52 protein-coding genes (1 of these 52 running past the window's edge) are annotated in these 57,671 nt (G+C 39.8%); 29 read left to right on the top strand and 23 right to left on the bottom strand.

Going from position 1 to position 57,671, the window contains the following annotated elements; all coding sequences use genetic code 11:
* The 11 genes from CXF74_RS11890 to CXF74_RS11940 all read right to left on the bottom strand — a co-directional run.
* Positions 1-2,265: glycosyl hydrolase family 18 protein (locus CXF74_RS11890; RefSeq protein WP_232772508.1), on the bottom strand; the 2,265-nt coding region annotated here is incomplete at its 3' end.
* A 356-nt stretch (positions 2,266-2,621) separates the two neighbouring features.
* The gene (locus CXF74_RS11895; RefSeq protein ID WP_101082664.1) at positions 2,622-3,368 is read right to left on the bottom strand and encodes an amino acid ABC transporter ATP-binding protein; all 747 of its coding nucleotides are present in this window, start codon (positions 3,366-3,368) and stop codon (positions 2,622-2,624) included.
* 12 nt (positions 3,369-3,380) lie between these two features.
* A complete protein-coding gene (locus CXF74_RS11900) occupies positions 3,381-4,460 on the bottom strand; it encodes an amino acid ABC transporter permease (RefSeq protein ID WP_101082665.1) in 1,080 nt (359 codons plus the stop codon).
* A gap of 2 nt (positions 4,461-4,462) precedes the next feature.
* Positions 4,463-5,650 carry an amino acid ABC transporter permease gene (locus CXF74_RS11905; RefSeq protein WP_198552844.1) on the bottom strand — a complete coding sequence of 396 codons (1,188 nt, stop codon included), beginning with the start codon at positions 5,648-5,650 and terminating at the stop codon, positions 4,463-4,465.
* 85 nt (positions 5,651-5,735) lie between these two features.
* Positions 5,736-6,749, bottom strand: a complete 1,014-nt coding sequence (locus tag CXF74_RS11910) for an amino acid ABC transporter substrate-binding protein (RefSeq protein ID WP_101082666.1) — start codon at positions 6,747-6,749, stop codon at positions 5,736-5,738.
* 699 nt (positions 6,750-7,448) lie between these two features.
* A complete protein-coding gene (locus tag CXF74_RS11915; protein WP_101082667.1) occupies positions 7,449-9,134 on the bottom strand; it encodes a BatD family protein in 1,686 nt (561 codons plus the stop codon).
* Complete coding sequence (locus tag CXF74_RS11920; RefSeq protein ID WP_101082668.1) at positions 9,134-11,065, bottom strand: VWA domain-containing protein; 1,932 nt, start codon at positions 11,063-11,065, stop codon at positions 9,134-9,136. The genes CXF74_RS11915 and CXF74_RS11920 overlap by 1 nt, the downstream gene beginning before the upstream one ends.
* Complete coding sequence (locus CXF74_RS11925; protein ID WP_101082669.1) at positions 11,055-12,038, bottom strand: vWA domain-containing protein; 984 nt, start codon at positions 12,036-12,038, stop codon at positions 11,055-11,057. Before CXF74_RS11925 ends, CXF74_RS11920 begins: the two co-directional genes overlap by 11 nt.
* Positions 12,031-12,531, bottom strand: coding sequence for a DUF4381 domain-containing protein (locus tag CXF74_RS11930; protein WP_101082670.1), 501 nt, complete (start codon positions 12,529-12,531; stop codon positions 12,031-12,033). The genes CXF74_RS11925 and CXF74_RS11930 overlap by 8 nt, the downstream gene beginning before the upstream one ends.
* Complete coding sequence (locus CXF74_RS11935; protein ID WP_101082671.1) at positions 12,515-13,471, bottom strand: DUF58 domain-containing protein; 957 nt, start codon at positions 13,469-13,471, stop codon at positions 12,515-12,517. Before CXF74_RS11935 ends, CXF74_RS11930 begins: the two co-directional genes overlap by 17 nt.
* Positions 13,471-14,430: an AAA family ATPase gene (locus CXF74_RS11940; protein ID WP_101082672.1), complete on the bottom strand. Its 960-nt coding sequence runs from the start codon at positions 14,428-14,430 to the stop codon at positions 13,471-13,473. The genes CXF74_RS11935 and CXF74_RS11940 overlap by 1 nt, the downstream gene beginning before the upstream one ends.
* Positions 14,431-14,876: 446 nt before the next feature.
* On the opposite strand from CXF74_RS11940, the gene CXF74_RS11945 reads away from it, so the two are divergent.
* The 6 genes from CXF74_RS11945 to CXF74_RS11965 all read left to right on the top strand — a co-directional run bounded on the left by CXF74_RS11945 (position 14,877) and on the right by CXF74_RS11965 (position 17,437).
* On the top strand, positions 14,877-15,017 hold the full coding sequence (locus CXF74_RS11945) for a TIGR02808 family protein (RefSeq protein WP_101082673.1): 141 nt from the start codon (positions 14,877-14,879) through the stop codon (positions 15,015-15,017).
* 189 nt (positions 15,018-15,206) lie between these two features.
* Complete coding sequence (gene sixA / locus CXF74_RS11950; RefSeq protein WP_101082674.1) at positions 15,207-15,674, top strand: phosphohistidine phosphatase SixA; 468 nt, start codon at positions 15,207-15,209, stop codon at positions 15,672-15,674.
* A gap of 60 nt (positions 15,675-15,734) precedes the next feature.
* Positions 15,735-15,899, top strand: a complete 165-nt coding sequence (locus CXF74_RS21960; protein ID WP_157822397.1) for a hypothetical protein — start codon at positions 15,735-15,737, stop codon at positions 15,897-15,899.
* A gap of 218 nt (positions 15,900-16,117) precedes the next feature.
* Positions 16,118-16,429: a hypothetical protein gene (locus tag CXF74_RS11955; RefSeq protein ID WP_101082675.1), complete on the top strand. Its 312-nt coding sequence runs from the start codon at positions 16,118-16,120 to the stop codon at positions 16,427-16,429.
* A gap of 63 nt (positions 16,430-16,492) precedes the next feature.
* A complete protein-coding gene (locus CXF74_RS11960; protein ID WP_101082676.1) occupies positions 16,493-16,993 on the top strand; it encodes a GNAT family N-acetyltransferase in 501 nt (166 codons plus the stop codon).
* A 69-nt stretch (positions 16,994-17,062) separates the two neighbouring features.
* A complete protein-coding gene (locus CXF74_RS11965) occupies positions 17,063-17,437 on the top strand; it encodes an MmcQ/YjbR family DNA-binding protein (protein WP_101082677.1) in 375 nt (124 codons plus the stop codon).
* Between the two features lie 80 nt (positions 17,438-17,517).
* On the opposite strand, the gene trpA is transcribed toward CXF74_RS11965, so the two are convergent.
* The 6 genes from trpA to CXF74_RS11995 form a co-directional block, all read right to left on the bottom strand.
* Positions 17,518-18,327: a tryptophan synthase subunit alpha gene (trpA, locus tag CXF74_RS11970; RefSeq protein WP_101082678.1), complete on the bottom strand. Its 810-nt coding sequence runs from the start codon at positions 18,325-18,327 to the stop codon at positions 17,518-17,520.
* On the bottom strand, positions 18,327-19,514 hold the full coding sequence (gene trpB, locus CXF74_RS11975) for a tryptophan synthase subunit beta (RefSeq protein ID WP_101082679.1): 1,188 nt from the start codon (positions 19,512-19,514) through the stop codon (positions 18,327-18,329). The genes trpA and trpB overlap by 1 nt, the downstream gene beginning before the upstream one ends.
* 74 nt (positions 19,515-19,588) lie before the next feature.
* On the bottom strand, positions 19,589-21,016 hold the full coding sequence (trpCF, locus tag CXF74_RS11980) for a bifunctional indole-3-glycerol-phosphate synthase TrpC/phosphoribosylanthranilate isomerase TrpF (protein WP_101082680.1): 1,428 nt from the start codon (positions 21,014-21,016) through the stop codon (positions 19,589-19,591).
* Positions 21,010-22,014: an anthranilate phosphoribosyltransferase gene (trpD, locus tag CXF74_RS11985; protein ID WP_101082681.1), complete on the bottom strand. Its 1,005-nt coding sequence runs from the start codon at positions 22,012-22,014 to the stop codon at positions 21,010-21,012. The genes trpCF and trpD overlap by 7 nt, the downstream gene beginning before the upstream one ends.
* Positions 22,015-22,665 (bottom strand): aminodeoxychorismate/anthranilate synthase component II, encoded by a 651-nt coding sequence (locus CXF74_RS11990; protein WP_101082682.1) that lies wholly within the window; start codon positions 22,663-22,665, stop codon positions 22,015-22,017. It lies immediately after the preceding gene.
* A 1-nt stretch (position 22,666) separates the two neighbouring features.
* Positions 22,667-24,274, bottom strand: a complete 1,608-nt coding sequence (locus CXF74_RS11995) for an anthranilate synthase component 1 (RefSeq protein WP_101082683.1) — start codon at positions 24,272-24,274, stop codon at positions 22,667-22,669.
* A gap of 362 nt (positions 24,275-24,636) precedes the next feature.
* Here CXF74_RS11995 and rnm point away from each other — a divergent pair, with 362 nt between their 5' ends.
* From rnm to rluB, 3 genes are all read left to right on the top strand, one after another.
* Positions 24,637-25,500 (top strand): RNase RNM, encoded by an 864-nt coding sequence (rnm, locus tag CXF74_RS12000; RefSeq protein WP_101082684.1) that lies wholly within the window; start codon positions 24,637-24,639, stop codon positions 25,498-25,500.
* Between the two features lies 1 nt (position 25,501).
* A complete protein-coding gene (locus CXF74_RS12005) occupies positions 25,502-26,122 on the top strand; it encodes an L-threonylcarbamoyladenylate synthase (protein WP_101082685.1) in 621 nt (206 codons plus the stop codon).
* 119 nt (positions 26,123-26,241) lie between these two features.
* Positions 26,242-27,129, top strand: coding sequence for a 23S rRNA pseudouridine(2605) synthase RluB (rluB, locus tag CXF74_RS12010; protein ID WP_101082686.1), 888 nt, complete (start codon positions 26,242-26,244; stop codon positions 27,127-27,129).
* Positions 27,130-27,359: 230 nt separating this feature from the next.
* On the opposite strand, the gene CXF74_RS12015 is transcribed toward rluB, so the two are convergent.
* Entirely contained in the window at positions 27,360-27,914 is a 555-nt protein-coding gene (locus tag CXF74_RS12015; protein WP_101082687.1) for a peptidylprolyl isomerase, read from the bottom strand.
* Positions 27,915-27,976: 62 nt separating this feature from the next.
* Positions 27,977-28,567 (bottom strand): YajG family lipoprotein, encoded by a 591-nt coding sequence (locus CXF74_RS12020; protein ID WP_232772509.1) that lies wholly within the window; start codon positions 28,565-28,567, stop codon positions 27,977-27,979.
* Between the two features lie 841 nt (positions 28,568-29,408).
* On the opposite strand from CXF74_RS12020, the gene uvrB reads away from it, so the two are divergent.
* Both uvrB and nhaD read left to right on the top strand, forming a co-directional pair.
* The gene (gene uvrB / locus CXF74_RS12025; RefSeq protein WP_101082689.1) at positions 29,409-31,421 is read left to right on the top strand and encodes an excinuclease ABC subunit UvrB; all 2,013 of its coding nucleotides are present in this window, start codon (positions 29,409-29,411) and stop codon (positions 31,419-31,421) included.
* 158 nt (positions 31,422-31,579) lie between these two features.
* Entirely contained in the window at positions 31,580-33,022 is a 1,443-nt protein-coding gene (gene nhaD, locus CXF74_RS12030; RefSeq protein ID WP_101082690.1) for a sodium:proton antiporter NhaD, read from the top strand.
* A gap of 95 nt (positions 33,023-33,117) precedes the next feature.
* Here the strand turns inward: nhaD and CXF74_RS12035 are convergent, their stop codons facing one another.
* Positions 33,118-33,699, bottom strand: coding sequence for a Maf family protein (locus CXF74_RS12035; RefSeq protein ID WP_101082691.1), 582 nt, complete (start codon positions 33,697-33,699; stop codon positions 33,118-33,120).
* A gap of 661 nt (positions 33,700-34,360) precedes the next feature.
* Here CXF74_RS12035 and yceD point away from each other — a divergent pair.
* The 13 genes from yceD to CXF74_RS12100 all read left to right on the top strand — a co-directional run bounded on the left by yceD (position 34,361) and on the right by CXF74_RS12100 (position 45,744).
* Positions 34,361-34,885 (top strand): 23S rRNA accumulation protein YceD, encoded by a 525-nt coding sequence (yceD, locus tag CXF74_RS12040; RefSeq protein WP_101082692.1) that lies wholly within the window; start codon positions 34,361-34,363, stop codon positions 34,883-34,885.
* A gap of 18 nt (positions 34,886-34,903) precedes the next feature.
* Positions 34,904-35,077: a 50S ribosomal protein L32 gene (rpmF, locus tag CXF74_RS12045; protein WP_101082693.1), complete on the top strand. Its 174-nt coding sequence runs from the start codon at positions 34,904-34,906 to the stop codon at positions 35,075-35,077.
* 7 nt (positions 35,078-35,084) lie between these two features.
* Positions 35,085-36,125 (top strand): phosphate acyltransferase PlsX, encoded by a 1,041-nt coding sequence (gene plsX / locus CXF74_RS12050; RefSeq protein ID WP_101082694.1) that lies wholly within the window; start codon positions 35,085-35,087, stop codon positions 36,123-36,125.
* On the top strand, positions 36,118-37,077 hold the full coding sequence (locus CXF74_RS12055) for a beta-ketoacyl-ACP synthase III (protein WP_101082695.1): 960 nt from the start codon (positions 36,118-36,120) through the stop codon (positions 37,075-37,077). The genes plsX and CXF74_RS12055 overlap by 8 nt, the downstream gene beginning before the upstream one ends.
* Positions 37,078-37,278: 201 nt before the next feature.
* Positions 37,279-38,220 carry an ACP S-malonyltransferase gene (gene fabD, locus CXF74_RS12060; RefSeq protein WP_101082696.1) on the top strand — a complete coding sequence of 314 codons (942 nt, stop codon included), beginning with the start codon at positions 37,279-37,281 and terminating at the stop codon, positions 38,218-38,220.
* 1 nt (position 38,221) lies between these two features.
* Positions 38,222-38,950, top strand: coding sequence for a 3-oxoacyl-ACP reductase FabG (gene fabG, locus CXF74_RS12065; protein WP_101082697.1), 729 nt, complete (start codon positions 38,222-38,224; stop codon positions 38,948-38,950).
* A 751-nt stretch (positions 38,951-39,701) separates the two neighbouring features.
* On the top strand, positions 39,702-39,935 hold the full coding sequence (acpP, locus tag CXF74_RS12070; RefSeq protein WP_101082698.1) for an acyl carrier protein: 234 nt from the start codon (positions 39,702-39,704) through the stop codon (positions 39,933-39,935).
* 153 nt (positions 39,936-40,088) lie between these two features.
* Complete coding sequence (gene fabF / locus CXF74_RS12075; RefSeq protein WP_101082699.1) at positions 40,089-41,330, top strand: beta-ketoacyl-ACP synthase II; 1,242 nt, start codon at positions 40,089-40,091, stop codon at positions 41,328-41,330.
* A gap of 74 nt (positions 41,331-41,404) precedes the next feature.
* The gene (pabC, locus tag CXF74_RS12080; RefSeq protein ID WP_101082700.1) at positions 41,405-42,226 is read left to right on the top strand and encodes an aminodeoxychorismate lyase; all 822 of its coding nucleotides are present in this window, start codon (positions 41,405-41,407) and stop codon (positions 42,224-42,226) included.
* Positions 42,223-43,221: an endolytic transglycosylase MltG gene (gene mltG / locus CXF74_RS12085; RefSeq protein WP_101082701.1), complete on the top strand. Its 999-nt coding sequence runs from the start codon at positions 42,223-42,225 to the stop codon at positions 43,219-43,221. Before pabC ends, mltG begins: the two co-directional genes overlap by 4 nt.
* Before the next feature lies 1 nt (position 43,222).
* Complete coding sequence (gene tmk / locus CXF74_RS12090; protein WP_101082702.1) at positions 43,223-43,876, top strand: dTMP kinase; 654 nt, start codon at positions 43,223-43,225, stop codon at positions 43,874-43,876.
* Positions 43,877-43,879: 3 nt separating this feature from the next.
* Entirely contained in the window at positions 43,880-44,956 is a 1,077-nt protein-coding gene (gene holB / locus CXF74_RS12095; protein ID WP_101082703.1) for a DNA polymerase III subunit delta', read from the top strand.
* Complete coding sequence (locus CXF74_RS12100) at positions 44,950-45,744, top strand: TatD family hydrolase (RefSeq protein ID WP_101082704.1); 795 nt, start codon at positions 44,950-44,952, stop codon at positions 45,742-45,744. Before holB ends, CXF74_RS12100 begins: the two co-directional genes overlap by 7 nt.
* Before the next feature lie 23 nt (positions 45,745-45,767).
* On the opposite strand, the gene CXF74_RS22875 is transcribed toward CXF74_RS12100, so the two are convergent.
* Both CXF74_RS22875 and CXF74_RS12110 read right to left on the bottom strand, forming a co-directional pair.
* On the bottom strand, positions 45,768-46,322 hold the full coding sequence (locus CXF74_RS22875; RefSeq protein ID WP_101082705.1) for a prepilin-type N-terminal cleavage/methylation domain-containing protein: 555 nt from the start codon (positions 46,320-46,322) through the stop codon (positions 45,768-45,770).
* Positions 46,323-46,503: 181 nt separating this feature from the next.
* Positions 46,504-47,961, bottom strand: a complete 1,458-nt coding sequence (locus CXF74_RS12110; protein WP_101082706.1) for an aminoacyl-histidine dipeptidase — start codon at positions 47,959-47,961, stop codon at positions 46,504-46,506.
* Positions 47,962-48,491: 530 nt separating this feature from the next.
* Here CXF74_RS12110 and carA point away from each other — a divergent pair.
* From carA to CXF74_RS12130, 5 genes are all read left to right on the top strand, one after another.
* Positions 48,492-49,640, top strand: coding sequence for a glutamine-hydrolyzing carbamoyl-phosphate synthase small subunit (gene carA / locus CXF74_RS12115; protein ID WP_101082707.1), 1,149 nt, complete (start codon positions 48,492-48,494; stop codon positions 49,638-49,640).
* A gap of 139 nt (positions 49,641-49,779) precedes the next feature.
* Positions 49,780-53,013: a carbamoyl-phosphate synthase large subunit gene (gene carB / locus CXF74_RS12120; protein ID WP_101082708.1), complete on the top strand. Its 3,234-nt coding sequence runs from the start codon at positions 49,780-49,782 to the stop codon at positions 53,011-53,013.
* A 131-nt stretch (positions 53,014-53,144) separates the two neighbouring features.
* On the top strand, positions 53,145-53,651 hold the full coding sequence (locus tag CXF74_RS12125; protein ID WP_101082709.1) for a DUF3087 domain-containing protein: 507 nt from the start codon (positions 53,145-53,147) through the stop codon (positions 53,649-53,651).
* A gap of 42 nt (positions 53,652-53,693) precedes the next feature.
* Positions 53,694-54,014 carry a hypothetical protein gene (locus CXF74_RS21965; protein WP_157822398.1) on the top strand — a complete coding sequence of 107 codons (321 nt, stop codon included), beginning with the start codon at positions 53,694-53,696 and terminating at the stop codon, positions 54,012-54,014.
* Positions 54,015-54,063: 49 nt separating this feature from the next.
* The gene (locus CXF74_RS12130; RefSeq protein WP_101082710.1) at positions 54,064-54,501 is read left to right on the top strand and encodes a DUF411 domain-containing protein; all 438 of its coding nucleotides are present in this window, start codon (positions 54,064-54,066) and stop codon (positions 54,499-54,501) included.
* A 58-nt stretch (positions 54,502-54,559) separates the two neighbouring features.
* On the opposite strand, the gene CXF74_RS12135 is transcribed toward CXF74_RS12130, so the two are convergent.
* Positions 54,560-57,671: the 3' portion of a response regulator gene (locus tag CXF74_RS12135; RefSeq protein WP_101082711.1), read on the bottom strand. The gene runs 1,070 nt beyond the window's last position; the window shows 3,112 of its 4,182 coding nt (coding positions 1,071-4,182); its start codon lies off the right edge, out of view — the gene reads right to left on this strand; its stop codon occupies positions 54,560-54,562.

Raw genomic sequence — 57,671 nt, forward strand, 5'->3', positions numbered from 1 at the left:
TGGCGTAGGTGTCACTACTGGTGTAGGAGTAACTACTGGTGTAGGAGTAACTACTGGTGTAGGAGTCACTACTGGACCACCTTCACAAGGCACTTCATTCCAGAACCATGATACAGCAGAAGGTGTTTCCCAAGTACCAGGATTGTTTTGAGCTACAAAACAAGAACCACCGTAAGAAACAACATCGCCGTTAGTTACTTTAGTTGTACCTGGAACAAATGGTGTAACACCTGGAACTGGCGTAGGTGTCACTACTGGAGTAGGTGTCACTACTGGCGTAGGTGTCACTACTGGCGTAGGTGTTACTACTGGAGTAGGTGTCACTACTGGCGTAGGTGTTACTACTGGCGTAGGTGTCACTACTGGAGTAGGCGTTACTACTGGAGTAGGCGTTACTACTGGAGTAGGTGTTACTACTGGAGTCGGTGTTACTGGACCAGTCCAATCAGTTGTACCTTGTGGGTTAAGTACAGCTTGGTTCATTGCGTTTAAGATCTCGCCGTTACCGTCGCCATCAATTTCCCATGAGAAGATACCACCAAGGCCTAAACCACGTAGGTAGTCACCTTTAGCAAGTACTGATTGTGGTGTGTCGTATGTTAACAATGTACGACTAATATCATCCCAAATGTAAGAGGCTTTAGCCACGTCATCCCAACCAACGATTGCATTTTGGTTTGCTTCTAAGAATTTAAGTGCACCACGGTAATCCATGATACCAGCTTCCCATGCCCAAGCGGCTTCGTTTACATCAGTACCACTTCCGCCTAAAGAGCCGTTAAATGGGCTACCTTCAGCTGAATCGATATGAGAACCGATAGAACCGAGTGGGTTACCATCTTCAGCAACAACATCTTGCCATCCACGAGCGTACATTGCAGCACCAACGACTAATTTCTTAGCGGGAACGCCCTGTGCAAGTAATAGTTTTGTTGCGTTATCAAGTGTGTATTCAGGTTTGCCAGCAAATTCACCCGTACCGTCACACTTGTCTGCAGAAACGTGTGCGCCACAGTAAATTGCAGTTTGGTGACCTGTATTTGGACCCCAAGCACCGTAGAAATCGTAAGACATCATGAAGATATTGTCCATGTATTGAACAGCTTCGCCGTAATCAACATCTTGGATTTTATCGTAACCAACACCGATTGCTGATGTTAGTTCATATTTACGGTTATATTTAACTTCTAGATCATCAAGCATAACGCGAAGTTCTTGCATCAACGCTACATAAGCTGGACCGTCATTGATTGGGTCACCAAGATCTGCGTTTGGACCGCCACCACCTGGAAATTCCCAGTCAATATCGATACCGTCGTAGAATTTCCAAGTTTGTAAGAATTCTTTAGTAGAGGCGACAAATACGTCACGATTGGCTTTATCAACAAAACCGTGGAATGGGTCTGATAATGTCCAACCACCGATTGATGGAAGAATTTTAAGATGTGGATAAGCATTTTTAAGTGCCATTAGGTTACCGTAGTTACCTTTACCAATCTCTAAAGAACCGACTGCTTTACCATCTAAACGTTTAGCTGGCGCGCCGTATGTAGAGTTAAGTGCCGCCCATGAATCGTGGATAACAACTTCGTAATCCTGTGAGTCAGAACAGACTGTTTTAAGTAATGCGTGACCTTTAGGGTTTGGCTCTAATAATGATTTGTTATCACCTGTACCGCCACAAATTGGAATGAAGCCGTAGATGATGTGCGTTAGGTTGTTAGCAGGGATATCGTTAACTTCGAATTTACGACCGTATACACCCCATTCAACAAAGTAAGTACCAACGATTTGGTCTGGAGATTGTGCATAAGGCGTATTCACTGCGTCAGTTGTCATTTGCAAGTTGCCTAAATGAGAACCGTCAGTATCAGAGATAAGTAGTTGTGTTGTTGCACCATCAGTACAACCATCCGCGTTACATAAACGCACAACCATTTCTTTTAAGCCACCCGTTGTGAAAGGGATAACTGCGCTGCCACCTTGGCCAGCACCTTCAATAGCCACATCGCCATTGATAAGAACTTGCCAAGAAGTAGCTTTATCGCCAGCCCAAACATTCCAAGCAACAGGTACTTCAACTAGGTCTACACGTGTGTAAGAAGATTTGTAACCAACCGTTGCGTCAGTGTTGATTGTAACGAAACCAAGATTAGAGTAATCAGCCCAAGCTAATGCGGGTGCTGCAGGTGTTGCAAGAGCGGATGCACTGATTGATGCTGAAATAGCAAGTGCAAGTGTACTTTTTAATAACATGTTTTTCATAAAAAACTCCATGATAAATTATTAAAGAGTCCAATAAAAACGGGTCGTTTACCCTTCACTAGGTTTTTTATATCACTAGCTAGGGTTTATTTAACAGTTCATTTTTATTAGATATCTTCCGTGATATCGGTGTACAGAAACAGATGTACGGATTAAGGCTACTTTTTAAAAGTGCTTGTTGCAACGTAAATAGGTAAGTTTTTTAGATAAGAGAGAGCTTGATCTCATTAATCTGAGGGTGAATCGAAGAAAACGAAAAGGTGTGCTGTAAGCTAATGTTTATAGGGGTTGACGCGTTTTTTGGGAAAGATAAAGGGTTGGCATTTTAATGCTAACCCTTAAATTTTGAGTGGCCTTTAATGTGACAAAATTTGTTCTAAAAATAGTTTCAAGCGATCCGATTGTGGATTATCAAAAAATTCATTAGGTTCATTTTCTTCAATCACTTGTCCTGCATCCATAAAGATAACTCGATCCGCCACCTTTTTAGCAAAGCCCATTTCATGGGTTACACAGATCATGGTGATACCTTCATCGGCAAGCTCAACCATTACATCTAATACTTCTGATACCATTTCAGGATCAAGCGCTGAGGTGGGTTCATCAAATAACATAATTTCAGGGTTAATACATAAACAACGTGCAATCGCGACACGTTGTTGTTGTCCGCCTGAAAGTTGATTTGGGTACTTGTCTGCTTGATCGGAAATTTTCACTCGTTCAAGGTAATACATCGCTTTTTTGATTGCTTCTTTACGTGGCACTTTATGCACCCAAGTAGGCGCAAGCACTAAGTTTTCTAATACCGATAAATGCGGAAAAAGATTAAAGTGCTGAAATACCATGCCGACCTGCGCACGAATATGGCGTACAACTTTAACGTCATCAATCAGCTCAGTACCATTAATATTAATACTGCCTTGTTGGAATTTCTCAAGGTGATTTAGACAACGAATTGTCGTTGATTTACCTGAGCCAGAAGGGCCACAGATAACCACTTTTTCGCCTTTTTTAATATCTAAGTTAACGTCTTTAAGTACATGGAAATCGCCATACCATTTATTAACGTCTTTCATTGAGATCATAATTTCTTGTTCAGACATAAGATTTCCTATTTAGTGTTCAGTGTTGAATTTACGTTCAACAGCTTTTGAATATTGCGACATGCTAAAGCAGATAACCCAGTAGATTAAGGTTACAAATACATAACCTTCAATCTCATAACCTAGCCAGCTAGTATCACTATTGGTGAGTGTTACCATGGCTAAAATATCAAAGAGGCCAATGATTAGTACTAGGGTTGTGTCTTTGAAAAGTGAGATAAACGACCCCACTAAGTTAGGAATAGATATTTTTAATGCCTGCGGCAAAATAATTAATATCATGCCTTGCCAATAACCTAATCCTAATGATTTTGCAGCTTCATATTGTCCTTTCGGGATAGCTTGTAAACCACCACGAACCACTTCTGCAATGTAAGCTGCTTGGAAGAGCGTGATACCGATTAATGCACGTAAAAGTTTATCAAAGTCGATGCCATCGCTAAAAAAGAGCGGCAATACAACTGAGGCCATAAATAAGATAGTAATTAATGGCACACCACGAATAAATTCAATAAAACCAACACACAATGTTTTCACAATAGGCATGTCAGACTGACGGCCTAGTGCTAAAACGATACCCAATGGAAAAGAAGCAATAATACCCACTGCTGCGACCACTAAGGTCAGCATCAATCCTCCCCATTTTTCAGTTTCTACTGTTTCAAGGCCAAACCAACCGCCACTAATGAGCAAAAAACAAACCACAGGGTAAAGCAGCATGAAGGCTATTTTTACTTTAAGGTTGCTTACTAGCTTAAACGAAGCAAGAAAAGCAAAGGTAATAAATAACACCAGATTAGGGCGCCAATGTAATGCTTCTGGATAAAATCCATACATAAATTGGTCGAATTTTTCAATAATGAAAATCCATCTTGCCCCTTCTTTGACTATTTCAGCTTGCGTGCCACTCCAAGTTGCATCAAAGATCATCCAGTTAAGTAAAGGTGGAATAGTGAGGTAAACAAAGTACATACCCACTAATGTTAATAAACTATTTTTAACATCAGGAAATAGGTTTTCTTTTAACCAGAAAAAAATCCCTTTACTGCTGGACGGGGCTGCTTTTGCTTCTTTAATCGAATAAGTCGCCATAATTATCTTCCTTTAATTTCCATTTTTGCATTTACCCAATTCAATACGAGTGAAATAACAATGCTGATGGTGAGGTAAACTGCCATGGTCATTAAAATAATCTCTATTGCTTGGCCAACTTGATTTAGCGTTGTGCCAGAAAAGAGCGTCACTACCTCGGGATAACCGATTGCGGTGGCGAGTGATGAGTTTTTAACAAGGTTTAAATACTGGTTAATTACCGGCGGAATAATGACGCGTAATGCTTGTGGCAAAACCACTTTACGTAGAATAACGTGATCTTTTAAGCCTAACGCTTTAGCCGCTTCTTTTTGCCCAGAAGGTACTGCTTCGATACCCGCACGAACCGCTTCAGCAATATAAGTGGCTGTATAGATACTCAAGGCAAAAATAAGCGCTAATAGCTCAGGAATGATCGCTAGGCCACCTTTAAAGTTAAAGCCTTTTAATACCGGGTATTCAGCACTGACGGGTTGGCCACTGATGAAGTAAACCAATAAAGGCGCCGCGATTAAAATAGCAATCGAGACTTTAAAAAGAGGGAACTCCTCACCAATTAGATCATGACGTTTTTTAGCCCAACGTGCCAAAAAGAACACACCAGCAACGGCAAGAATAAATGCGATTAAAATAAAACCACTGCCAGATTCAAAAATAGGCTCAGGGGTTAATAGACCGCGATTGTTTAAAAAGAAGCTATCAAAGTAGGTAAAGCTTTGTCGGGGGCTGGGCAGTGCTGCCAGAACCACGTTATACCAAAATAGGATTTGTAGCAGAATAGGGATGTTACGAAACGTTTCGATGTAAACCAATGAAAGTTTAGACACTAAAAAGTTTTGTGATAAACGACCAATACCGATCAGTAGTCCAAGTACTGATGCGACAAACACACCAATCACAGACACTAAAAGTGTATTTAATAGCCCAACGATAAATACATCGTAATAGGTTGAACCGCCATCATCGTAATCGATCAATGTTTGGCTAATACCAAAACCAGCCACATCATCTAAAAAAGAAAAACCCGTTGTAATGCCACGTTTCTCTACATTATCAAACATATTATTAGTGAAATAATAGGCAAGAAAAAGAACAAATAACAATGCACAAACTTGATAAATAATCGCTCGATTTTGTGGATTATTTAAAAAGCCATTACTTGAGGGGGCTGGGAGTTGAGTTTTATTCATAATCAGGCCTAGAGAGGGGAGGTGCTTAAAAGGGGGCTAGGCCCCCTTAGTTCAAAATTTAATTATTCGAAGTTGAATAAGCGATTTATCGAACTGGCATTGAGTACATTAACCCGCCGTTATTCCATAAGTTATTTAGACCACGACTGATATTAAGTGGAGAATCTTTACCTACATGTTTGTCAAATGACTCACCGTAGTTACCTACGTTTTTAACAATTTGGTAAGCCCAATCAGCATTAAGTCCTAGATTTTCGCCAGCTTTACCTGATACACCTAACAGGCGTTTTACGCTTGGATTGTCAGACTTAAGCATTTTGTCAACATTAGCAGCATTAACGCCTAACTCTTCAGCTTCAAGTGTTGCATACATGGTCCATTTTACGATGTTAAACCAAGTATCATCACCTTGACGAACAACAGGTCCAAGGGGTTCTTTAGAGATGATTTCTGGTAATACCATTACCGATTTTGGATCATCCATTTTTAGTTTTAGACCATACAATTGAGATGCATCAGAGGTAACCGCATCACAGCGTCCTTTTTTGAAACCATCGATCGTTTGACCTGATGTATCATAAGTAACGGCTTTGTATTCCATTTTATTGGCTTTGAAGTAATCCGTTAAATTAAGTTCAGAGGTTGTACCTGCTTGAATACAGAACGTTGCGCCATCTAATTCTTTTGCAGAGCTAACACCGAGCTTTTTACTAATTAAGAAACCTTGACCATCGTAATAATTTACGCCAGCAAAGTTTAAACCAAGTGATGTATCACGTGTTGCAGTCCAAGTTGATGAACGAGCAAGTACATCAATTTCACCACTTTGTAGTGCAGTAAAACGCTCTTTTGCTGTCAGTGGAATATATTTAACTTTAGAGCCATCGCCTAAAACAGCGCTTGCTACTGCACGACAAAAGTCGACATCAATACCTTTCCAAACACCTTTAGAATCGGTTGCTGAGAAACCGGGAATACCAGTCGAAACACCACAATTTAGCGTGCCTTTCTTTATTACTTCTGACAAAGTATCTGCGTTTGCAAGGTTTGGCACTAACGCCGCTAGCCCACATAACAGTGCAATTTTTGTTAGTTTCATCTAAATATTCCTTATCTATAGTTATGTACATGGATTATGCACATGATTCACTAGGTCATTTATAGTGTTAAACATATTCGGTTATGAACGACCTAAATAATAGGTAAGCGTGGATAGAATGCGAGGTTGTTATCAAGTTGTTAATGGGATTCTCGATCCCACTCACAGAATTGTTTGCTAAAACATCGGGTTGTCTGTTTTTTGAGCGCGATTGTTGCGTAAAGTACTCAGTATGTTAACAGGAGGGGATATGTCCTATGAGGCTAAAAATCTTTGTTTACTCTATTGCAGGCTGTGGGGGTATCAAAGAAGTGTTACTCAGGCAGGGGGGATCTGAGTAACACTTATACCCGTTACTATTCAAGTTGCAAAGTTCAGCAAGTGATGAGGTGAACATATTTTAGGCAGGAAGTTGAAGGTATAACTGGTTCAATCAATACTTCCTAACAACGAAGGTGTTTGCCTCATCGCTTGCCCTACGGGTCGCTAGCTCGCTTATTTATGTAACCATGGCAATTCTGCGTTGCAACATTTGATAAGGGCTAGCCATTAAAGAATGAAAGTATTTTATTTCATTCTTCCGATAGAGAATTAACGCAGTTAATTGCTCGAAAGGTCATCATGCTGCGTCTTGCCTTGCCATAGTTCGATAAGAAGCGAGTTATGGCAAGGCACCTTGATTAGTAACGGGTATTTTTATTATTGCGGGTTTATATCCATCGGATTAACGCTAGGTGCTGATTCTTTTATGGATTCATGTGTTTTTATTAATTCAGCGAGCTTAGTGGCTGTCCACTCACTATTTGCTTTACTGCAGCATTGTTGTAGATGTTGAATCTCATCTTTTAAATGTTGTTTATCTGTTTCATTTAATGCTGTTTTATCAGCAAATTGACTGAGACTTTTCACATTTGGATATTGCGTTTGAGCGTAATATAACAAAGCGCTATAACAGTGACTGGCGTTGTTGTTAGCAAAGCTATTTTTTAATGTCAGATAATGCTGATTTAACGGAGCAACCTTGGTTTTATGCTGTGTTTTATTATTACTGGTCAAGCGACGGTATGAAAGATGATAAAAAATCATCAATACGATTATCGCTATTAATAATGCAACGGCAATCTGCCAATAAATAAGTGCACTGTTATCAACAATGATGGTTGGCTGTGGTTGCGCTATTTTAGGTTGAATAGTGGGTACGCTACTAACCTGTTGTTTATCTGCCGCTAAAATAGTTAATTCTTGAGCGGGTAAGATGGCTGTTTCTTGTTGGTTGGTTTGGCTATTAAACCAATTCAGCTTTATTTCTGGCAGCGTTAAAGTACCTACTTGGTCGGCAATGATCGCATGGCGAATAACACGGATTCCGTAATTCAAACCATTAGATTTAGCTTCCCCTAGCTGGTCTTGATCAGGATAAACACGCAGTGATTTAGGGTAGTTAAGTTTGATGTTAGGTAGCTTATCTTTATCAACGGATGCTATTTGTAGGGTAATGCTACGTATGATTGCTTCGCCGACTTTATAGCTTTTTGCTGTTAATAGATTATCTTCAATTAAACGTAAATCATCACTGACAATCCAGGTGCCTTTGTAATCGTCTGGAATAGCTTGCACGTTAATACTTAAACGCTCTCCACGCACGTTAATGGGGTCGGAAACGACTCTATTTTGCCACTCACTAACGGCAATCACTTTACGCAGAGAACCGCTTAATAGTGGAGAGTCTATTTCAAATTTACCCGCTTGTGTGGCGGTCATTTTGTATTGACGGGTAATGGTATTGTAACGAATGCCATTACGCACGGTTTGGCTATTTTTATCTTGTCCAAATACTGCGTTTTCTGCACCTTCAAAATATGGCGCTTCTAAATCAAGATCATTACTGTTTTTTGAAATGTATAATTTAGTGGTAAAAATAAAAGATTGACCAATATAGACACTGTCTTTATCAACATGATTCTCAATGAAAACCACGCTATCTTGATCCTGTGCATTTTGTGTTTTTTGAACCACTTCAGTGACGTTAATCTGAATGGCTTCGGTTGAGAGGTCGCCAATTTTAAATGCGGGAATGGTTAGTAGGCCGGTTTTATTTGCTTGAAGCCTAACTTGCCATTGTGTATTTTGACTAAAAACCCCATTCACATATTCATTACTTTGGCTTTGTGATGGTCGAAATACCGTAAAGTCTTGTTCAAGTGGACGAGTATCAAGTTGGTAGTCATCGTCATTATCATTGACGCTTACGGTTAAAATAAAGCGATCACCTAATACAACATTCGTATCACTCACCGTTGCAGAGACTTGAACTGCTGAAAAGGCAGGGGAGCTGGTTAATAATGCCACTAAAAAAAGGCTCAAAAAAGAAAATGTGTTTTTCATTACCAGATAACTCCGTTGTTTGTTTTTTGCTTAACAGGTTGAGATTGATTGCGTTTTTGATACTCAATTTGCATTTTTCGACGTAATAAAATAGAAGGATCATCGGGCATATTTTTAAGCCAGTTAGGTAACGCTTCTAATTCTTGATTACTTTCTTCGTCGCTTTCGCTCAGTGGTTGTGCCGGCTGTTCATCCTGCTTATTTTCTTGTTGCTGCTTATCTTGCTCTGCTTGCTGTTGTTTTTGTTGCTGCTCTTTTTCTTCTTGTGCTTGTTGTTCTTTTTCATTTTGAGACTGTTGCTCTGCTTGTTTTTTATCTTGCTCAGACTGTTTTTGTGACTCTTGTTTCTCACTGTCTTTTTGCTGTTTATCTTGTTCTGAATCCTGCTGCTCTTGCTCTTTTTGTTGCTTATCTTGATCTGAATCTTGTTGCTGATCCTGTTGATTCTGATCATCCTTTTTCTGTTGTTTATCCTGTTTCTTATCTTTGTTTTGTTGCTGTTTCTGTTGATCTTTTTGCTGTTCTTGGATCTGTTTAATTACACCTTTGTTTTCTGCTGCCTGTTTCATAGCGGGATCAATAGCTAACGCGTTATCGTATGCTTCAATGGCTTTATCTAACTGTTGCAGTTGTGCGAAGTTATTACCTTGATTATAAAAGGTATCTGCATTATCTGGCTGTTGTTTGATTGCTTGATCAAATTTCTCAAGTGCCTGGTCATATTGTTTGTTTTTATATAACGCATTCGCTTGTTCTAATGGTGTTTCGTAAAGCTCACTGGCCCTTTGGTAGTCTTCATCTTGATAAGCATCATAGGCATTTTGTTGGTCGTTTTTCCAGATGGAGTCCTCTGTCTTTTCAACTAACGTATTTTCTGCTGCTTCAAGTGGCGGACTACTTAAAGGTAAATATACGGCCAGTAAAAGGGCAAAGAAAACACCTTTTCGAAACAATAATAAAAACAGGGGTAATAATAAAAAACTTAACCAGTAACCATCATCAATAGAGAACTGATCTGACGCGGCTTGCTCTGATTCGTTTTTACGTGTTTGTTTTATATTATCGTAATAACTGCCGAGCTGGTTGATATCGCTGCTGTCATTACGACTGGTGAGATACAAACCATTGCTTGCCTGTGCAATATCATAAAGTGGTTGTCCTGATAATTTAGGCACTATAATTTCGCCACTGTCACTTTTAAGTAACGAACCATTAGGTAATGTAATGGGCGCCCCTTGTTCTGTGGCGACGGCTAAAATAGACACTATCCAGTCTTCACCTTTTAGAATTTCTTGCATCTCTTGTGATTGTTGCTCTGTTATATCATCACTAATAAAAACAATATGCCCTTGTGTATAACCGGCATTTTTTAACAGTTCAATGGCTTTCTTTAAGGCTAGATCTGCACGCGAGCCTCTAACCGGCATAATGTCAGGGCTAAGATGGGGAATATGATTGATGATGGCATTGCCATCCCGTGTTAATGGCGCAACGGTAAACGCATCGCCTGCATAGGCTATCATTGCTTTTTCGCCTTCGCTCCACTGTTTAATCAGATCAATGGCTTTGAATTTTGCTTGCGATAAACGGTTCGGTTTAATATCGGTAGCAAACATCGAATAACTCAAATCAAATACGATGACCTGTGCTTTTTCCATCTCATAAACAGGCATCTCAATACTACGCCATGTCGGGCCTGCTAAGGCGATACAAGCAATCACAGCTAAACTATTAAACGCCCAAAAATGCGTCTTTGAATGACCTGCTTTGCTCACGATATTGGCACTGAGGTGAGGGGCTATTAAACCTTGGTGCTCTGCCTTGCTACTATTTTTAAAACGCAGTAGCGAAAAAACAAAGATGACAATTAGGCCTAATAACCAAAGTGGACGTAAAAAATCCATTGGCATAGCGCTCATTTCAGGCAACATGGCGGCCCCTTAATTTTAAATAAAGCGTAAAGAGAAATAGAATTAATATCGCTAATGAAAGTGGCCAATAGAAAAGGTCTTTTTCAGGTCTAAATTCTAAAAAGTCACTTTCAATCGGCTCTAATAAATTCAATTGCTGGTAGATATCCTGTAATTCGTCTTGGTTACGAGCACGGAAGTATTGACCACCGGTTAATTTTGCAATTTTGGTTAATGTTTTTTCATCTAAGTCTGCAGAAGGGTTAACACGTTGCTTGCCCCAAAAACCTTTGCGTGTCATCTCATCGGCGCCAATACCAATGGTGTAAATGGTAATGTTGTTTTTGGCCGCTTGTTTAGCCGCTTGAAGCGGTTCGATAATACCCGATGTATTCGCACCATCAGTTAATAAAATAAGTACTCGTTGCTCATTTTTATTCTCCACAAAGCGTTTGATTGCCAGTGCAATTGATTCACCAATAGCCGTTTTTTGCCCTACTAAGCCGAGTTCGGTTTCTGAGAGCATCTGTTTAATGGTTTTTAAATCAAAGGTGAGCGGGGTTTGTAAATAGGCGTGATCAGCAAACAGTATTAACCCTAATCGGTCACCGTTGCGCAAATCAATAAAGTCATTTAATAGGTCTTTTACTAAGGTTAAACGGTCCACGGTTTTGCCATTTAACTGCATATCCACCTCTTGCATACTGCCAGAGAGATCTAGCGAGACAATCATATCGCGGCTTTCTTGCTGTAGACGAATCGGCTCACCAAACCAAATCGGTTTGGCTAATGCACAAAGTAGCAATAGCCATACTAACCAAGGAATAAAGACGTTTAAATTATTCTTTTGCGCGTCGGATTGTTGCTCCGTAATGCCCTGTGCCAGTGGTATCCACACTTGGGTATAACTGCGTTTCTGTGAGGCTAAGAAGTAACGGGCTAAAAGGGGCAAAGGTAATACAATAAAGACCCAAAGATAGGTGAACTCAAACATCTTTTCTTTCCTGTTTATTACTGTGTTTTTTAATCTGTTTTGGTAATTCGATTATCCAGCGTTTAGCATCGGAAAAGTCTTTGTCATCAATGCTATGGATATCTGTTTGGTACAAGCGTTGTAGAAATTCTTGTTTATTTTTGAACATCGGGGCTGTTGCGTATTTTTGCAGAAATTCAAACCAAGACTCACCGTGTAATGAAGCGACCTCATCACGCGAGAAATAGCTTAAAGCACAACCTTTTAGTAACTGATTAAGCGCCACAAAGTTTGCTTTTTGTTGTTTCAACTGTGCAAGTTTAGCCAATTGCGCCTTTTGCATTTTTTGTTGAATTTTAATCTTTTTGAGAAAATAATAAACACTACAAATGACTGCAATTATCAGGATTAATAACGCCCAGTAAATCGGTGCTGGCGGAAACCAATTCGGTGCTGTTGGGGCGATAATGTCGTTGAGTTGTGCCAGCGGATCTTGATTAGCGAGCGGGGACATGAAATTGTTCCATTAATGGCGATGATGCACAAATATTATAAAGCGGGATTCCCTGCTTAATAAAAGTATTTTCTATTTTTTGTTGGCGTAACGTGGCTGCATCTTGGTAGTCTTTTGACGCATTTTTTTTAAAGAAACCACTGCCATTTAAGCTATTAATTTGCAGTTGTGTTTTGAGTGCTTTTTTAGGTAATAATTGCTCTAAAGGATCACTGATTTGCCAAGCATTTATCTGGTTATGACGATTAATCAGCGTTAATAGTTTCTGGCAACTTTCATCAAGTTGCGAAAAGTCACTGATCAAATGTATTTGGCTACCCGTTTGTACTAAGCGTGATAAACGTTTCAGCTGTAATAATAACGATTGCGGATGATCATTGTTTTTAAAGGGTTGAGGCACACACAATTGTTGGCTTTGATGTATAAATCGCATCAGGCCTTTACTGCGACCAGTTGGTTTTAGTTCGGCAACCTGTTGTTGATTAAATACAATGCCACCTAAGCGATCACCACGTTGTTTTGCTTGCCAGCTTAGCAGTGAAGCAAGATGACAGGCTTGTACCGATTTAAAGACAAACTGACTACCAAAAATCATGCTGTCGGAAAGGTCCAAAAGAATAAATACTGGACGTTCTTTCTCTTCGTGAAATAGTTTGGTATGTGCTTTACCGGTGCGCGCGGTGACAGACCAGTCAATAGTGCGCACATCATCACCTGATTGATAATGACGGACTTCGGCAAACTCCATGCCACGGCCTTTAATTTTGGCTAAATAGTTACCGGCTAATTGCTGGTAAGCGGCGGTCGCACGTGGTTGAAGTTGCAGCTTCTCTTGCTGTTTATAACTGAGCAATTCATTCAGCTGCACATCTACCCCGGTTTGATAGGGGGTATTGTCAAACAGGGCGATCGTTTTTTGTTTGTTTTTCAAAGAAGTCATTATGCAGGCAGCGCAACTTGGTTGATGATTTCTTTAATTACGCGGTTAGCATTAATGCCTTGTGCTTCAGCTTCATAACTTAAAATAAGGCGATGACGTAATACCGGATATAGATTTTGGATAATATCGTCTGGCATCACATAATCACGGTTATCAAGCCATGCGCGTGCTTTTGCAGTACGCATCAATGCCAGTGTTGCACGAGGGCTTGCGCCGTAGCTTATCCACTCTTTAAGCTGACTGCCGTAACGCTCTGGCTGACGTGTTGCGATAATAAGGTCAATCAAGTATTGCTCTAGGTGCGGTGCAATATTGATGTTCATAATTTCTTTGCGAATGGCAAATATTTGCTCGTTCAGCAAAGGAGTTACTTCGGCGACTTTCTCTTTTAAAATCTCTTTATGATTAAGCGCTAAAATCTCTTTTTCGGTAGCTGCATCAGGGTAATCAAGCTCTAAATGCATAATGAAGCGGTCTAATTGTGCTTCAGGCAACGGGTAAGTTCCCTCTTGTTCAAGCGGGTTTTGTGTCGCCATTACTAAAAACAGTTCTGGAAGTTTATAGGTTGTTTTACCGACGGTGATTTGATGCTCTGCCATGGCTTCTAATAAGGCTGATTGCACTTTTGCTGGCGCACGGTTTATCTCATCGGCCAAAATCAAATTATGGAAAAGCGGGCCTTTTTCAAAGATAAACTCACCGGTTTCTTGGCGGAAAATATCGGTGCCGGTTAAATCAGAAGGTAATAGGTCTGGAGTAAACTGAATGCGGTGGAAGTCTCCCTCAATGCCATCTGAAAGTGCATTAATCGCACGTGTTTTAGCAAGTCCGGGGGGGCTTTCTACTAAAATGTGTCCATCGGCTAATAAAGCAATTAATAAACCATCAACCAAGTCACTTTGGCCTAAGATCATTTTATTAAGGTACACACGAAGTGCATCAAGTTGTTGTTTTGCCATATTAATATTCTTCTTAAATTTTAGTTCTGGAGAGTTATTGAATAATATACCCATGCTACCTCAAGATGCAAAGTCAGCAAGGCAAATTGTGCTGAGATACTAGGCATAAAATTGAAGCCTAGTCATTCTAAGTCGAAATTTTATAACGACGTAGATCGGTACAAGTTGCCTTGCCCTACGGGGCGCAAGCTCGAAAACCAGTTCGGCGTTACAACAATCAAAAAGTGAATAACAATTACCTCATATTGTGCCTTGCTCTGGTTATCGAGCTTGTGCCTGACAAAGCATCTTGAGGTAACATGGGTATAATAGTCACTTGTCTGTCAAGAAAGTTCCCTTATTTCCTCCCAGATATAAGCTTTTATGATTTCAAACATGTTTTTTTTCTATTCTTTACGTATTATTAACAAATTATCATTTATTTTAACGACTGAAGGGAGTTAAACATGAGCGCATTAGAATCGTTTATTTGGCACACGTTAGGTTATGCGGCTATGCCTGTGATATTTTTTGGCGGGTTTATTGGTGTTTTTTTTGTTGCTTGCGCAATTTTGAAGATGACAGGTAATACGCCTGTCGAAGATTAAGATAAAAACGCTACAGCTACGAAGTAAATATTGATAAGCTTTCTGATTAATTTTAGAAAGCTTTTTTTTTGTCTTTTTTAGGGAGTTTAGTTGCGTAACTAAACTCTGTTATAATTGGATTAGGCAATTTACTTCAATAACTTATCAATATAACTACTCACCGATTGAGTGCTTATCAGGAGAATATAGATGCAAATATATATTATGCGTCACGGGCAAGCTGAGATGATGGCAAATTCTGATTCTGAACGCGCATTAACTAATATCGGTCGCAGTGAGTCTGAAAAAATGGCCAGTAGTTTAGCCAAGCAAGATATTACCTTTGATGCGGTGCTCGTTAGCCCTTATTTACGTGCGCAGCAAACCTGGGAATCAGTACGTCCATTTTTCCCTGAACTGTCTAATGTGCAAACGATTAAATCATTAACACCTAGTGGCAGTGCAAGAAAGTCAGTGAACGAAATACTGGCGTTACAAGCAATGGATATTAAATCATTATTGATTGTTTCTCACTTACCTTTGGTGGGTTACATTGTTGGTGAGCTTGCACCCGCTGCCGGCGTACCGGCCTTTGCGACTTCTTCGGTTGGATATGTAGAATTAGATGATAATGGTTTTGGTTATTTGCATAGCTTAACCAGAGTCTCGCAGTTGTAGATTGAAAATCATTATTTTGGGCATTAGTGAGCACCTTTTCTATTTAGCTGGGCATCTCATATGAATCACTTCAAACTGGCTGTTGCTCAAGTTGCGTCGATTAAAGGGGATATCGACGCGAATATAAAGACGCACTTGAAAGCACTAATAAAGGCCAGTGAGTTAAATGTTAACTACTTATACCCATGCCACCTCAAGATGCGTTGTCAGGCACAAGCTCGATAACCAGAGCAAGGCACAACATGAGGTAACCTATCGAACGTTAACTACGTGAACCTTCTAACGGTAGGATTAAAAAAAGACGTTAATCTATTATTGTTATTCACTTTTCGATTGTTGTAACGCTGGGCTGGTTTTCGAGCTTGCGCCCCGTAGGGCAAGGTAACTTGCACCCATCTACGTCGTTATAAAATTTCGACTTAGAATGACTAGGCTTCAATTTTATGCCTGGTATATCGGCACAATTTGTCTTGCTGACTTTGCATCTTGAGGTAGCATGGGTATTTGCCAGTGTGTTGATTAGTGAGGCGGGTTACAGTGAAGATACTGCTGTGCTTAAAGGTTATGCCAAAAAATTCAACATACTGGTTGCAATGGCAAACCATAATCGGGCAACCGGTGGGTGGAAACCGATTGGAAAAAATGCAATTTGGTCAAACACTGGATTACTTGCACAAGCAAATGAAACACAAGATGCCTTGATTGTCGCAGAAAAACGAGAGGCCGGCTGGATTGCTCAAGTGTTTGAAATATAAATAGCATTATTCATCGGACATATTATTAGCCATGTTATTAGTCATGTTATCAGTAAGGTTTGTATGAGTATTATTACCTATTATTTACAGATGAACTCAGTTGATGAGCTTATCGGGAAAGAAGCGTCGTTAGGTTTAGTGATTAACGAAGCTAAGATTAATGAGTTTCGAGTGAATAAATTTCTTTATCAATTAGTGGGTGAGCAGTGGCAATGGCAGGATAAACTCTCTGAATCAGATGCGCAGTGGGAGGCATACGTCAGTGATCCTAATTTACGTACTTGGATTGCTTATTATCAAGGCAGTATTGCCGGTTACTTTGAATTACAAAGTGATGGACAAGGAACAACTGAAATTATGTATTTTGGCTTAGCGCCACATTTCATTGGTAAAGGATTTGGTGGCTATCTACTGTCGCAGGCTATTTTAAATGCTTGGTCAATGACGGGGACAAACAGAGTGTTTGTGCATACTTGCTCATTAGATCATGCCTCAGCGTTAGCCAATTATAAAGCCAGAGGTTTCAAGTTATACCAAAGTGAGTCCACAGAGGCTGTTTGTTAACTTAGAGAGTTGTATTAATTATGCTGATTATTTATCGACTATTTATTGAATGTAGAGATAAGGGACGCTATGAACTATCAACAGTTTAATCAATTTTGTAAATCCTTGCCGGCAACTACTTATGTCATGCAGTGGGGAGATTCTCACGTATGGAAGGTCGGCGGAAAAGTGTTTTCTGTGGGTGGTTGGGGGCCTGATAAATTGCCTGCTTTTACCTTTAAAACCTCAGATAATAACTTTCAATTTTTAAAAAAGAGTGAAGGGTATCGACCGGCACCTTATTTTGCATCGCGGGGCATGAAGTGGATACAGCATGTTGCAGGTGATGATAGCTTAGATGAAGAGCTTCATTATTATTTATTAGAGTCTTATCGATTAGTGTCGTTAGGTTTAACCAAGATAAAGCAAAAAGAGTTAGGGCTTAATCAGCCGGCAGAAGAGTAGTTAGCAAGAGGATTTTTACATTGAATAAAAAGCAGTGAATGACAATAGATAAACGTCATCACTGCTTTATAAATAAAAGCCTAAAGGTGAGTCGCCGCCTTCATTTTAGAAATAAATTTATCCATTTCCTTTAATAACTTCTCTGGGTTATCTAAGTTTGCTTCAATCACTTTAACCACGGCAGAGCCTGAAATTGCACCGGCAGCACCAGATTTAATCGCTTCTTTTACCTGTGCTGGTTTGGAAATACCAAAACCTAGTAGCGAAGGTGGCGCATTATATTTGTTTAATGTTTCCAGCATATGCTCAACAGGCATGCCCGCTTTAGCATCTGCGCCAGTTACACCCGCACGACTTAATAAATAAGTATAACCTTCACCGTATTCAGCCACTTGTTGTAGTGTTTCTACGTCACCATTTGGCGGTGCGATAAAAATCTGTTGTAAACCGAATTTTTCAGCAGCTGCGCGGTAAGGCGCACTCTCTTCTAACGGCACATCGGCGATTAAAATCGAGTCAACACCAGCCTCTACGCAACGTTCATAAAAATTTTCGATACCATTTCTATAAACAAGATTTACGTATAACAGCAGGCCAATTGGTACCGTTGGGTGTAATTGTCGGACTTCTTTGATGATTGATAAACAGCCATCAGGCGTTGCGCCAGCGTCAAGTGCACGTGTTGATGCATCTTGAATAACCGTACCATCGGCAACCGGGTCAGAAAAAGGAATACCTAGTTCAAGTGCATCAGCACCTGCGGTTACTAAGGTATCAATAATTTTTAGTGATAGTTCACGATTAGGATCGCCAATGGTCACAAAAGGGACAAATGCACCTTGGTTTTCAGTCTTCAGGCGTGCAAACAGAGCTTGATAACGTTTAGTCATTACATCATTCCTCTTTCTTCAAAAATTTCAGCAACAGTAAAGATATCTTTATCGCCACGGCCCGATAAGTTAACAATAATGATCTGATCTTTATCATCGGTTTCGATTATTTTAAGTGCATGAGCCAGTGCATGAGAAGATTCTAACGCAGGGATAATACCTTCTTGTTGTGCTAATGCTTTAAAGGCTAATAGTGCTTCATCATCGGTTGCATTCACGTATTGTGCGCGACCTGTTTCTGCTAAATGCGCATGTTGAGGGCCTACAGATGGGAAATCAAGTCCCGCTGAAATTGAGTAAGACTCTTTTACTTGGCCGTGCTTGTCTTGCATCATTAACGAATGCATTCCAAAGAAGATACCTTTTGAACCGTAAGAGATAGGGCAACCATGTTTACCCGTACCCACACCGTGTCCACCAGGCTCAACGCCAATTAGCTCAACAGATTCATCACCGATAAAGTCGTTAAACATACCAATCGCATTTGAACCACCACCCACACAAGCAATCACTTTGTTCGGTAAAATACCTTCTTTTTTAAGGCATTGTTGTTTTGCTTCTTCGCCAATCATTTTTTGGAATTCACGTACAATAATTGGGAAAGGGTGAGGGCCGGCTGCTGTGCCTAATAGGTAATGTGTTTCTTCGTAACTACCTGCCCAATCACGTAATGCTTCGTTACAGGCATCTTTAAGTGTTGATGCGCCAGAATGTACAGCGATGACTTCTGCACCCATTAAACGCATACGGAATACGTTAGGCTCTTGGCGTTCCATGTCTACCGCGCCCATGTAAACTTTACATTCAAGACCCAATAGCGCACAGGCAATAGCGGTTGCAACACCGTGTTGACCCGCGCCTGTTTCTGCAATTATTTTCTTTTTACCCATGCGTTTAGCCAATAATGCTTGTCCTAACACTTGGTTTGTTTTGTGTGCGCCACCGTGTAATAGATCTTCACGTTTAAGGTAAAGTTTGGTTTTTTTACCTTTAGTTAAGTTACGACACAATGTGAGTGGCGTTGGACGGCCAGCATATTCGGTTAATAATTCTGAAAACTCAGCAAGAAAGTCTGGGCAGGTTTGTGATTTTACAAATTCAGCCTCTAGTTGCTTTAATGCCGGTACTAAAATTTGTGGTACGTACATACCGCCAAACTGTCCAAAATAAGGATTTAATTTTTCCATCTTTTTTATCACCTTTTAAATGCTTTGAATGCTTCAAGCTAGCGAGACAGTGCCTCGCTAGCTTTTTATGCGTTTTACGCACGTAACATAGTTTTTTTAATCGCTTTAAATGCGTTCATCATTTTTTCTGGATCTTTTTTACCCGGTGCACTTTCAAGACCTGAGTTAAAGTCCAAACCAGCAACACCAATAAGGGCCGCTTCTTGTGCATTTTCTGGTGTTAATCCACCTGCTAATATAATCGACGTTTTATCAACATTGCTATTTTTAAGTAATGACCAATCAAATACTTGGCCTGTACCGCCTGTTTTATTGCCAATACGTGTATCAAGTACATGTTTTTCAACATTGAATTTCTCAAAGTCAGGCAGTGTTTCGCTAACGCCGTGTGCTTTCCAAATTTGACATGTTTTAGCTAAAAGGCCACGTAATGTTTTTACGTCTTTTGGTGTTTCGTTACCGTGTAATTGAACGACTGAAAGCCCAAGTTGTTTAACGGTGTAAGCAATAAGCTCTGGGTCTTCATTTTGGAAAACGCCAACATATTTCAGTAGGGGTGCGCCTAACATTACTAAACGTGCTTCTTCGGTATCAACAAAACGTGCTGATGTATCAACAAAAATAAGACCGCCATAAACCGCGCCCACTTTATAAGCATTAGCAGCTTGATGTGAATGGGTTAATCCACAGATTTTATTTTCGCCTAATATCAGTTTGCGACATGCTGACTCAATATCATCTTCACTCATAATCGAGCTACCCACTAAGAAACCATTCGCATGTTTGCTTAGATCAATCACTTGACTGTGGTTGTAGATACCCGATTCACTGATCACAATTCTGTCTGCAGGAATGTTTTCTGCTAATACTTTAGTACGATTAAGATCAATGCTCATATCACGTAGATTACGGTTATTAATACCAATAACCTTCGCGCCTAAGGCAACGGCACGTACTCGCTCTTCTTCATTACTGATTTCAGTTAATACGCCCATATTTAAACTATGTGCCGTATCACGGTAAGCTTGGTAAGCGTCGTCATCTAATACTGAAAGCATCAGTAAAATAGCATCTGCTTTATAGTGACGTGCTAAATAAATTTGGTATGTATCAACAATAAAGTCTTTGCAGATAACCGGTTGTGTCACGATGTCACGCACTTGTGTGATGTAATCAAAGCTACCTTGAAAATATTTTTCATCGGATAATACAGAGATTGCACTGGCATGATTTTTGTAAACATTAGCAATTAAGTCTAAATCAAACTCTGGGCGAATTAGGCCCTTTGAAGGTGATGCTTTTTTACACTCTAAAATGAAAACACTTTCTTCTTGATCAAGCGCTTCATAGAAGTGTCGGTCACTGTCTACGAGTTGGTCTTTAAATTGGATCAGCGGTTGTGCTAATTGACGATTTTTAACCCATTCGATTTTATCATCTATGATCTTGCCTAAAATTGTATCTTGTAAACTTGTGTTGTTTAAAAAGTTATGATTTAACACTGGCTCATCTCCGCTAATTTTTTCACTAATTGTAATGGTTTACCGCTATTCATAGCTTCAAGTGCCATTGTTGCGCCGCTCTTAAAATCATCGGCAAAACCGTTGATCACTAATAATGCGGCTGTATTGACTGCCACAGCTGCTTGCTGTGCATCGGTGCCTTTACCTTGCAATATTTGCTCGATAATCACTTTGTTTTCTTCTGGAGTACCACCAAAAATTGCTTCTATCGGATAGCTCTCTACACCAAAATCACTTGGGCTTAATGTGTATTCTTTGATTTCACCATCCACCAACTCTGCCACTTGTGTTTCGCCGTGCAGTGCGATTTCATCTAGACCACTACCAAATACCACCATCACACGTTGCATACCCAATTTCTGGTGTACTTGCGCGATAGGTAGTAGTAATTCGGGAGCATAAACGCCCATCAATTCAAATTTAGGACGTGCCGGATTAATCAACGGACCTAATACGTTAAAGATTGAACGCGTTTTTAGTGCCGCACGAACAGGGGCTGCAAAGCGCATTCCTGCGTGGTATGCCGGCGCAAAGATAAAACAGATATTGAGTTCATCTAAACATTGACGGGCAACGTCAGGGCTCATTTCTAAGTTAACACCAAAAGCGGCTAATAAGTCAGATGAACCTGATTTACTAGAAACACTGCGACTACCATGTTTACAGACTTTTAATCCACAGCTTGCGGCAACAATTGCGCTGGCTGTTGATATATTAATGGTACCCAGTCCATCACCACCGGTACCGACTATGTCGGTAAAAGGGTAATCAGGACGAGGAAAAGGTTTTGCTTGAGCAAGTAGGGCATTAGCGGCACCTGTGATCTCATCGATTGTCTCGCCTCGCATTTTTAACGCAGTCAGTGCTGACGATAATACAATGGGGTCAACGTCACCTTGCACTACTTTTTCAAAAAAGGTTTGGCTTTGTTCAACACTCAAGGCACGGCCTTGGTATAACTGCTCTAAAATATCCATTTAGTTTATTTCCTTAGTTGATTGCGATTGCAAATGGGTGACAAAATTTAAGCTGTTTTCGAGTAGCTCAGCGCCTTCACAGGTCAAGATTGATTCAGGGTGAAATTGAAACCCGATCACCCGATCTGCTTGGTTATAAACGGCCATACACATACCCTCAAAGTCGGCGACCACTTCAAGTGACTCAGGTACTGTCGTGCCGACTAATGAATGATAACGTGCGACTGAAAGTGGTTGGTTTAAACCACTAAACATACGGTCGCCACAATGGTTAATCAGCGATGATTTACCATGCATGATTTCATCGGCAGTGCCGACAGTGCCACCATACTGTTCTATTAACGCTTGGTGACCTAAACAGATACCAATCATTGGGATTTTTCCACGGCAAAGGCCAATCAGCTCAATTAAGCAACCGGCAGCACTTGGCGTGCCTGGGCCTGGTGACAAAATAAGCACCACATTACTTTCTGGCGAACTGTTTTCACAGGCATCAATATGTTCTTTTACTTGTGCTGCACTTTGGCTATTACGGTAAATTTTAACCGGGTAACCGAGCGCTTTAAATTGATCCACTAAGTTGTAAGTAAATGAATCAAAGTTATCCAAGAAAAATAGCGTTGTTTTTTTAGTATTAGTCGAAGTGCTCATTTTATTCTCCTTGAACGTTTGATGTTGATTGAACATCCGCAAGTGTTGTTCCGTGCGCTAATGCAATGGCGTTTAACACGGCAGCTGCTTTTTGGCGTGTTTCATTCGCTTCTAATTGAGGTACTGAGTCAAATACCACACCAGCACCAGCTTGGGCATGAGCCACATCATTTTTAACAAAGGCACTGCGGATAACAATACAGGTATCCATATCACCTTCGCCGTTAATGTAACCAACTGCGCCACCGTAACTGCCACGACGTTTTTTCTCTACATCACGCACTAGCTGCGATGCGCGGATTTTGGGTGCGCCTACTAAGGTGCCCATATTCATACACGCTTGGTAAGCATGTAACGCATCTAAGTCTTCACGTAATTGCCCAACAACACGTGAAACAAGGTGCATAACATGGCTGTAACGGTCAACTTGTAATAAGTCTGCGACGTGGCGTGTGCCTGGTTCGCTGATACGTGCGACATCGTTACGTGCTAAATCAACGAGCATTAAATGCTCTGAAGTTTCTTTTTTATCTAAACGTAATTCAAGCTCTAATCGACTGTCTAAGTCACGGCTGATGCTGCCGTCTTTGCTAAAACCACGGGTACGTGTGCCTGCAATGGGGTAGATCTCAACTTCATTGCTTTCTTTGGTATATTTGAGCGCACTTTCAGGCGAAGCACCAAAGAGAATAAAGTCACTATCTTTAAGATAAAACATGTACGGGCTTGGGTTTGTTTCTTTTAATTTTGCGTAAGCCGCTAACGGGTTCGGGCAATGTAAAGAGAAACTACGGGATGGCACAACTTGAAAAATATCGCCTTTAACGATGTTTTCTTTTAATTGATTCACAATATCGCAGTATTCTGTGTCGCTTACATCTACCGAAATCTTGCCTTCAAGCGGCACTAATTTATTTGCACAAGGGCTGAAGTTACTGCATAGATTTTGAATTTCAGCAAGACGTGTTGAGATACGCACATGGTTTTCATCACTGTATAAACCACCAAATACACTGCCTATAATTTCACTTTTTTGTGTTTGATGATCATGAATCATCAGTGTTTCAGCAACATAAAAAAGGTAATCAGGGCAGCAGTTCTCGCTCTCTGGCACATCACCAATTTGTTCAAAACTAGCGATAAAGTCATAGGCAAAAATACCGCCTAAGAATAACGCTTGTGGATGTTCTGATTGTTTCTTTATTTGGTCAACGATGAATCGAATGGCATCCATTGGAGAAGCTGATTTTAATCGGCTGTCTTCGTCTCCACTGCGGTCTGATTCTGGAAAGTGTAAAACTAATTGGCTAGGTGTTTGCTGTTTGATAAGTTCGATTGAAAATTTTGGCGTGATAAAGGTAATTAAATCTTTACCGTTATCGGTCATCGCATCAAGTGTCACCGTTAATCCATTGCAGGTGATTTTTAAACAGGCATCAACCAACATTAAACTTTTAAGATGGGCCTTAGAGTCAATTTCTGCAGAATCAAATAAAAGATGATTGGCGCTATTAGCACTCATCTTTTTAAACAAGCCTAATGAATCTTGAATATATTGGCATTCTGTTAGTAGGGTACGTAAAACCCCGATTGGGTGGTGTGTGTTCATCTTGTTATCCTTTTTAAATTTGGCGTATTAATGGTCTTTTTCTATTGGGCTATTTTTGCCATCGCCAACGCTTTTTAAGGATAATGTCTAATATTTTCATGTTATTTCCACTCTATTTTCTAAACGCCAAAAACAAAAAAAGCCCGCAATTTGCGAGCTTTAAAATTTGGTTTTGGGAAAATCTTATATACAAAAACCTCATTGCTCGCTTAAGAGAATGAGTGCCACCAAGAATCAGTAAGAGTAATTGTATTAAAAATCATATATCATGCGTCCCTTAAATTATGGCTACCATTTTTTGCGATTCAGCCGTTAATGTCAAGATGATTCTTAAGCTAAATAGCTTTTCAGGTAATTAAATTATGTTAATTGATCTCCACTCACATACTACGGCCTCAGATGGTCAATTAACACCCACTGAGTTAGTAAACCGTGCGGCCAACCGCCAGGTTAATATCTTAGCAATCACTGACCATGATACCGTTGATGGCTTACAAGAAGCGCAAGATGCTATTGATGAGAAAGGCTTAAAGTTAACGCTTATTAAAGGTATCGAAGTAACAACCAACTGGCTGAATCATGAGATTCATGTGGTCGGTGTTAATATCGACCCTGATAATGTCCAGTTAGCTGCATTAATTGAACTACAAAAAGAAAAACGTGAAGCGCGTGCTATTGAGATGGGCAATCGTCTTGCCAAGGCAAATATTGAAGGCGTTTATGAAGGCGCCAAAGCGCTGGCGGGTAAAGGGGCGATCACACGTGCTCATTTTGCACGTTATATGGTTGAACAAGGCATTGCTCCGACATTTCAAAAAGTATTCGATAAATACTTAAGTCGTGGTAATACCGGTTATGTACCCCATAACTGGGTTGATATTGACCAAGCGATTGAAGCGATTCATCAAGCTGGCGGACAAGCAATTTTAGCGCATCCAAATCATTATGATTTGTCTAATAAATGGATGCGTCGACTGTTTACTGAATTTAAAGAAGCGGGTGGCGATGCAATGGAAGTTGCAATGGGCCAACAATCTCCGCAGGTGCGCCTACAATTAGCCATGTGGAGCGAAGAGTATGATTTATTAGCTTCACAGGGCAGTGATTTCCATTTTGTTGGACGCTGGCGTGATTTAGGCAAAGCATTGCATTTACCTGCGATGGCTAAACCACTGTGGCTAGATTGGCCTATTTATAACAATTTATTAGAAGCGGAAAATACCTAAGATGAGTCAATTCTTTTACGTGCACCCAGAAACACCACAAGTACGCTTAATGAAGCAAGCGGTAGAGATAATCAAAAAAGGCGGGGTAATTATTTACCCAACTGATTCTGGTTATGCACTCGGTTGTTTGATGGATAATAAGCGTGGTCTTGAGCGTATTTACCAAATTAGATCTTTAGATAAAAAGCACAATTTTACCTTGGTTTGCCGTGATCTCTCTGAAATAGCGAATTTTGCACGTGTTGATAACCAAGCGTATCGCGCATTAAAAAGTAATACGCCGGGTGCTTATACGTTTATTTTTAAATCAACAAAAGAGTTACCAAAGCGTTTAATGAACCCAACAAAACGCACGATCGGAATTCGTATTCCTGATAATGCGATCGCGTTAGCGTTGCTTGAAGAGTTAGGTGAGCCATTAATGACCACTAGCTTAATTTTACCGGGCAAAGACAGTACAGAATTTGATCCTGAAGAGATTCGCGATCAGTTAGAGAATCAAGTTGACTTGATTTTAAACGGGGGGTATTTAGGTGAAGCACCGACCACCGTTATCGATTTTTCCGATGATGAAGTTGTCATTGCAAGAGAGGGAGCGGGGGATTTAACCCCATTCCAATAAATAGAGACTTGAAGGCCATAGGGCTGGAAAGTTAAGTATTAAGCTAACAGCTATCGGCTAAAAGCTGACAGCTTTGGTTTATTGGCATAATGAGAATTACCCAAAGTAAGGAATTTAAAATGAGTGAAAAATTACAAAAAGTATTAGCGCGAGCTGGTAAAGGATCCCGTCGTAAGATGGAAACTATTATTGCTGAAGGACGCGTAAGTGTTGACGGTAAAGTAGTGGGGCTTGGCGAGCGTGTTACTGATAACCAAGTGATTCGTTTAGATGGCTTTGTAGTGAAGTACATTACTGAAGCAGACACGGTTTGTCGTGTTTTAGCGTACAACAAACCAGAAGGTGAGGTTTGTACACGTAGTGATGAAGAAGGCCGTAAAACTGTTTTCGAACGTCTTCCTCACTTAAATGGCGGTCGTTGGATCTCTATTGGTCGTTTAGATATCAATACATCAGGTTTATTATTATTTACCACTGATGGTGAATTTGCTAACCGCATGATGCACCCGAGCCGTGAAGTAGAGCGTGAATACGCAGTGCGTATCTTCGGTGAAGTGGATGATGCAATGCTTAACCGTTTACGTATGGGTGTAAAACTTGACGATGGTGAAGCTAAATTCTTATCGATCAAAGAATCGGGTAAAGAAGCTGGCGGTGAAGGTATTAACCGTTGGTACCATGTTGTATTAACAGAAGGACGTACACGTGAAGTACGTCGTTTATGGGAAAGCCAAGGCGTACAAGTGAGTCGTTTAATGCGTGTGCGTTACGGTCAATTACATCTTGATAAACAACTACCTCAAGGTGGTTGGGTTGAGCTTGGCCTTAAAGAAGTGAATCACTTCCGTAAATTGGTTGAGTTACCTAAAGAAACAGAAAGTAAAGTACGTATTGATGAAAAGAAAACAACCAATACACAAGCACGTATTCGTCGTGCAGTGAAAAAACATACGCAGCATCGTAAATCGACAGAACGTCGTCGTAATACATCACGTACACGTAACTAAACATTAGCTTCGAGCTTGTTAGTTCGGGACTTTTAGTTATTAGCGAAAAAAGAAAAGGGCTCACTTGTATTAACAAGTGAGCCCTTTTTATTTATAGCTGTTAGTTCGCAACTCGAAGCTAGTTGTTCGTGGCTAGAATCTCGCAACTCGAAGCTAGTTGTTCGTGGCCAGAATCTCGTAACTCGAAGCTAGTTGTTCGTGGCCAGAATCTCGTAACTCTAAGCTTGTAGCTACTTCATCTCTCTATCTAACAGCTTAATACTGTTAATAATGACTGGTTGAACGGGTTTATCTGCGCTTGCTGTTTTGACTTTTGCAATAGCATCAACCACGTCCATACCTAGTGTGACTTCACCAAATACTGCATAACCCCAATTACCACCGTTAGCATCTAAAAACGCGTTATCTTTATGGTTAATAAAGAATTGGCGTGCTGCTGAGTGTGGGTTACCTGTACGTGCCATCGAGATAGTGCCACGCTCATTGCTTAAACCGTTACGAGATTCATTTTGAATAGGCGGTAGGGTATCTACTTTATTACCTGTTTTCGCTGAAAAACCACCGCCTTGAATCATAAAACCATTAATCACACGGTGAAATGTTGTTTTTTTGTAACCGTCTTTTTGCACATAAGCTAAAAAATTAGCCACTGTTTTAGGGGCTTCATCGGGGAATAACTCGATGATGATCTGCCCCTTTGATGTTTCCATGACCACAGCTGGATTTTCTGCTGCTAGCGCACTGTGACTCATTGCTAATATAAATAGGGATAAAAGTAGTTTCATGGTGTTGTCCTGTTGTTATTCTATATAAGTGTTGTGCTATTTAAGCGTTGTTATATAAGTATTTAAAGTTGCAGTAGTTTATCGTTAAGTTCTGGATCTTGAACGATTTGATCTAATAATTGTGATAACTGCGTATTTAATTGTGTTGCTAAGACTTCTACATCAGCGCTAAAAGCTGCTTTCTCTTCGTAATGCGAACGAAAGGTTTTACTAAAGGTGCTTTTATCGGAATTAAGTTGAATCTTAATAATGACGTTAATATCTGTTTCATGGCTTAGCGTGCCCTGTTCGACTTCGGCTAATAACTTAATCAGTTGCACCTCTATTTGGTGACTATTACCTTGGTTATCGGTAAAGCGGTAACCTTGTTTAGTCCAGTGGTTTTGTAATAATTTTTCCACGCTGATACGTGTACTGATTGATTCATTAACCAGTGTCGCAACATCATCTCCTGCGCTAATCGCAATCAAATAACGCGCAGTGCGAAAGTCTTTACTGTCTAAAAGCCATTTCTGATTTTTTTCTACCTTATTAATAGTGATATTGTCATTTAAATTCGGTGTTAATTTTAAGCTCGTAGGGGTACTTGAACAGGCGGATAAAAATAGCGTTGATAATAATATTACCGGTAATGTTAAAGAAATAGTGCGCACAATGATCTTCCTATATAACGTTGATGAGAGGCTAGCATAACAAATTTATCGGGGAAGTTTTACAAACGGGCTATTTTTAGCCATTACAAATATTAACTTTTTAAAAATAGCTTATAAATGCATTGTATTTGTAGTCTTTCATTATCTATTGTTTATCGTGCGTGAGTGTTGCTTGTTTATGGCATTTATCTGTTTTTTGTACAAAACATGATCAAACAGTGTTATTTAATGAGGGGGGAGATCTTCGAATAAATGATCTCACTTTGCTGTAGAGCTGATGTACGCTAGGCTAGCAGAGGTTATCCACTTTTCCTGTGGATAACTCTGTGGGGCGTTATCTGAAAAGGTGCTGAAAGGCTGATGGTTACTTGCTTTGCTTTACATTGGCGCAAAAACGAACATAAAATTTATTCGTTTAAAAACAGTGTGTTATATATGTCAAGAGTGCTTTTTTATTTTTTGTTTGATGTTTTTTTTTGATAATTCTGAAAACTTAATGTCAAACTTTTTCTGTGAATTATTGTTAATTTAAGTGAAAAATAATAATTGACAAGTGTATTGAATTGTATGTTTTTATTGTTTGTTTTATAAACATCGATAAACATCGATAAACATCGATAAACATCGATAAACAATTATTTATTCATAAAAGCGTGTAAGATCATTTTCATTTCAGTAGTGCATTAATGATCACTTTACTATTTAGTCGCTGTGATTAGCCTTGTTAATGAATTGTTAATATGTGTAAATGAAGCTCTCGTCCAATTATTGTCTCTAAAGTTATAATTGTGTGATATTTTTATGTTTAGTGGTTATTGTTCCGTTTAATTTTGAGGCGCTTATGGAAAAATTATTTCAATTAACATCTCCTTTTTCTCCTGCTGGAGATCAACCAGAAGCGATCAAACAGCTTATTGATGGGATTGAATCTGGGCTTGCTTTTCAAACGCTGCTTGGTGTAACGGGATCGGGTAAAACCTTTACCCTGGCTAACACCATAGCTGCCTTAAATCGACCGACGTTAATTTTAGCGCCCAATAAAACATTAGCAGCCCAATTATATGGAGAGATGAAAGAGTTCTTTCCTAATAATGCCGTTGAATATTTTGTTTCTTATTATGATTATTATCAGCCAGAAGCTTATGTGCCAAGTTCTGATTCATTTATCGAGAAAGATGCCGCTGTTAATGCGCATATCGAGCAGATGCGCCTTTCTGCGACGAAAGCATTGCTTGAACGTAAAGATGTCGTGTTAATTGCCTCTGTGTCTGCTATTTATGGTTTAGGCGATCCTACTGCCTATTTAAAGATGATGTTACATCTTACCGTGGGAGAGATAATTTCAAGTCGCGAGATCTTACAACGTTTAGTCGACCTGCAATATAACCGCAACGAAACAGAGCTGAGTCGCGGTACTTTCCGCGTTCGTGGTGAAGTGGTTGATATATTCCCTGCCGATTCTGAAATTGATGCGTTACGTATTGAGTTGTTTGATGATGAGGTTGAAAAAATCACTATATTTGACCCATTAACAGGTCAAACCTTAGATAACCTGACACGTGTAACGGTTTATCCTAAAACGCATTATGTCACCCCTCGCGAACAAATCCTCAAAGCCATAGATAACATCAAAGAGGAACTTAATGAGCGTAAAAAAGAGTTTTTGGCAGAAAATAAATTAATCGAAGAACAACGAATCTCGCAACGTACGCTCTATGATATTGAGATGATGAATGAGCTCGGTTACTGCTCAGGCATTGAAAACTATTCTCGTTACCTCTCTGGTCGAGAGCAAGGCGCTGCACCGCCAACACTCTTTGATTATTTGCCAAATGATGGATTGTTAATTATCGATGAAAGCCATGTTACCGTACCTCAAATTGGCGCTATGTATAAAGGGGATCGTAGTCGTAAAGAAAACTTAGTGAATTATGGTTTCCGTTTACCGTCGGCTTTAGATAATCGTCCAATGATGTTTGAGGAGTTTGAAAAAATAGCGCCGCAAACTATCTATGTATCAGCAACACCCAGTGATTATGAGATTGAAAAGTCGCAAGGGGATATCGTCCGTCAGGTCATTCGCCCGACTGGTTTATTAGACCCTGTGATTGAAGTACGCCCTGTTGATACACAAGTGGATGATCTGCTTTCTGAAATCAACCTACGCGTCCCATTAAGAGAACGCGTATTGGTAACTACGTTAACCAAACGTATGGCCGAAGATCTCACTGATTACCTTAATGAGCATGGCATTAAAGTGCGTTACCTACACTCGGATGTGGATACCGTTGAGCGTGTCGAGATTATTCGTGATCTGCGCTTAGGCGTATTTGATGTGTTGATTGGTATTAACTTATTACGTGAAGGGTTAGATATTCCAGAGGTTTCGCTGGTTGCGATATTAGATGCGGATAAAGAAGGTTTTTTACGTTCAGAGCGTTCACTGATTCAGACCATGGGCCGAGCAGCCCGTAATCTGAAAGGCAAAGCTATTTTGTATGCGGGCAGAGTTACTGGCTCGATGCAAAAAGCCATTAAAGTGACCGAAGATAGGCGAGCATTACAACATCAATTTAATATTGATAACGGTATTACACCGCAAGGGTTAACTAAAGCGGTTAATGATGTGATGCAGTTAGGACAACGTAATATTAAAAAAGGTAATTCTAAACAAGCTAAGGTTGCTGAATATAAAGCAACTTATGAAGTCCATAGTGAGCAATACATTCTTAAGCAGATAGCAAAACTTGAAAAGCAGATGTTTGCTTTTGCTAAAGACTTAGAGTTTGAAAAAGCCGCACAACTTCGTGATGAGGTAAGTAAGTTACATGAGCAACTGCTAAGCATCGGATAATAGTGCTCTGTGGATAAAGTGTGTTAAATAACACACTTTATGATTTTGCTGTGATGCCGGTTTATAATCCCTTGATTTTATTTGTTAGACTCCCTTCTTGATACCTGTATAAGTGCCTGCTATGGGGCATACATCATTCAAGGAAGATGGTCGCTACTATGAATAAACAAGTCTCTTCATTATCTTTTGTTTCAATAAACCTACTTTTATTACCTTCCACCAGTTTTGCTTCATCAGTTGAAACGCTTGATCTGACCAGTTCATTTACTGGTTATTTTGCCTTGTTGGTATTTTTTATTGCCTATCTTGCGGTGATGGCAGAAGAATATCTGCATATGAGAAAATCAAAGCCGGTACTGGTTGCGGCTGGGATTATTTGGGGCAGTATTGCGTGGGTGTATGCGCAACATGGTTTGTCTGAATCAGCAGAGCAGATGTTCCGACATAATCTTTTGGAATACTCCGAATTGTTGCTGTTTTTATTAGTTGCGATGACTTATATCAATGCGATGGAAGAGCGTCGGTTATTTGATGCACTACGTGCTTGGATGATCAACAAAGGCCTGTCTTTAAAATCTATTTTTTGGTTAACAGGTTGTTTAGCCTTTTTTATCTCTCCGGTTGCAGATAACCTGACGACGGCACTATTAATGTGCACCGTGGTGATGAAAGTTGGGGGGGATAATAAACGTTTTATTGCCATTTCATGTGTCAATATCGTTGTTTGTGCAAATGCGGGCGGTGCATTTAGTCCCTTTGGAGATATAACTACACTGATGGTTTGGCAAAGTGGAGATATTGAATTCTCGCAGTTCTTTGTATTATTTATCCCCGCCGTTGTGAATGCTATCATTCCAGCTACTATCATGAGTTTGTTTATCGAAAAACGTTTTCCTGATGCGGTAAATGAAAAAGTAGAACTTAAGCGTGGTGCTTTTCGTATATTGACACTATTTTTAGTGACTATTAGCTTAGCAGTATTATCACATTCAATATTACATATGCCACCCGTATTAGGCATGATGACAGGGTTAGGCTTACTGCAATTCTTTGGTTACTTTTTGCGTAAAACTTTACCCCGTTCACTTGCAAAAAAGCGCGCGGTTGCTGAACAACACCACGATTCGCAGCGCCTAAAACACCTCGGTGGAATCGTACCCTTTGACGTTTTTAATCGTGTGGCAAAATCCGAGTGGGATACTTTGTTGTTCTTTTATGGGGTGGTGCTATGTGTTGGGGGATTAGGATTTATTGGTTATCTTAGTTTAGTCTCAGAGGTGATGTATACACAATGGGACATCACTTACGCCAATATTACGGTCGGTGTGCTCTCTGCTATAGTGGATAATATCCCGGTAATGTTTGCGGTGCTGAGTATGAGCCCTGAGATGTCGACTGGACAATGGTTATTAGTGACCTTAACTGCTGGGGTAGGTGGTTCATTGCTGTCGATTGGTTCGGCTGCGGGTGTGGCAATAATGGGGCAAGCGCGTGGTATTTATACTTTTGGTGCGCATTTAAAATGGACGCCTGTTATTGCACTTGGTTATGTCGCCAGCATATTGATGCATTTATGGTTGAATGAAGCATTATTTACTTAATGAAACCAAGCTATCGGCATTCAGCTATCAGCCTTCAGTAAGTTCTTGATTTGTTATTTTGAACTTAACTGATAGCTGACAGCTGATGGCTTCTTTTAAACTACTTTCATACCTTCATTTTCTAGCATCTTAATTAACGAGATCAACGGTAAGCCAATAAGGCTGTTTGGGTCTTTACCCTCAAAGGCATCAAACAGTGCAATGCCATAACCTTCACTTTTAAAGCTGCCAGCACAATTATAAGGTTCCTCCTTATTAAGGTAGTTAGTAATCATTTCATCGCTTAATACTCGAAACTTAACCACAAAAGGTTCAACTAATGATTGTACCTTGCCTGTTTTACTATTAATAAGCGCGAGACCGGTATAAAAGGTAATGCTTTTTCCGCTGGCCGCTTTTAGCTGTTTAAAAGCATTTTCAAAATTGTGTGGTTTACCTAATATTTCCCCGTCGTTGACACACACTTGGTCTGAACCAATGACCAGGGCATTATCAAAATTCGGGACAATAGCCTGTGCCTTTTTAATGGCTAAACGCTCCACCAATTGCAATGCAGTTTCATCTTGTAAAGCAGTTTCGTCTACATTAGGTTTCTCGGTTAAAAAACGCAGGTGTAATTTCTCTAATAATTGTTTTCTAAAAGGAGAAGTAGAGGCTAAAACAAGTGTTTGTGGCATAAATGAACTCATTGGTTAAAAAGGAATTTGACTATATTAAGGCGAGAAAAGGATTAAAGCGAGTAATATACCCGTTACCAATCAAGGTGCTTTGTTCAGTCGCTAGCTCGCTTCTTATCGAACGATGGCAAGGCAAGGCGCAACATGATGACCTTTCGAGCAATTAACTGCGTTAATTCTCTATCGGTAGAATGAAATAGAATACTTTCATTCTTTAATGGCTAGTCCTTATCGAATGTTGCAACGCTGAATTGCCATGGTTACTAAATAAGCGAGCTAGCGATCCGTAGGGCAAGTTGTGAGATAAACATCTTCGTTGTCTTTCGATCAATTGACTTCGCCAATTCTCTGCCGACGTTTAGCAAATGCGAGTATTTAATAAATAGTTAGGGAGCATCGATTGAACCAGTTAGACCTTCAACTCCCTGCCTAGAATCTGTTCACCTCACCACTTGCTAAACTTTGCATCTTGAAGGGTAACGGGTATTGACACTAAGGATGAAAAATTAACGGTTGTACACATATTATACACATGTTGTTATCGGCCTGACTGGCAAAGAGAATAAAGTCTCTTGAGTGAAAATAGGCATGAAATTAAAAGATGCAAAAAATGGCTATTTTTCTTTGACTATCCTGCTGCCAATCTATATCATTCGCGCCCATGCAAAAGGTTAAATTACCGATTAACGTTGATCCGGTACGCGCTGCTTCATCAGGCACAGAATTAGAAGCTTTAATTCCGAAAGCCATAATGAGAAGACTAGCGGAATCAACAATCAGTATTCAATCTGATATCAGCACGAGTTTTGCTTTTGAAATCGATCGACAAAAGTTGAGAATATTTCATGGTAAAGCGAGTGTTGCAGTAGAACTCATCTGTCAACGGTGCAATGAGCCTATGATTTATCAGTGCGAAGCTGAATTTACGTATTGTCCTGTTCATAATCAAGAACAGGAAAATAATTGTCCAGACGTATATGAACCCATTTATTATGATGAAAATGGGGAGGTTAATCTTCACGAAATCGTTGAAGATGAACTGATATTGACTCTGCCTCAGATATCGAAACACGCAATCAATGATTGTGTCGAAAGTAAGTTTGAACTTACTTTTGGTGAGATTGAAGAAGAAGAGGAACAACGTCCAAACCCATTTGAAGCTTTAGCTCAACTAAAGCGCAAATAACAAGTAGGAATTTTTACAATGGCAGTACAAAAAAGTCGTAAGACTCGTTCAAAGCGCGGCATGCGTCGTTCACATGATGCACTAAGTGCTCCAGCTCAACTTACAGTTGACGTTACTTCTGGTGAAACTCATCGTCGTCATCACATGACTGCAGATGGTTTCTACAAAGGCAAAAAAGTAATCGAACTATAAGATTACCTTGCGTAAATATACAATTGCGCTTGATGCCATGGGGGGCGATCTCGGTCCCCATATTTCGCTCCTAGCAGCGAAAAAAACTCTCCAAGAATATCCTACGTTATCGCTAATTATTGTCGGTACACGTGAAAAAATAATCCCCCTATTAAAACAATACACGCTTCTAGATCATTCTCGGCTGTCATTTATTCATGCTGATAATATTATTTCTATGGAAGATAATCCTGTTTATGTATTACGCCATGTTTCTAACTCATCCATGCATGTTGCCCTCAAAATAGTGGCAGATGGCAAGGCAGATGCCTGTGTCAGCGCGGGTAATACAGGCGCATTGATGTTGCTTGCTAAACAAGCATTAAAAACTATTCCAGGCATTTCCAGACCTGCTTTAGTATCTGGCCTTCCCAACAATTGCGCGGGTTATACGTACTTACTTGATTTAGGCGCTAATTTACAGTGCGACAGTGATACGTTATTTAACTTTGCTGTGATGGGTAGTGTATTGTGTGAAAACGTTGAACAATTAGAAAAACCTAAAGTTGCGCTACTTAACGTAGGCAAAGAAAACAATAAGGGCAGCGATATTATTAAGCGCTCAGCGTCCTTACTCAATGAGAGTAAACATATTAATTATGTTGGTTTTATTGAGGCGAATGAATTATTTTCATCTAAAGCTGATGTGGTTGTTACCGATGGCTTTAGTGGCAACATCGCACTTAAGAGTTACGAAGGAATGGGCCGCGTTTTTTTACAACAGCTAGATAAAGCGGTAAACTCTAATTTTTACAGTAAGTTATTGGGCAAGTTGTTAAGTCCGATCTTAAAAAAGCAGTTTAAACATTTACATCCAGATATGTATAATGGTGCCAGTTTAATTGGCCTACGAGGTATCGTAGTCAAAAGTCATGGATCGGCGAATCAAGTTGCATTTGGTTATGCCATTGAGCAAGCGATTAAAGAGATCCAGTGGCAGATTCCAAATAGCATTTCAAATCGGTTAGAAGCCGTTTTATTAGAGCGAGATTGTTTATCACATGAATAGCAAAATTATAGGTACTGGTAGCTATCTACCAACAGCAGTGCGCAGTAATGATGACCTAGAAAAAATGGTCGACACAAGTGATGAATGGATCACCGTACGCACTGGTATTAAAGAACGTCGCATTGCTAATGCTGAAGAAACTATCGCCTTTATGGGTAAAGAAGCGGGCGTAAATGCATTACAAGCTGCGAATTTAACAGCACAAGATTTAGATCTTATTATTGTTGCAACAACCAGTAATCATAATGCTTTTCCATCAGCGGCTTGTGAAGTGCAGAATTTATTAGGCATTTACGATATTCCGGCTTTTGACGTTTCAGCCGCTTGTGCAGGTTTTACCTACGCACTGAGTATTGCTGATAACTTTATCAAAGGCGGTGGTGCTAAAAATATTTTGGTTATCGGCGCTGATGCGTTAGCGGGCACCTGTGATCCAACGGATCGCGGTACTATCATCTTGTTTGGTGATGGTGCGGGTGCGGTTATCGTGACTGCAAGTGAAGATGAAGGTATTTTATCAACACATATTAATGCAGATGGCCGTTTTGGTGAGTTATTAAAATTGCCTAATGTACAACGTGGCAATGCAGATTCAGTTAATGACGCTTACCTGTCAATGGCGGGTAATGATGTATTTAAAGTCGCTGTTAAAAAATTAAGCCAAATTGTCGTTGATACACTAGCCGCTAATAATGTTGAGAAAGAACAGCTAGATTGGTTAGTGCCACATCAAGCCAATAAGCGCATTATTAGCGCAACCGCTAAAAAATTAGGCATGTCGATGGATCAAGTGATACTAACACTTGAAGGACACGGTAATACGTCAGCCGCTTCTGTGCCACTTGCCTTTGATGCAGGTGTACGCTCAGGAAAAATAAAACCAGGACACCTTGTATTATTAGAAGCATTTGGTGGTGGATTTACCTGGGGTAGTGCACTCGTACGCATGTAACATGTAACATGTAATGATGCAGGTCGTCGTCATTTAGACGAATCTTTGCGTTAAAAGTGCTCACTTGGTAAACCAAGCTCCGCGCTTTTTTCTTGAACTTCAACTAAATAGCTTAGATCTGAACATCACATAAATTAAATATTAAACAGGAGTCTGCTCCTGTTTTTTCTTTTTAACCATTTAAAGTTTTTAGGAATAAATATGACAAACTTTACTTTTGCTTTTCCAGGACAAGGCTCTCAAAGCGTTGCAATGTTAGCTGATCTTGCTGAGCAGTTTCCTATTGTTGTAGGCACTTATAAAGAAGCAAGTGATGCATTGGGTTATGACTTGTGGGCATTAGTTCAACAAGGCCCAGCTGAAGCACTTAATCAAACTGATAAAACACAACCTGCATTACTAGCTGCTTCTGTTGCTATTTGGCGTGTTTGGGCAGAACAAGGCGGTGAATTACCTTCTGTTATTGCGGGTCATAGTTTAGGTGAGTATTCTGCATTAGTCTGTGCGGGTGTTATCGACTTTACCGACGCCATTAAATTAGTAGAGCTTCGTGGTCAACTAATGCAGCAAGCAGTACCTGCTGGTGTTGGCGCAATGACGGCGATTATTGGTTTAGCAGATGATAAAATTGCTCAAGCATGTGAAGCGGCTGCTCAAGGTGAAGTTGTTTCTCCAGTCAATTATAACTCGCCTGGCCAAGTTGTTATTGCCGGTAATAAAGATGCCGTTGAGCGTGCGGGTGTTCTCTGTAAAGAAGCGGGCGCAAAACGTGCATTGCCGTTACCTGTATCAGTACCTTCACATTGTGCATTAATGAAACCAGCTGCTGAAAAGTTAGCGATTGCACTACAAGATGTTGAATTTAAAACACCACAAATTTCGGTGATTAATAACGTCGATGTGATTGCAGAAACAGATACTGATAAAATTAAAGATGCATTAGTACGTCAACTGTATTGTCCTGTTCGTTGGACTGGCATTATTGAAAAAATGGCTAAACAAGGTATCAACCTGCAAGTAGAAGCAGGCCCAGGTAAAGTATTAAGTGGTTTAGTTCGTCGTATTGATAAAAGTTTTACGGCACAAGTAATTAATGATGTAGCGTCGCTTGAAAGCACTCTTACTGCACTCAAAGGAGAATAAAATGAAAGACCAAGTTGTATTAATAACAGGCGCAAGCCGTGGTATTGGCCGTGCAATTGCAGAAAAATTTGTCGCTTTAGGCGCAACTGTTTTAGGTACTGCAACTAGTGAAGGTGGCGCTGCTGCAATCACTGAATATTTAGGTGATGCTGGTAAAGGTTTTGTATTAAACGTAACAGATAACGATTCAATCGCTGCGCTTTTTAATGACATTAAAAAAGACTTTGGTAGCGTTGATGTATTGGTAAACAATGCAGGTATCACACGTGATAACTTATTAATGCGCATGAAGGATGATGAGTGGAACGATATTATCGAAACCAACTTAACACCTATTTTCAAAATGAGTAAAGCGGCAATGCGCCCGATGATGAAAAAGCGTGCTGGTCGTATTATCAACGTAGGCTCTGTAGTGGGTACTATGGGTAATGCTGGTCAAACTAACTATGCAGCTGCAAAAGCAGGCGTAATTGGTTTTACTAAGTCACTGGCTCGCGAAATTGCAAGCCGTGGGATTACTGTAAATACAGTAGCACCTGGTTTTATCGAAACAGATATGACTAAAGCGCTTAATGATGAACAGCGTGCTGCAACACTAGCAAACGTACCTGCTGGCCGTTTAGGCGACCCAAGCGAAATCGCTGCAACTGTTGTGTTTTTAGCGTCAGAAGGTGCTGCTTACATCACCGGTGAAACAATCCATGTAAACGGCGGTATGTACATGGTCTAAGCTGTGATAATTCAGCCGTCGTGAATAGTACTAATTACTGCGTTGAAAGTGCTCACTTGGTAAACCAAGCTCCGCGCTTTCGCCTTGTTCTTAGTTCAATTCACCTAGTCTGAATCATCACTTGAGCACTGGAATGATATCTAAGCTCCGTGCTTTTGCCTTGTTCTTAGTTTAATTCACTTAGTCTGAATCATCACTTGAGCACTGGAATGCTATCTAAGCTCCGTGCTTTCGCCTTGAACTAAAAGCAACTGACTTAACGTAAACTGCTTATGGTGGGCTTAAGTTGAAAGGGATAGTAAATAATCTATTTTCTTTCTGCTGCTCATAAGTGATTTTATTAATATAAATCGCTTATGATGAAACGAAATTAAGATGATGAGTAAACTAAGTTTATTTTTTGTTGTCTGTTATTGGGACAATTATTTTGACTATAATCATCATCGACAATACAGGGAAGCCATTCATTTAGTGCCTTTGTATTGAGCTTAAAGTTAAAAATTGAAAATGTGGATAGGTGCGACTATATTTTAATCGCCTAATTAAGCAACAATAAACATAATTTGTTGATTATGTCACCAAAAAAAGTTTGAACTTTGAGCTGTAAAAATAAAAGCTTGGTTTTAATCAATTTATTGATTAAAATCCAAAAATAAGTGGTCTAACCAGTGATAGAATACTTGAAAATTAAATGCGATAGCATAAACTACCGCCATTAACGCATAAAGCGTATTACCCAAGGAAAATAAAAATGAGCAATCTCGAAGAACGCGTAAAAAACATCATCGTTGAGCAATTAGGTGTACAACTAAACGAAGTTGTAAACACAGCTTCTTTTGTAGACGACTTAGGTGCTGATTCACTAGATACAGTTGAATTAGTTATGGCACTTGAAGAAGAATTCGATACAGAGATTCCTGACGAAGAAGCAGAAAAAATTACTACTGTTCAATCAGCAATCGATTACGTTGAAAACAACGGTTAATTATTAATTCTTTATTGAGTTAATAAATAAAAAGGCGGTCTCTGACCGCCTTTTGTGTTTCTCTATATAATGATTTTTAAATGAAATTTATTACATAGATAAATAATTTAAAGAAACAGTACTAGTTAATTAATATGCTTAGGAGAAATTAAATTGTCGAAACGTAGAGTTGTGATCACAGGTTTAGGTCTATTAACGCCTGTTGGTAATTCAGTGGAAGCTTCGTGGGAAGCTATTCAAGCAGGCAAAAGCGGTATCTCAAATATCGAACATTTCGATACAGAAAAATTTGCATGTAAATTTGCGGGTACGATTAAAGATTTTAATGTTGAAGATTACATGTCTAAAAAAGACTCTCGTAAAATGGATACATTTATTCAATACGGCGTTGCAGCTGCTGAACAAGCGCTGAAAGACTGTGGTATTGAAGTGACTGAAGAAAATGCTGAGCGTATCGGTGTAGCAATCGGTTCAGGCATTGGTGGTATTTCTACTATTGAAACAAATGTACGTAACATTGATAAAAGTGGACCGCGTAAAATTAGCCCATTTTTCATCCCAGCTACGATCATCAATATGATTTCTGGTCATGTTTCAATTAACCATGGTCTTAAAGGCCCTAATATTGCAGTAACAACAGCATGTACAACAGGTACGCATAGTATTGGTTTAGGTGCACGTATGATCCAATATGGTGATGCGGATATGATGGTTGTTGGTGGCGCAGAAAAAGCATCAAGTGAATTAGGTATGGGTGGCTTTGCTGCTGCTCGTGCACTTTCAACGCGTAATGATTCACCAGAAACAGCAAGCCGTCCTTGGGATGAGTCTCGCGATGGTTTCGTATTAGGTGACGGTGCGGGTGTATTAGTACTTGAAGAATATGAACATGCTGTTGCACGTGGCGCAAAAATTTACGCTGAATTTGTTGGTTTTGGTATGAGTGGCGATGCATTCCACATGACGTCACCACCAGATAACGGCGCAGGCGCTGCATTATCAATGAAGAATGCAATCAAAGATGCAAAGATAACACCAACTGACATTCAGTACATCAATGCGCATGGTACATCAACACCTACTGGCGATATCGCTGAAACACAAGCGGTAAAAGGCATTTGGGGCGACGCAGCTAAAGATGTCATGATGAGTTCAACAAAATCAATGACAGGCCATTTATTAGGTGCTGCTGGTGCAATTGAAGCGGTATTCAGTGTATTAGCACTGCGTGATCAAGTGGCTCCACCAACAATTAACCTAGTAAACCCAAGTGAAGGTTGTGATTTAGATTACGTAACAGACGGTAAAGCACGTCCAGCACATATCGAATACGCACTTTCAAACTCATTTGGTTTTGGTGGAACAAACGGTACGCTTATCTTTAAACGCATTTAGTTTTTAGACAAACCTCGTTATAATAAAAACCCGATTTTATAGTCGGGTTTTTTTATGCCTAAAGAAAAGAGTTTATGTTAATTAATGGAATAAAATCGAATCAGATTAATGCGTTGGACCGAGGTTTAGCTTATGGTGATGGTCTATTTACCACCATCAATGTTGAATTTGGTGTTGCACAATTATGGGACTTTCATCTGCAACGCTTAACACTCGGTGCGCAGAAGTTGTTTTTTCCAGACATTGATTGGCAACAACTCTCTACTGAGGTGATACAAACAGCCGCTTTGTTTGCCGCTGAGCCTAACCACGTTCTGAAAGTGATACTCACACGGGGCAGTGGCGGGCGTGGTTACAGTGCAAAAGGCTGTGATTCGGTGATGCGTATTATTTCAAATGGCACTTACCCTGAATTCTATTTTGATTGGCAAAAAAAGGGCATTGATGTGATCCTTTGCGAGTCCACTTTATCAAGCAATAAACAGCTTGCTGGGCTCAAGACGTTGAATCGGTTGGATCAAGTACTCATTAAAAATGAATTAGAAAGCAAACAAGCCGTTGAAGGGCTTGTCTGTGATGATAATGGTTATGTTATTGAAGCTTGTACGGCAAATATCTTTATTTATCTCGATGGTATATGGCAAACGCCAATACTTGATAAAAGTGGTGTTGCCGGAGTACAACGTAGAAATATAATGAGCAGGGCAAAAGCCACTGGCATAGATATTATCGAAAGTTATATTCACCAAGATAAGCTGAGTGAGGCCACTGCGATTTGCTTAACAAACGCACTGATGGGCGTTGTGCCAGTGAAAAGATACCAAGATAAAGTACTTAACTTGGAACGTAGCCGGATGCTGCAATTATTAATTAATATAGGGAGTAACAAAAAGTGAATTTAAAGAAAATATCGGGTGTTATTTCGTTTTTATTTGTCTTAGCAATCGTTGCACTATTTTTTGCAAAGCAGCAAATAGACGATTATTTAACCCAACCTCGCCTGGATAAAACACAACTTATCATTGTCCAAGATGGCAGTAACTTTTCGCGTTTAGGTGAACAGTTACTCGAAGAGTCGATTGTCACTGATCTGCGTTGGTGGAAGGTCATTGGAAAATTGCGTCCTGAACTAACACGTATTCGCTCAGGTACTTACCAAATTAAAGAAGGTTATAATTTAGAAGATATATTATCTGAAATTAATACCGGTAAAGAGTACCAGTTTAAAGTGACCTTTGTTGAAGGCAGTACTTTTAAAGAATGGTTGATTAGTATTAACAACGCCGAACTGCTGAAACCATTACAGAAAACAGAAGCTGAAATTATTGACGCGTTAAATATCCCACATAAAAAATTAGAAGGGTTATTATTTCCGGAGACCTATCATTATCGTGCGGATATGAGCGCCTTTGCACTGATTAAAAAGGCATATGTGCATCAAAATAGTGTGCTTGAAAAACTCTGGGCAGAGCGTGAAAAAGGCTTACCTTACAAAACCCCTTATGAAGCATTAATCATGGCTTCGATTATTGAAAAAGAGAGTGGTTTGTCCAATGATCGCGATAAAATATCGTCGGTATTTGTCAACCGTTTAAGAATGGGCATGCGTTTACAGACGGATCCCACGGTTATTTATGGCATGGGTGAACGCTATAAAGGGCGTATTCGTAGTAAAGATCTGCGCGAAAAAACGGCTTACAATACTTATACTATGTATGGTTTACCGCCAACGCCCATTGCAATGCCTAGCGAAGCCGCACTCTACGCAACCTTACATCCAGCAAAAACCAAATATCTCTATTTTGTCAGTAAAGGGGATGGTACCTCATACTTTTCAAAAAGTTTAAGAGAACATAATAATGCTGTTAATAAATATATCCGAGGAAAGTAACATGTCTGCATCAGAAAAATTAGCGGGTAAATTTATCGTTATAGAAGGCCTAGAAGGCGCGGGTAAATCAACGGCAATTGCTTACATTGGTAAATGGCTCGCCTTGCAGAATATGCCTGCTGAAAATATCACTTATACAAGAGAGCCTGGTGGTACTGAGCTTGCTGAGCGTATGCGTGATATTGTAAAAATGGATATTAAAGGCGAAGAACTTGAAGATAAAGCTGAGCTATTATTGATGTATGCCGCCCGTGTGCAGTTAGTTGAACATGTTATTAAACCTGCGTTACGTAATAACCACATTGTGGTGGGTGATCGTCACAATTGGAGTTCATTGGCTTATCAGGGCGGTGGCCGTGGTATAAATAGTCAATTGATTGAAGATATTAAACAGGTTTCTCTGGGGAATTTTAACGCCGATTTTACCCTTTATTTAGATATTGATCCTGAGTTGGGTTTAAGCCGTGCTCGAGAACGTGGAGAGCTCGATAGAATTGAGCGTCTTGCTATTGATTTTTTTGAACGCACACGACAAGTTTTTTTACAGTTGGTGAAGGGTAACAAAAGCGCTGTCACGATTGATGCCAGCCAAACACCTGAATTAGTTGAAAAAGCCATTTTCATCCAGCTTGATAACTGGTTAGCGAGTTTGTAAATAATGACACAAACAGATGTTTCTACCCCTTGGCTGACGCCTATTTTTGATAAACATGTACAGAGTTATCAAAATAGTCGTTTTGCACATGGTCTGCTTTTTACTGGCAGTGCGGGTTTAGGTAAATTTAAGCTCGCTTCAAGATTGGCTAAATATCTTTTATGCACCGCTAAACTAAGTAACGATGCCTGTGGGAAATGCCATTCATGCAACCTTTTCGATGCAAATAATCACCTTGATTTTCATCTATTGCAAAGTGAAGCGAATAAAGCGATTGGTATCGATCAGGTACGAAGCTTAATTGATGTATTAAACGAACGCCCTCATTTAGGTGATAACAAAGTGGTTGTGATTAAAGATGCACAACTACTCAGCACCGCAGCCGCTAACGCACTGTTAAAAACGCTTGAAGAACCGCAGGGTAACAGCTATCTCATTCTGTTAGCCCGTACGCATCATCAGTTAATGCCTACCTTATTCAGTCGCGTACAACATTCACATGTTCATAGCCCGAGTGATGAAGCATTAGTTGAGTGGTTAAGCCTGCAAGGCACCAGTGTGAGTGATAAAGGCGTATTGCGTCAGTTTCAAAATTGCCCTTTAGCCTTGTTAAATTATCTCAACGCATTAAAAGCGGGTGAGGCAACAGACGAACGCAGGCATTGTGTTGAGGGTTTATTTGCCTTATTAAACAGACCCGAGTCTCTGTTCGACTTTAGCCAATTTCTGGCTAAAGATGTTGAATCACGTTTAATGTTATTGTTTTTCATGTTGCATGAATTACATAAAATAAAGCTGACGGGCTTAGTGTGCAACAATCAGGTGTTAAACAATCAGGTGTTAAACAATCAGGCGCTAAATAGCCAAGTGCTGAATGATGATGCTGTTTATGCTTTTGCTTTGCCACAGTTACAAATATGGAGTGAGCAGATTACGTTGAAAGCGCTGCGTATTGTTAATGATGAACTGCTACAAACGCGTGCATCATTAATGGAACATTCTGGATTAAAAAAAGAGTTATTAATTTCAGCGCTATTAATAAAAATAAAAAATAGATTTAAGGAAACTACCCCATGTTAGTCGATTCTCATTGCCATTTAGACCGTTTAGATTATACCAAAAAACATACCGACCTTGATGATGTGGTGAATAAAGCCAAATCAGCCGGCATTGATTATATGATGAGTGTTTGCGTCACACTGAAAGATTACCCTGCCATGGCTGAACTTATTAAAGGTTACGATCAAGTCTTTAGTAGCTGCGGTGTGCATCCTTTGTACTATGATGAAAAAATCGCCGGTGATCAAAGCATCGATGAAGCGCTGTTATTGGAATACGCAAGCGACGACAAAGTGGTGGCGATTGGTGAAACGGGACTGGATTTTTTCTATGCGCCAGAAACAAAAGAATGGCAGATTGAGTGCTTTCGTAAACAAATTCGTATTGCTAAACAACTTAATAAACCGCTGATCATTCATACCCGCAATGCGCGCCAAGAAACGTTAGACATTATGCGTGAAGAAGGTGCAGATCAAGTCGGTGGGGTATTACATTGTTTCACCGAGTCGATTGAAATGGCCGAGGAAGCGATGAAGATGGGCTTTTACATTTCTGTTTCAGGTATTGTTACCTTTAAAAATGCAAAAGAGCTACAAGCTGTTATTAAAGAAATTCCATTAGACAGGTTGCTGGTCGAAACAGATTCGCCTTATTTAGCGCCTATTCCACACCGAGGCCAAGAAAATGAACCTGCGTTTACCGCCGATGTAGCAATGTTTGTGGCTAATTTGAAAGGCGTTAGTATTGAAGAGTTAGCGAGAGTCACAACAGATAACTTCTTCACGCTGTTCTCACAAGCAAAACAATAACTCATAGAAATGGAAGAGTATGTTTAACATTCTTCCATTTTTATTAGGACTGTAGCAGTATCAACACCATTATTAAGATAATTGATTTGGCACTTTAATTTACCCCGATTCATTCGGGAATAGTCTTCACTGAAGAAGATAGCTATCATGCTACCATTATTTGGCCTCGTATATTTGTCGGTATAGAAGGTAGTTGTTGGTGAGTCGCCTTCTTTTTTTCTAGTGCCACTATCCACTGCATCAATGTATAACCAAGCTTTCAACTGCCTATTAATTTCTTTTTGAGACGTTCCTCTAGCTACCACTGTAGGGTATCCGTTAAGAACAGGGAGAGTTGTGCCATTAAAATCAATCTCTTGTAGTCCTTTGTCTTTCCCTTGAATTGCCGCCTTACTGTGTACTAGCGTTAATCCACTACGCATTGCTCCCGCCACGGTTTCTAACGTTGTGACTTTTGATTCGGTGGATAAATCAACAAATTTAGGAATGGCCACAGCAGCCAAAACAGCTAAAATAATGATGACAATAACCAGCTCAATTAATGTAAAACCAGATTCCACTAGTTTATGTTTTTTCATGTTTTTATTCGCAATCACCCTAAAAGTGCAATTAGCATAGCACAACTGGAATAATATAGAGTGTTGCGTATCTTAATTGTAATCACAAAATAATGGCCGGTGATGGCATTTTCTGTAGGGGAGTGTAAAGATCAATAAAGAAGCAGGAGTAGCCTCCTTATTAATCTTGGTCTATTTATCTTTAATCAATCGCTTTTAATGTCGCCTTTAGCAGCGCCCAATATTTATCAACACTAGCTATTTCGATTTTCTCGTCCGGACTGTGCGGGAAATTAATAGTAGGTCCAAAAGAAATCATATCCCAATCAGGGTATTGGTCGCTAAACAGCCCACATTCAAGACCTGCATGAATTACCATGGTTTTTGGCTTTTCAGAAAACAGTTCAATGTATTGTTTTTCCATCACTTGGTAGATGTCTGAGTTTGAATTAGGTGTCCAGCCAGGGTAGTTACCATCTTTACGTACCATTGCGCCGTAGCCTTCAAAATGTGCTTGTATACTCTCGGCTTCATTTTGTTTGTCTTGCTCAATCTGTGAACGTACCAGTACTTGCATCTTAAAAGATAACTTTCCGCTTTTATTTTGCGTGATAACACCCAAGTTACTCGAGGTTTCTACTACGTTTGAAAACTGGCTATCCATTGCAAAAACACCATTATTACAATGATGTAAACTTTCAAATAAAGCGCTTTGACTGGCCATGGTTAAAATAGCACTTGGTAGTTCACATTGTTCAACGGATAACTGTAAAGACCCTTCAATACCTTGGTATTTAGCCAACAGTGTTACCTGTAATGTATTGATCAATAGTTCTAAGCTGTTTTTGTATTGTGTATCGCAAACAATTACAGCATTGGCTTCACGGGGAATCGCATTGCGTAAACTGCCGCCTTCTAAACTGGCTATATGGAAGGGAAACCCGTCAAAATTATTCAGCACAGTGGCTAATTCTTTAATCGCATTCGCACGGCCGAGGTTAATATCACAACCTGAATGACCGCCTTTAAGGCCTGTTAAGCTTATTTTATAAGCGCCATTGTCAACTTCGGGCTCCATTTTTTCATAAGGTAGCTCGATGTTCACATTGATACCGCCAGCACAGCCTACGTAAAGTTCGCCTTCTTGCTCAGAATCGGTATTAATTAATATCTTACCCTTTAATGAACCGGCCTTTAAACCAAATGCACCGGTCATGCCGGTTTCTTCATCGGTGGTTAATAAGACTTCAAGCGGGCCATGTTGCAAGCTATTATCCGCAAGTACTGCCAAACTACTTGCCATACCCACACCGTTATCAGCCCCTAACGTGGTGTTATCAGCTGTTAGCCATTCTCCATCAATAACCATTTTGATCGGATCAGTGACGAAGTCATGCTCACTGTCAGTATTTTTTTGTGGCACCATATCAAGGTGTGCTTGCAAAATAACCGGTGTTTTTGCTTCATAACCTTTTGACGCTGGTTTACTTAGAATCAGGTTACCCACTTCGTCTTGCACACAGTCGATATTGATTTCTGAGGCCCAGTTTTTTATCCAATCAACTAATTGCTGTTCATGTTTTGATGGATGCGGAATAGAACAAATTGTTGAGAAGTACGACCAGATTGGACTTGCTGAGCTTGCTTGTAAACGTTGCATAGAGAGCCTTATAAGGAAAAGAGATAACCACAGTTTTAATCGGTGTTTAGCTGACTTTACTTGCTGTATGATTTGCAAAATTGATTTACATCAATAAATGTTTTTATGTTTGCTACATTTTTTGCTACTTAAAGGAATCTACCGTGTCAGAAGAAAATTTTAAAGACCCATATTCAATTCGTTATTTTTTAGGCATGGTGGTTGTGATGCTTATCCCAACTTTGCCAGCAACATTAAGTCTTTTGAAGGTATTCTCTTAACTTAAGCGCACTAAAATTTACAATCATAGAACACTCCAAATGGCTAATTAAATTAGCCATTTTTTGCTTTTACTCTTCTTTTTTATTATTTCACACTTTATTTCCCCTAAAACAGAGATTTGATTGGTTAATTGTGCGGAAGATCTATAAACTATCGCGAATTTGCCAAAATTTATGATTATTTGGCGGGAAAATAGAGTGTTCTTCCGTTAATAAATCGTAAAAATTGCATCACGAAATCTATTTTTATTGTTTTTTACGGAGGTTATCTTGAGTCATTCGGCCATACTGGTATTGGAAGATGGAACTATTTTTGAGGGTGTCTCAATCGGCGCTGATGGAAGTTCTGTTGGTGAAGTTGTATTTAACACGTCAATGACGGGTTACCAAGAAATTCTTACTGACCCTTCTTACGCACGCCAAATTGTTACACTTACTTACCCTCACATCGGCAACACAGGTACTAATGATGAAGATGAAGAATCTGCATCAATTCATGCTTGTGGTTTAGTCATCCGCGATTTACCGCTTCTTGCAAGCAACTTCCGTAACCAAGCGTCATTAAGTGATTACTTAAAAGCACGTAACGTGGTTGGTATTGCTGAGATTGACACGCGTAAACTAACACGTGTTTTACGTGAGAAAGGCGCACAAGCAGGTTGTATTGTTGCAGTAAAAGATGCTGGCGAAAACCTTGACGTAGAAAGCGCACTTGCACAAGCTAAAGCATTCCCTGGCCTTAAAGGCATGGATTTAGCGAAAGAAGTGACAACGAAAGAATCTTTCGAATGGTCACAAGGTAGCTGGACATTAACGGGCGGTTTACCAGAGCACACTGGTGAAGGTAAATACCACGTTGTCGCTTATGACTTCGGTGTTAAACGTAACATCTTACGCATGCTTGCTGACCGTGACTGTAAATTAACAGTGGTACCAGCACAAACAACCGCTGCTGAAGTACTTGCATTAAATCCAGATGGTATCTTCCTGTCTAATGGCCCTGGTGATCCAGAACCATGTACTTATGCAATCACTGCAATTCAAGAAATTCTAAAAACTGATATTCCAGTATTTGGTATCTGTTTAGGTCACCAGTTACTTGCATTAGCAAGTGGTGCAAAAACAGTGAAAATGAAATTTGGTCATCATGGTGCTAACCACCCGGTTAAAGACTTAGACCGTAACGTAGTGATGATTACTGCACAGAATCACGGTTTTGCTGCTGATGAAAAGAGCTTACCAAAGAATCTACGTGCAACTCACGTTTCATTGTTTGATGGTTCTCTACAAGGTATTCATCGTACTGATAAAGCCGCATTTAGTTTCCAAGGTCACCCAGAAGCAAGCCCGGGTCCACATGATGCAGCACCATTATTTAATCACTTCATTGATTTGATTGAACAGTATAAAAACGCTTAGTTAAAGATTGGCTTCAACATCACTTGCGCTTTTGTTTTTAAAATAGCCAGTCATTTTAGGCTTTTTGGAAACAATTTATCGCAAGTTGTTTTGTAACGATTCCTAAGCAAAGAACAAAAAATAGAAAGGTAAATTTCAGATGCCAAAACGTAATGACATAAAAACTATCCTAATTATTGGTGCGGGTCCGATTGTTATCGGACAAGCCTGTGAGTTTGACTACTCAGGCGCCCAAGCTTGTAAAGCATTAAAAGAAGAAGGTTACCGTGTTGTACTGGTTAACTCTAACCCAGCAACTATTATGACCGATCCAGAAATGGCTGATGCAACATACATCGAGCCAATTCACGTTGATGTTGTAGAAAAAATTATCGCGAAAGAGCGCCCTTGTGCAGTATTACCAACAATGGGTGGCCAAACAGCGCTTAACTGTGCGCTAGAGCTTGAATCAAAAGGTATTTTAGCTAAATACAACGTTGAAATGATTGGCGCAACTGCTGACGCAATTGATAAAGCAGAAGACCGTAGCCGCTTTGATGCTGCAATGAAAAACATTGGACTTGAATGTCCACGTGCTGGTTTTGCACACAACATGGAAGAAGCTTACGTTGTTTTAGACATGGTTGGTTTTCCTTGTATTATCCGTCCTTCATTCACTATGGGTGGAACTGGCGGTGGTATCGCGTACAACAAAGAAGAATTTGATGATATCTGTTCAAACGGTATTGATCTTTCTCCAACAAGCGAAATCTTAATCGATGAATCATTAATCGGTTGGAAAGAATACGAAATGGAAGTGGTTCGCGACAAAAATGATAACTGTATCATTGTTTGTGCGATTGAAAACTTTGACCCAATGGGTATTCATACCGGTGACTCAATTACCGTTGCACCAGCACAAACATTAACGGACAAAGAATACCAATTAATGCGTAACGCATCGATTGCAGTATTACGTGAGATTGGTGTTGAAACAGGTGGTTCTAACGTGCAGTTTGGTATTAACCCAGCTGACGGCCGTATGGTTCTCATTGAAATGAACCCACGTGTATCACGTTCATCTGCATTAGCCTCTAAAGCAACGGGTTTCCCAATTGCTAAAATCGCTGCTAAATTAGCAATCGGTTACACATTAGATGAATTGCAAAATGATATCACTGGGGGTAAAACACCAGCATCATTTGAGCCTACTATCGATTACGTTGTTACTAAGATTCCTCGTTTTAACTTCGAGAAATTTGCTAACTCAAACAGCCGCTTAACGACACAGATGAAATCTGTTGGTGAAGTAATGGCGATTGGCCGTAACCAACAAGAATCACTTCAAAAAGCACTTCGTGGCTTAGAAGTTGGCGCTGATGGTTTTAGCCCAATGGTTGATCTTGCCGATCCTATTGCTGCTAAAGAAAAAGTATTATACGAATTACGTGAAGCCGGTGCAGAACGTATTTGGTACATCGGTGATGCATTCCGTTTAGGTATGACCATGGATGAAATTCATGACATCACGATGATCGATAACTGGTTCTTAGTGCAAATTGAAGATCTCATCTTAGAAGAGAAAAAATTAGCAGAAGGCGGTTTACGCTCATTAGATCACGCTTGCCTTAAACGTCTTAAGCGTAAAGGTTTTGCTGATAGCCGTATCGCAACGGTAGTAGGTATTTCTGAAACTGAAGTACGTAAACTACGTGAAAAATTCAAGTTACACCCAGTATACAAACGTGTTGATACATGTGCTGCTGAGTTCTCGTCTGATACTGCTTACATGTACTCTACTTACGATGAAGAGTGTGAGTCTAACCCAACTGATAATGAAAAAATCATGATTATCGGTGGTGGTCCTAACCGTATCGGTCAAGGTATTGAATTCGATTACTGTTGTGTACATGCAGCTCAAGCAATGCGCGAAGATGGTTACGAAACAATCATGGTTAACTGTAACCCTGAAACTGTTTCTACAGATTACGATACGTCTGACCGTTTATACTTCGAATCAATTACATTAGAAGATGTACTTGAAATCGTACGTCTTGAAAAACCCAAAGGCGTGATCGTGCAATACGGTGGTCAAACACCACTTAAATTAGCACGTGCTCTTGAAGCTGCTGGTGTACCAATCATTGGTACTTCACCAGAAGCGATTGACCGCGCAGAAGACCGTGAACGTTTCCAACAAGTGGTTGAGCGTTTAGGTCTTAAACAACCAGAAAATGACACAGTAACAACGACTGAGCAAGCGGTTGAATCTGCTAAGCGTATCGGTTACCCGTTAGTAGTACGTCCTTCGTACGTGCTCGGTGGTCGTGCAATGGAAATCGTATATGACGAAACTGATTTACGTCGTTACTTTAAAGAAGCGGTCAGTGTTTCTAACGAATCACCTGTTCTTCTTGACCGTTTCTTAGATGATGCAATCGAAGTTGATATCGATGCAATCTGTGACGGTACTGATGTTGTTATCGGCGCAATCATGGAGCATATCGAGCAAGCGGGGGTTCACTCGGGTGACTCTGCATGTTCATTACCTGCTTACACATTAAGCGCTGAAATCCAAGACGAAATGCGTGGATACATCAAAGCACTAGCACTAGAATTAGGTGTTGTTGGTCTGATGAATACACAGCTTGCTGTTAAAGATAACGAAGTTTACATGATTGAAGTAAACCCTCGTGCTGCACGTACTGTACCGTTTGTATCTAAAGCGACGGGCGTACCAATTGCTAAAATTGGTGCAAGTGTGATGGCGGGTAAAACGCTGAAAGAGTTAGGCGTGACTAAAGAAGTTATCCCACCATACTACAGCGTTAAAGAAGTAGTTTTACCGTTTAACAAATTCCCTGGCTCTGACCCAATCTTAGGTCCGGAAATGCGTTCAACTGGCGAAGTAATGGGCGTTGGTAATACTTTTGCTGAAGCTTACGCAAAAGCAGAGCTTGGTTCGACTAAAGAAGTGCCTGAAATTGGCCGTGTATTAATCTCTGTGCGTAACAGCGATAAAAAACGTGTTGCTAAACTGGCTAAAAACTTAATCGACCTGGGTTACACTATTGATGCAACAGATGGCACGTTAGCTGTTTTACAAGAAGCGGGCATTACTGCGCGCCACGTAAACAAAGTAGCGGCTGGCCGTCCACACACACTAGACCGTATTAAAAACTCTGAGTACAAATACATTGTTAATACTACGGAAGGTCGTGTTGCCATTGAAGATTCTCGTCAATTACGTCGTGCCGCATTACGTTACAAAGTAAACTACACAACGACGTTAAACGGTGCATTAGCAACGTGTCAGGCACATACTGCTGATCCGACTGCACCTGAAGCAACGGTTAACTCTGTGCAAGAATTACATAGTCGTATTGTAAACTAGTCAATTAGTTTATATTTATAATCTATGCAAAGGCTACCTAAGTAATTAGGTAGCCTTTTTTGTTTGTTTTATTTACCTTGCTTTAAATTGGAAAAATGTTTTAGGCTAGGTTCTATTTTTTAAGGAAAATAATGCTAATTATTGAGATTGATAAAACCCGTTATCGTCGTCACTTTAATATTGTCATCGTTATTTGTATAAGTGTTCTGGCTTTAGGTAGCTTAGGCATTGCGCAGTTACTGATTGCTTTGTTTCCAGCGCAAGAAGGTACACACTTTCATTGGAATCTACTCGGTGTGGTGGTCAGTGTTGCAATCATCGCTATTATGTTCAAAGTTAAAAAAGACGACCCTTTTTTATACGAAGTGTTGTATGTTTGGCGATTAAAACAAGCGCTTAACTTGATTGGACGTAAAATAAGAAAATTAAAGCAAGCTGCAAAAATGGGCGATACTAACGCTATGCTCGCTTTGCAGTTTAGTTACACAGGGTCTCGCCAATTGTGGACGTTAGATGATAATACCATTACCTTGAATAGTTTAGATAAGAGCCAACGCGAGCTGGATGAACTATTAGTTAAGTACGATGTGAGCTTAGATATAACGCAATACAAGCGCACTTTATTAAACGCTTTTTAAGCCGTTGACGTTAACCCTTGGGTATAGATTAATATCGTTAATATGAATAAATTAATTACACTTTTGTCACTGTTTCTGTTTGTAATAGCGCCGGCTATTTCTGCGCCAAATAATGACAATCTAACATTAACGACTGATTCATCTCATATCAGTGAATACTGCTCAGATGTAATGAGTTGCACTGAGTCTGCTCACCAATGTTGTGTAAGCCATACTTTTACTTCTTTTTATTTTGAAGAGGTTAGCAATATAACCGCTGTTGGTATTTCTCATCGGACTGCTTACCTTCAACATGAACAACCTGTTTTACTGGGTGTACAAAGCGTATTTTATCGACCTCCTATTTTGTTACTTTTTAAATAACCATTGACAGAAAATTACATTTAATAAAACCTAAAATAGGAAAACTCCAATGAAAAAATTAAAATTATTAATATTAAGCCTCTCTTTTTTTACAACAGCAGCGTTCGCCACTAACCTGACCATTTATAAGTCTCCTTACTGCGGTTGTTGTACCGCATGGGCAGAGCAAGTTGAGGAAGCGGGCTTTAACGTCACAGTCGTTGAACAAGCGAATAATAATCAACTGCGCAAAGAGCATAGTATTACGCCTGAGCTAACTTCTTGCCATACGGCTATTGTAGATGGTTACGCAATTGAAGGGCATGTGCCAGTTAAAGATATTAAGCGTTTATTACGTGAGAAACCTGCTGTTGCAGGGCTTGCAGTACCAGGTATGCCAGCTTCTTCACCGGGTATGGATGTACCAGGAAATAGTGACCCTTACCAAGTGATTGCATTTCGTGAAGATGGAAAAAAATCGGTTTATAGCGAATATAATATGAAATAATAAATAAAGGCGCTCACTATTAGCGCCCTTATTCGTAGATTTATTAGCACACTTATTTTTAAGCAAATAGCCAAATCCGCATAATAGACACTAGGTTATCAAAGTCTACGGGTTTGGTTATATATTCAGACGCTCCGGCTTGCAGGCATTTTTCTTTGTCTTCTGGCATCGTTTTAGCAGTAAGGGCAATAATAGGAATATTTTTGTAATGGTCCATCTGCCTAATAAGTGCAGTGGCCTTATTACCATCCATTACGGGCATCATGGTATCCATCAATATTAATTCAAAGTCTTTAGATTGCTCCAATAGTGTAATCGCTTCTTTACCATTCTCTGCAAGCTCAACAACAATTCCGATCTCCATTAACATTTTTGAAAGGGCGTAACAGTTACGCATATCATCATCAACGAGTAATACCTTTCTCTCTTTCAACAGGGCGACTTCATCGTGTACGAGGTTAACCTCCTGTTTAATTTTTTTATCTGCTTGGTGTAAAAAGAGAGATAAATCATCCTCTAAACGCTCAGCAGAGCCGACACCTTTAATAACAATAGAAGCCGAGTATTGATCTAACTCTTTTTGTTCTTTTTCACTAATTTCTCGTCCCGTATAGATAATAATAGGCGGGATGTTTTTCAATTCACTGTCATCAACGGCTTTTAATAATTCAAAACCACTCATATCAGGTAAACCAAGATCAAGGATGATCGCGTCATATTGTTCGCTGATAATTTCTTCTAACCCTGCTTTGCCTGTTGCAACACTTTTGATTTTAATATTGTCGTTCTCAAGTAATTGCGCGGTGGCTTTTTGGTTACCTACATCGTCTTCAACTAATAATATATGGCGTGTTTCACTCTCGGTTAATTTCTTTATCTTTTTAAACACCGCTTGTAATTGTTGTTCTTCTACTGGTTTACTTAAAAATCCAATCGCGCCTAATGACAGTATTTTAGGTTTTTCTTGCGTATGTCCTGATATGACTTGAACTGGAATGTGGCGTGTTTCGCTATGGCTATTAAGTTGGTTGATGACTTGGAAACCATCAAGTCCAGGCAAGCCTATATCTAAAATAATACCGTCTGGTTGATATTGCTGAGCAAGTTGAATCGCGCTACTACCTTCGTTCGCTAATAAACATTTATAACCATGTTGCTGTGCAAGATTACGTACTATTTTGATAAACAGTGGATCGTCTTCGATAATCAGCAAAGTGCTGTCATTTGAGGTGAGGTTATTTCTATCATCATTGATGGTTTCTTCTGCGAACTCTGTTGCTTTTGTTGGGGGCTCTGGAATTGCATCTATTTGCACAAAAGAAGGGGGTTCTTTTTGTAATAATTCAGCTGAAAGGTAAAGCGTAAATTGGCTACCTTCTCCGAGTGTACTGGCGAGGTGAATTTCTCCTCCTAATAAACGGCTTAGCTCTCTTGCAATAGTAAGGCCTAAACCAGTGCCTCCATATTTTCGACTGGTCGTGCCGTCTTCCTGTTGAAATGCTTCAAAGATGGCACGTTGTTTATCTTCAGGAATACCAATGCCTGTATCAATGACTGCAAATGCAATGCAATTAAGCGCATCAAGTTCACTATGGCTAAAACTCAGTTCTGCATTAGGTTTTTCAATGGATAGGATAACGTCGCCCTGAGGAGTGAATTTCATCGCGTTAGACAGCAAGTTACGCAATATTTGTTCAACACGTAAACTGTCACTGCTGAAACTGCTTTTAATATCGTCGGCTATTTTGATTAAAAAGTTTAATCCTCTATCATCGGCAATAGGGTTAAACATTTTTGTTAGGTTGCGTGTTAATAGCTCTAAAGAGACTGGCTCATTATGGATAGTCAGTTTGCCCGCTTCTACTTTCGAAAGGTCCATGATGTCATTAATGAGCGTTAATAGGCTATTACCTCCATCATAAATCACTCTTGCATCTTCAACCTGTACAGGGGTTAAATTGCCTTTCTTATTACCTGCAAGCCCTTTGGCAAGCAATAGCAGGCTGTTCAGTGGGGTACGTAATTCATGAGACATATTGGCTAAAAACTCAGATTTATATTTACTCGCAATGGTGAGTTCTTGTGCTTTTTCTTCTATCTGTTGGTTTTTAAGTTCAATATCTCGCTGTTTCGTTTCAAGCGCGTCTTTTTTGTCTTCTAGATCTTTATTGGCAGATTGCAGAGCATTGGATTGCAGATTCAACTTATTCGCTTTTTGTTCTAACTCTTCGTTGGTAGCACGTAACTCTTCAGATTGACTTTGTAGTTCTTCGGTTTGGCTTTGTGATTGTTGCAATAGCTCGACAATACGTTTTCGTCCAATCAAGCTGTTCATGGTGATGCCCAAATTGACAATGGATTGATTTAGAAACTCCATTTGGTTTTCAGTAAAGTGTTGGAAGCTTGCTATTTCTATCACTGCAATACAGTTATTTTCAAATAAAATAGGCATAACCATAATATTAAACGGTTTTTTCTCACCCAGACCAGAACTGATCTGGATATAATCATCGGGTACATTGGTGAGTAATATCGTGTGTTTTTCTAATGCACACTGGCCTATTAATCCTTCACCTTCTGCATAACGATTAGAGATGTTTTTACGTTCGACATAAGCGTAACTGGCTAATAACTTATAATAATCAGTGTCACTATCCTTATCTTGTTCTTCTAGCAGGTAAAAAGCGACGTGTCCTGCTTGTAAAATATTCGCTAATTCACTGATAAGTTGCTGTGCCATTTTTTGTATGTCATCAACGCCCTGGGAAAGCTTACCAATTTTGACAACTTGTGTTTTTAACCAACTCTGTGCTTCAACTTGGCTATTCCTATCTGTTACTTGTTGCATCATGTGTGAAAGCGCAATACCAAATTCATCCTGCTGAGATCGTGGGGAAATTTGGCTTTTATAATCACCGGTAGCAAAGGCATTCGCTTGTTCCACCATCTCTTTAAAATTTAGCTGCATTCTATTCAACGCAATGCCTAAGCTATCTTGTTTAGAGGCGAGCTTTATATCTGAACTGAGATCACCCTGTGCAATTTTTTCCGTCATCTCGACTTTAAATCGTAACGCTTCGATCATCGATTGTAAGGCCGCATAGATACCCGTTTGATCGTGCTTGTTGGTACTATATTCTTGGTTAATGTTACCTTTTGCCACTTCGTTG

It is taken from the genome of Psychromonas sp. Urea-02u-13, from assembly GCF_002835995.1.
In the GTDB taxonomy this organism is placed as follows: Bacteria; Pseudomonadota; Gammaproteobacteria; order Enterobacterales; family Psychromonadaceae; genus Psychromonas.

Bases quoted from the DNA above. Each gene is read 5' to 3' on its own strand.
- tmk (WP_101082702.1), top strand. From the start codon at position 43,223: ATGTCTGCATCAGAAAAATTAGCGGGTAAATTTATCGTTATAGAAGGC.
- CXF74_RS21965 (WP_157822398.1), top strand. From the start codon at position 53,694: ATGAATAAATTAATTACACTTTTGTCACTGTTTCTGTTTGTAATAGCG.
- CXF74_RS11990 (WP_101082682.1), bottom strand. From the start codon at position 22,665: ATGAGCACTTCGACTAATACTAAAAAAACAACGCTATTTTTCTTGGAT.
- CXF74_RS11940 (WP_101082672.1), bottom strand. From the start codon at position 14,430: ATGGCAAAACAACAACTTGATGCACTTCGTGTGTACCTTAATAAAATG.
- rnm (WP_101082684.1), top strand. From the start codon at position 24,637: ATGTTAATTGATCTCCACTCACATACTACGGCCTCAGATGGTCAATTA.
- carB (WP_101082708.1), top strand. From the start codon at position 49,780: ATGCCAAAACGTAATGACATAAAAACTATCCTAATTATTGGTGCGGGT.
- trpD (WP_101082681.1), bottom strand. From the start codon at position 22,014: ATGGATATTTTAGAGCAGTTATACCAAGGCCGTGCCTTGAGTGTTGAA.
- CXF74_RS12015 (WP_101082687.1), bottom strand. From the start codon at position 27,914: ATGAAACTACTTTTATCCCTATTTATATTAGCAATGAGTCACAGTGCG.
- CXF74_RS11925 (WP_101082669.1), bottom strand. From the start codon at position 12,038: ATGTTTGAGTTCACCTATCTTTGGGTCTTTATTGTATTACCTTTGCCC.
- CXF74_RS12100 (WP_101082704.1), top strand. From the start codon at position 44,950: ATGTTAGTCGATTCTCATTGCCATTTAGACCGTTTAGATTATACCAAA.
- fabG (WP_101082697.1), top strand. From the start codon at position 38,222: ATGAAAGACCAAGTTGTATTAATAACAGGCGCAAGCCGTGGTATTGGC.
- yceD (WP_101082692.1), top strand. From the start codon at position 34,361: ATGCAAAAGGTTAAATTACCGATTAACGTTGATCCGGTACGCGCTGCT.
- rpmF (WP_101082693.1), top strand. From the start codon at position 34,904: ATGGCAGTACAAAAAAGTCGTAAGACTCGTTCAAAGCGCGGCATGCGT.
- CXF74_RS11965 (WP_101082677.1), top strand. From the start codon at position 17,063: ATGAACTATCAACAGTTTAATCAATTTTGTAAATCCTTGCCGGCAACT.
- holB (WP_101082703.1), top strand. From the start codon at position 43,880: ATGACACAAACAGATGTTTCTACCCCTTGGCTGACGCCTATTTTTGAT.
- trpB (WP_101082679.1), bottom strand. From the start codon at position 19,514: ATGGAAAAATTAAATCCTTATTTTGGACAGTTTGGCGGTATGTACGTA.
- CXF74_RS12055 (WP_101082695.1), top strand. From the start codon at position 36,118: ATGAATAGCAAAATTATAGGTACTGGTAGCTATCTACCAACAGCAGTG.
- CXF74_RS11960 (WP_101082676.1), top strand. From the start codon at position 16,493: ATGAGTATTATTACCTATTATTTACAGATGAACTCAGTTGATGAGCTT.
- CXF74_RS11995 (WP_101082683.1), bottom strand. From the start codon at position 24,274: ATGAACACACACCACCCAATCGGGGTTTTACGTACCCTACTAACAGAA.
- CXF74_RS11900 (WP_101082665.1), bottom strand. From the start codon at position 4,460: ATGGCGACTTATTCGATTAAAGAAGCAAAAGCAGCCCCGTCCAGCAGT.
- CXF74_RS12130 (WP_101082710.1), top strand. From the start codon at position 54,064: ATGAAAAAATTAAAATTATTAATATTAAGCCTCTCTTTTTTTACAACA.
- rluB (WP_101082686.1), top strand. From the start codon at position 26,242: ATGAGTGAAAAATTACAAAAAGTATTAGCGCGAGCTGGTAAAGGATCC.
- CXF74_RS11895 (WP_101082664.1), bottom strand. From the start codon at position 3,368: ATGTCTGAACAAGAAATTATGATCTCAATGAAAGACGTTAATAAATGG.
- CXF74_RS11955 (WP_101082675.1), top strand. From the start codon at position 16,118: ATGCCTGGTATATCGGCACAATTTGTCTTGCTGACTTTGCATCTTGAG.
- trpA (WP_101082678.1), bottom strand. From the start codon at position 18,327: ATGACTAAACGTTATCAAGCTCTGTTTGCACGCCTGAAGACTGAAAAC.
- CXF74_RS11920 (WP_101082668.1), bottom strand. From the start codon at position 11,065: ATGTTGCCTGAAATGAGCGCTATGCCAATGGATTTTTTACGTCCACTT.
- CXF74_RS11910 (WP_101082666.1), bottom strand. From the start codon at position 6,749: ATGAAACTAACAAAAATTGCACTGTTATGTGGGCTAGCGGCGTTAGTG.
- CXF74_RS12005 (WP_101082685.1), top strand. From the start codon at position 25,502: ATGAGTCAATTCTTTTACGTGCACCCAGAAACACCACAAGTACGCTTA.
- CXF74_RS11945 (WP_101082673.1), top strand. From the start codon at position 14,877: ATGAGCGCATTAGAATCGTTTATTTGGCACACGTTAGGTTATGCGGCT.
- uvrB (WP_101082689.1), top strand. From the start codon at position 29,409: ATGGAAAAATTATTTCAATTAACATCTCCTTTTTCTCCTGCTGGAGAT.
- acpP (WP_101082698.1), top strand. From the start codon at position 39,702: ATGAGCAATCTCGAAGAACGCGTAAAAAACATCATCGTTGAGCAATTA.
- CXF74_RS22875 (WP_101082705.1), bottom strand. From the start codon at position 46,322: ATGAAAAAACATAAACTAGTGGAATCTGGTTTTACATTAATTGAGCTG.
- CXF74_RS11935 (WP_101082671.1), bottom strand. From the start codon at position 13,471: ATGACTTCTTTGAAAAACAAACAAAAAACGATCGCCCTGTTTGACAAT.
- CXF74_RS11915 (WP_101082667.1), bottom strand. From the start codon at position 9,134: ATGAAAAACACATTTTCTTTTTTGAGCCTTTTTTTAGTGGCATTATTA.
- nhaD (WP_101082690.1), top strand. From the start codon at position 31,580: ATGAATAAACAAGTCTCTTCATTATCTTTTGTTTCAATAAACCTACTT.
- fabD (WP_101082696.1), top strand. From the start codon at position 37,279: ATGACAAACTTTACTTTTGCTTTTCCAGGACAAGGCTCTCAAAGCGTT.
- CXF74_RS11930 (WP_101082670.1), bottom strand. From the start codon at position 12,531: ATGTCCCCGCTCGCTAATCAAGATCCGCTGGCACAACTCAACGACATT.
- CXF74_RS12035 (WP_101082691.1), bottom strand. From the start codon at position 33,699: ATGCCACAAACACTTGTTTTAGCCTCTACTTCTCCTTTTAGAAAACAA.
- CXF74_RS11905 (WP_198552844.1), bottom strand. From the start codon at position 5,650: ATGAATAAAACTCAACTCCCAGCCCCCTCAAGTAATGGCTTTTTAAAT.
- CXF74_RS12125 (WP_101082709.1), top strand. From the start codon at position 53,145: ATGCTAATTATTGAGATTGATAAAACCCGTTATCGTCGTCACTTTAAT.
- CXF74_RS12110 (WP_101082706.1), bottom strand. From the start codon at position 47,961: ATGCAACGTTTACAAGCAAGCTCAGCAAGTCCAATCTGGTCGTACTTC.
- CXF74_RS21960 (WP_157822397.1), top strand. From the start codon at position 15,735: ATGAATCACTTCAAACTGGCTGTTGCTCAAGTTGCGTCGATTAAAGGG.
- sixA (WP_101082674.1), top strand. From the start codon at position 15,207: ATGCAAATATATATTATGCGTCACGGGCAAGCTGAGATGATGGCAAAT.
- pabC (WP_101082700.1), top strand. From the start codon at position 41,405: ATGTTAATTAATGGAATAAAATCGAATCAGATTAATGCGTTGGACCGA.